56 protein-coding genes and 1 pseudogene (2 of these 57 running past the window's edge) are annotated in these 56,102 nt (G+C 61.0%); 29 read left to right on the top strand and 28 right to left on the bottom strand.

What is annotated here, in order from left to right:
- The 4 genes from rho to hemE form a co-directional block, all read right to left on the bottom strand.
- Positions 1-1,060: the 5' portion of a transcription termination factor Rho gene (gene rho / locus MGMAQ_RS18300; RefSeq protein WP_046022686.1), read on the bottom strand. 197 nt of this gene lie to the left of the window's left edge; the window shows 1,060 of its 1,257 coding nt (coding positions 1-1,060); it begins with the start codon at positions 1,058-1,060; its stop codon lies off the left edge, out of view.
- Positions 1,061-1,332: 272 nt separating this feature from the next.
- Positions 1,333-1,788 (bottom strand): protoporphyrinogen oxidase HemJ, encoded by a 456-nt coding sequence (gene hemJ / locus MGMAQ_RS18305; protein ID WP_046022687.1) that lies wholly within the window; start codon positions 1,786-1,788, stop codon positions 1,333-1,335.
- 3 nt (positions 1,789-1,791) lie between these two features.
- Complete coding sequence (gene hemH / locus MGMAQ_RS18310; RefSeq protein ID WP_046022688.1) at positions 1,792-2,820, bottom strand: ferrochelatase; 1,029 nt, start codon at positions 2,818-2,820, stop codon at positions 1,792-1,794.
- Between the two features lie 18 nt (positions 2,821-2,838).
- The gene (gene hemE / locus MGMAQ_RS18315) at positions 2,839-3,879 is read right to left on the bottom strand and encodes a uroporphyrinogen decarboxylase (RefSeq protein WP_148561021.1); all 1,041 of its coding nucleotides are present in this window, start codon (positions 3,877-3,879) and stop codon (positions 2,839-2,841) included.
- Between the two features lie 404 nt (positions 3,880-4,283).
- On the opposite strand from hemE, the gene MGMAQ_RS18320 reads away from it, so the two are divergent.
- The 5 genes from MGMAQ_RS18320 to dnaQ are packed head-to-tail and all read left to right on the top strand — an operon-like array spanning position 4,284 to position 7,863.
- Positions 4,284-5,120: a pyruvate, water dikinase regulatory protein gene (locus MGMAQ_RS18320; protein WP_046022689.1), complete on the top strand. Its 837-nt coding sequence runs from the start codon at positions 4,284-4,286 to the stop codon at positions 5,118-5,120.
- Entirely contained in the window at positions 5,117-5,725 is a 609-nt protein-coding gene (locus MGMAQ_RS18325; RefSeq protein WP_046022690.1) for a nucleoside triphosphate pyrophosphatase, read from the top strand. The genes MGMAQ_RS18320 and MGMAQ_RS18325 overlap by 4 nt, the downstream gene beginning before the upstream one ends.
- On the top strand, positions 5,722-6,564 hold the full coding sequence (locus MGMAQ_RS18330) for a shikimate dehydrogenase (protein ID WP_046022691.1): 843 nt from the start codon (positions 5,722-5,724) through the stop codon (positions 6,562-6,564). The genes MGMAQ_RS18325 and MGMAQ_RS18330 overlap by 4 nt, the downstream gene beginning before the upstream one ends.
- Complete coding sequence (coaE, locus tag MGMAQ_RS18335; protein WP_046022692.1) at positions 6,561-7,184, top strand: dephospho-CoA kinase; 624 nt, start codon at positions 6,561-6,563, stop codon at positions 7,182-7,184. The genes MGMAQ_RS18330 and coaE overlap by 4 nt, the downstream gene beginning before the upstream one ends.
- Positions 7,177-7,863: a DNA polymerase III subunit epsilon gene (gene dnaQ / locus MGMAQ_RS18340; RefSeq protein ID WP_046022693.1), complete on the top strand. Its 687-nt coding sequence runs from the start codon at positions 7,177-7,179 to the stop codon at positions 7,861-7,863. The genes coaE and dnaQ overlap by 8 nt, the downstream gene beginning before the upstream one ends.
- Here dnaQ and secB read toward each other — a convergent pair.
- On the bottom strand, positions 7,860-8,372 hold the full coding sequence (gene secB, locus MGMAQ_RS18345; protein WP_046022694.1) for a protein-export chaperone SecB: 513 nt from the start codon (positions 8,370-8,372) through the stop codon (positions 7,860-7,862). The genes dnaQ and secB overlap by 4 nt on opposite strands.
- 67 nt (positions 8,373-8,439) lie before the next feature.
- Positions 8,440-8,952: an FxsA family protein gene (locus MGMAQ_RS18350; protein ID WP_046022695.1), complete on the bottom strand. Its 513-nt coding sequence runs from the start codon at positions 8,950-8,952 to the stop codon at positions 8,440-8,442.
- Positions 8,953-9,111: 159 nt separating this feature from the next.
- Here MGMAQ_RS18350 and MGMAQ_RS18355 point away from each other — a divergent pair, with 159 nt between their 5' ends.
- The 9 genes from MGMAQ_RS18355 (at position 9,112) to MGMAQ_RS18395 (ending at position 17,390) form a co-directional block, all read left to right on the top strand.
- A complete protein-coding gene (locus MGMAQ_RS18355; RefSeq protein WP_046022696.1) occupies positions 9,112-9,822 on the top strand; it encodes a Tim44/TimA family putative adaptor protein in 711 nt (236 codons plus the stop codon).
- A gap of 88 nt (positions 9,823-9,910) precedes the next feature.
- Positions 9,911-11,029, top strand: a complete 1,119-nt coding sequence (locus MGMAQ_RS18360; protein ID WP_252508659.1) for a murein transglycosylase A — start codon at positions 9,911-9,913, stop codon at positions 11,027-11,029.
- Positions 11,030-11,031: 2 nt separating this feature from the next.
- Positions 11,032-11,628, top strand: a complete 597-nt coding sequence (locus MGMAQ_RS18365; RefSeq protein ID WP_082085536.1) for a Smr/MutS family protein — start codon at positions 11,032-11,034, stop codon at positions 11,626-11,628.
- On the top strand, positions 11,625-12,014 hold the full coding sequence (locus tag MGMAQ_RS18370; RefSeq protein WP_046022697.1) for a helix-turn-helix domain-containing protein: 390 nt from the start codon (positions 11,625-11,627) through the stop codon (positions 12,012-12,014). The genes MGMAQ_RS18365 and MGMAQ_RS18370 overlap by 4 nt, the downstream gene beginning before the upstream one ends.
- A 95-nt stretch (positions 12,015-12,109) precedes the next feature.
- Entirely contained in the window at positions 12,110-13,039 is a 930-nt protein-coding gene (locus MGMAQ_RS18375) for an NAD(P)-dependent oxidoreductase (RefSeq protein ID WP_046022698.1), read from the top strand.
- The gene (locus MGMAQ_RS18380; protein ID WP_046022699.1) at positions 13,026-14,057 is read left to right on the top strand and encodes a hypothetical protein; all 1,032 of its coding nucleotides are present in this window, start codon (positions 13,026-13,028) and stop codon (positions 14,055-14,057) included. The genes MGMAQ_RS18375 and MGMAQ_RS18380 overlap by 14 nt, the downstream gene beginning before the upstream one ends.
- The gene (gene rfbG / locus MGMAQ_RS18385) at positions 14,054-15,127 is read left to right on the top strand and encodes a CDP-glucose 4,6-dehydratase (RefSeq protein ID WP_046022700.1); all 1,074 of its coding nucleotides are present in this window, start codon (positions 14,054-14,056) and stop codon (positions 15,125-15,127) included. The genes MGMAQ_RS18380 and rfbG overlap by 4 nt, the downstream gene beginning before the upstream one ends.
- Positions 15,124-16,443: a lipopolysaccharide biosynthesis protein RfbH gene (gene rfbH, locus MGMAQ_RS18390; protein ID WP_046022701.1), complete on the top strand. Its 1,320-nt coding sequence runs from the start codon at positions 15,124-15,126 to the stop codon at positions 16,441-16,443. Before rfbG ends, rfbH begins: the two co-directional genes overlap by 4 nt.
- Positions 16,443-17,390, top strand: coding sequence for an NAD(P)-dependent oxidoreductase (locus MGMAQ_RS18395; protein ID WP_046022702.1), 948 nt, complete (start codon positions 16,443-16,445; stop codon positions 17,388-17,390). The genes rfbH and MGMAQ_RS18395 overlap by 1 nt, the downstream gene beginning before the upstream one ends.
- Here MGMAQ_RS18395 and mutS read toward each other — a convergent pair.
- Positions 17,380-19,983 (bottom strand): DNA mismatch repair protein MutS, encoded by a 2,604-nt coding sequence (gene mutS, locus MGMAQ_RS18400; RefSeq protein WP_046023527.1) that lies wholly within the window; start codon positions 19,981-19,983, stop codon positions 17,380-17,382. The genes MGMAQ_RS18395 and mutS overlap by 11 nt on opposite strands.
- A gap of 245 nt (positions 19,984-20,228) precedes the next feature.
- Here mutS and hisB point away from each other — a divergent pair, with 245 nt between their 5' ends.
- The 8 genes from hisB to MGMAQ_RS21150 all read left to right on the top strand — a co-directional run bounded on the left by hisB (position 20,229) and on the right by MGMAQ_RS21150 (position 27,634).
- Positions 20,229-20,828 (top strand): imidazoleglycerol-phosphate dehydratase HisB, encoded by a 600-nt coding sequence (hisB, locus tag MGMAQ_RS18405; RefSeq protein WP_046022703.1) that lies wholly within the window; start codon positions 20,229-20,231, stop codon positions 20,826-20,828.
- Positions 20,829-20,834: 6 nt separating this feature from the next.
- Positions 20,835-21,206 carry a DUF2628 domain-containing protein gene (locus MGMAQ_RS18410; RefSeq protein WP_046022704.1) on the top strand — a complete coding sequence of 124 codons (372 nt, stop codon included), beginning with the start codon at positions 20,835-20,837 and terminating at the stop codon, positions 21,204-21,206.
- Positions 21,203-21,847, top strand: coding sequence for an imidazole glycerol phosphate synthase subunit HisH (hisH, locus tag MGMAQ_RS18415; RefSeq protein WP_046022705.1), 645 nt, complete (start codon positions 21,203-21,205; stop codon positions 21,845-21,847). The genes MGMAQ_RS18410 and hisH overlap by 4 nt, the downstream gene beginning before the upstream one ends.
- Before the next feature lies 1 nt (position 21,848).
- Complete coding sequence (gene hisA, locus MGMAQ_RS18420) at positions 21,849-22,577, top strand: 1-(5-phosphoribosyl)-5-[(5-phosphoribosylamino)methylideneamino]imidazole-4-carboxamide isomerase (RefSeq protein ID WP_046022706.1); 729 nt, start codon at positions 21,849-21,851, stop codon at positions 22,575-22,577.
- A gap of 3 nt (positions 22,578-22,580) precedes the next feature.
- A complete protein-coding gene (gene hisF, locus MGMAQ_RS18425; protein ID WP_046022707.1) occupies positions 22,581-23,345 on the top strand; it encodes an imidazole glycerol phosphate synthase subunit HisF in 765 nt (254 codons plus the stop codon).
- Positions 23,346-23,368: 23 nt separating this feature from the next.
- A complete protein-coding gene (locus MGMAQ_RS18430; protein WP_046022708.1) occupies positions 23,369-23,710 on the top strand; it encodes a phosphoribosyl-ATP diphosphatase in 342 nt (113 codons plus the stop codon).
- Positions 23,711-23,728: 18 nt separating this feature from the next.
- Positions 23,729-24,091, top strand: coding sequence for a histidine triad nucleotide-binding protein (locus MGMAQ_RS18435; protein ID WP_046022709.1), 363 nt, complete (start codon positions 23,729-23,731; stop codon positions 24,089-24,091).
- 138 nt (positions 24,092-24,229) lie between these two features.
- Positions 24,230-27,634, top strand: a complete 3,405-nt coding sequence (locus MGMAQ_RS21150) for a FecR domain-containing protein (RefSeq protein ID WP_052716540.1) — start codon at positions 24,230-24,232, stop codon at positions 27,632-27,634.
- Between the two features lie 3 nt (positions 27,635-27,637).
- Here the strand turns inward: MGMAQ_RS21150 and MGMAQ_RS18445 are convergent, their stop codons facing one another.
- The 4 genes from MGMAQ_RS18445 to MGMAQ_RS18460 all read right to left on the bottom strand — a co-directional run bounded on the left by MGMAQ_RS18445 (position 27,638) and on the right by MGMAQ_RS18460 (position 31,420).
- Entirely contained in the window at positions 27,638-29,149 is a 1,512-nt protein-coding gene (locus tag MGMAQ_RS18445; protein WP_046022710.1) for a YifB family Mg chelatase-like AAA ATPase, read from the bottom strand.
- 58 nt (positions 29,150-29,207) lie between these two features.
- On the bottom strand, positions 29,208-29,792 hold the full coding sequence (locus tag MGMAQ_RS18450; RefSeq protein ID WP_046022711.1) for a hypothetical protein: 585 nt from the start codon (positions 29,790-29,792) through the stop codon (positions 29,208-29,210).
- A gap of 3 nt (positions 29,793-29,795) precedes the next feature.
- The gene (gshB, locus tag MGMAQ_RS18455; protein ID WP_046022712.1) at positions 29,796-30,755 is read right to left on the bottom strand and encodes a glutathione synthase; all 960 of its coding nucleotides are present in this window, start codon (positions 30,753-30,755) and stop codon (positions 29,796-29,798) included.
- Positions 30,756-30,820: 65 nt separating this feature from the next.
- Positions 30,821-31,420, bottom strand: a complete 600-nt coding sequence (locus MGMAQ_RS18460) for a BON domain-containing protein (protein WP_046023529.1) — start codon at positions 31,418-31,420, stop codon at positions 30,821-30,823.
- 82 nt (positions 31,421-31,502) lie between these two features.
- Between MGMAQ_RS18460 and MGMAQ_RS18465 the strand changes: the two genes are divergently transcribed.
- Positions 31,503-32,210 (top strand): class I SAM-dependent methyltransferase, encoded by a 708-nt coding sequence (locus MGMAQ_RS18465; protein ID WP_052716542.1) that lies wholly within the window; start codon positions 31,503-31,505, stop codon positions 32,208-32,210.
- Here MGMAQ_RS18465 and MGMAQ_RS18470 read toward each other — a convergent pair.
- On the bottom strand, positions 32,207-32,578 hold the full coding sequence (locus tag MGMAQ_RS18470) for a YraN family protein (RefSeq protein ID WP_046022713.1): 372 nt from the start codon (positions 32,576-32,578) through the stop codon (positions 32,207-32,209). The two genes, MGMAQ_RS18465 and MGMAQ_RS18470, sit on opposite strands and share 4 nt — an antisense overlap.
- Entirely contained in the window at positions 32,575-33,498 is a 924-nt protein-coding gene (gene rsmI, locus MGMAQ_RS18475) for a 16S rRNA (cytidine(1402)-2'-O)-methyltransferase (protein WP_082085539.1), read from the bottom strand. Before rsmI ends, MGMAQ_RS18470 begins: the two co-directional genes overlap by 4 nt.
- On the opposite strand from rsmI, the gene MGMAQ_RS18480 reads away from it, so the two are divergent.
- Positions 33,471-34,949, top strand: coding sequence for a penicillin-binding protein activator (locus MGMAQ_RS18480; RefSeq protein ID WP_052716543.1), 1,479 nt, complete (start codon positions 33,471-33,473; stop codon positions 34,947-34,949). The genes rsmI and MGMAQ_RS18480 overlap by 28 nt on opposite strands.
- A gap of 435 nt (positions 34,950-35,384) precedes the next feature.
- Here MGMAQ_RS18480 and hemW read toward each other — a convergent pair whose 3' ends face one another.
- The 3 genes from hemW to rph all read right to left on the bottom strand — a co-directional run bounded on the left by hemW (position 35,385) and on the right by rph (position 38,074).
- Positions 35,385-36,518 (bottom strand): radical SAM family heme chaperone HemW, encoded by a 1,134-nt coding sequence (gene hemW / locus MGMAQ_RS18485; protein ID WP_046022714.1) that lies wholly within the window; start codon positions 36,516-36,518, stop codon positions 35,385-35,387.
- Between the two features lie 243 nt (positions 36,519-36,761).
- On the bottom strand, positions 36,762-37,361 hold the full coding sequence (rdgB, locus tag MGMAQ_RS18490) for an RdgB/HAM1 family non-canonical purine NTP pyrophosphatase (RefSeq protein ID WP_046022715.1): 600 nt from the start codon (positions 37,359-37,361) through the stop codon (positions 36,762-36,764).
- Positions 37,358-38,074: a ribonuclease PH gene (rph, locus tag MGMAQ_RS18495; protein WP_046022716.1), complete on the bottom strand. Its 717-nt coding sequence runs from the start codon at positions 38,072-38,074 to the stop codon at positions 37,358-37,360. Before rph ends, rdgB begins: the two co-directional genes overlap by 4 nt.
- 116 nt (positions 38,075-38,190) lie before the next feature.
- Here rph and hrcA point away from each other — a divergent pair, with 116 nt between their 5' ends.
- Together hrcA and grpE are read left to right on the top strand one after the other, a co-directional pair.
- Positions 38,191-39,225: a heat-inducible transcriptional repressor HrcA gene (gene hrcA, locus MGMAQ_RS18500; RefSeq protein ID WP_046023533.1), complete on the top strand. Its 1,035-nt coding sequence runs from the start codon at positions 38,191-38,193 to the stop codon at positions 39,223-39,225.
- Between the two features lie 14 nt (positions 39,226-39,239).
- On the top strand, positions 39,240-40,046 hold the full coding sequence (gene grpE, locus MGMAQ_RS18505; RefSeq protein WP_052716544.1) for a nucleotide exchange factor GrpE: 807 nt from the start codon (positions 39,240-39,242) through the stop codon (positions 40,044-40,046).
- Positions 40,047-40,305: 259 nt separating this feature from the next.
- Here grpE and MGMAQ_RS18510 read toward each other — a convergent pair.
- Positions 40,306-40,617, bottom strand: a pseudogene (locus MGMAQ_RS18510) (transposase); the annotation flags it as partial.
- 529 nt (positions 40,618-41,146) lie between these two features.
- Between MGMAQ_RS18510 and MGMAQ_RS18515 the strand changes: the two are divergent.
- A complete protein-coding gene (locus tag MGMAQ_RS18515; protein ID WP_046020119.1) occupies positions 41,147-42,178 on the top strand; it encodes an IS110 family transposase in 1,032 nt (343 codons plus the stop codon).
- Between the two features lie 237 nt (positions 42,179-42,415).
- Here the strand turns inward: MGMAQ_RS18515 and MGMAQ_RS18520 are convergent, their stop codons facing one another.
- The 6 genes from MGMAQ_RS18520 to MGMAQ_RS18540 form a co-directional block, all read right to left on the bottom strand.
- A complete protein-coding gene (locus MGMAQ_RS18520; protein WP_046022717.1) occupies positions 42,416-42,817 on the bottom strand; it encodes a hypothetical protein in 402 nt (133 codons plus the stop codon).
- Positions 42,818-42,899: 82 nt separating this feature from the next.
- Entirely contained in the window at positions 42,900-43,391 is a 492-nt protein-coding gene (locus tag MGMAQ_RS18525; protein ID WP_046022718.1) for a hypothetical protein, read from the bottom strand.
- Between the two features lie 22 nt (positions 43,392-43,413).
- Positions 43,414-43,569, bottom strand: a complete 156-nt coding sequence (locus tag MGMAQ_RS21155) for a hypothetical protein (RefSeq protein ID WP_158498898.1) — start codon at positions 43,567-43,569, stop codon at positions 43,414-43,416.
- A gap of 14 nt (positions 43,570-43,583) precedes the next feature.
- The gene (locus MGMAQ_RS18530; protein WP_046022719.1) at positions 43,584-44,738 is read right to left on the bottom strand and encodes a hypothetical protein; all 1,155 of its coding nucleotides are present in this window, start codon (positions 44,736-44,738) and stop codon (positions 43,584-43,586) included.
- Positions 44,739-45,093: 355 nt separating this feature from the next.
- Positions 45,094-45,999 carry a hypothetical protein gene (locus MGMAQ_RS18535; protein ID WP_046022720.1) on the bottom strand — a complete coding sequence of 302 codons (906 nt, stop codon included), beginning with the start codon at positions 45,997-45,999 and terminating at the stop codon, positions 45,094-45,096.
- Entirely contained in the window at positions 45,989-47,479 is a 1,491-nt protein-coding gene (locus tag MGMAQ_RS18540) for a hypothetical protein (RefSeq protein WP_046022721.1), read from the bottom strand. Before MGMAQ_RS18540 ends, MGMAQ_RS18535 begins: the two co-directional genes overlap by 11 nt.
- 374 nt (positions 47,480-47,853) lie before the next feature.
- Here MGMAQ_RS18540 and MGMAQ_RS20540 point away from each other — a divergent pair.
- Positions 47,854-48,614 (top strand): IS5 family transposase gene (locus MGMAQ_RS20540; RefSeq protein WP_148561022.1). Its coding sequence is split into 2 segments (ribosomal slippage): positions 47,854-48,174 and positions 48,177-48,614, totalling 759 coding nucleotides; the frame shifts between segments, so codons are not numbered across the junction.
- Here MGMAQ_RS20540 and MGMAQ_RS20850 read toward each other — a convergent pair.
- The 5 genes from MGMAQ_RS20850 to MGMAQ_RS21245 form a co-directional block, all read right to left on the bottom strand.
- A complete protein-coding gene (locus MGMAQ_RS20850; protein WP_148561023.1) occupies positions 48,545-49,081 on the bottom strand; it encodes a hypothetical protein in 537 nt (178 codons plus the stop codon). The two genes, MGMAQ_RS20540 and MGMAQ_RS20850, sit on opposite strands and share 70 nt — an antisense overlap.
- A gap of 22 nt (positions 49,082-49,103) precedes the next feature.
- The gene (locus MGMAQ_RS20855) at positions 49,104-49,718 is read right to left on the bottom strand and encodes a hypothetical protein (protein WP_148561024.1); all 615 of its coding nucleotides are present in this window, start codon (positions 49,716-49,718) and stop codon (positions 49,104-49,106) included.
- Positions 49,715-51,091, bottom strand: a complete 1,377-nt coding sequence (locus MGMAQ_RS19995) for a M23 family metallopeptidase (protein ID WP_052716545.1) — start codon at positions 51,089-51,091, stop codon at positions 49,715-49,717. The genes MGMAQ_RS20855 and MGMAQ_RS19995 overlap by 4 nt, the downstream gene beginning before the upstream one ends.
- Positions 51,092-51,276: 185 nt before the next feature.
- Positions 51,277-52,185 (bottom strand): hypothetical protein, encoded by a 909-nt coding sequence (locus MGMAQ_RS20860; protein ID WP_148561025.1) that lies wholly within the window; start codon positions 52,183-52,185, stop codon positions 51,277-51,279.
- Complete coding sequence (locus MGMAQ_RS21245) at positions 52,136-54,073, bottom strand: colicin E3/pyocin S6 family cytotoxin (RefSeq protein ID WP_052716546.1); 1,938 nt, start codon at positions 54,071-54,073, stop codon at positions 52,136-52,138. Before MGMAQ_RS21245 ends, MGMAQ_RS20860 begins: the two co-directional genes overlap by 50 nt.
- Before the next feature lie 681 nt (positions 54,074-54,754).
- On the opposite strand from MGMAQ_RS21245, the gene dnaK reads away from it, so the two are divergent.
- On the top strand, positions 54,755-56,102 hold the 5' portion of the coding sequence (dnaK, locus tag MGMAQ_RS18595; protein ID WP_046022729.1) for a molecular chaperone DnaK. It continues 584 nt past the right edge of the window; the window shows 1,348 of its 1,932 coding nt (coding positions 1-1,348); its start codon is at positions 54,755-54,757; its stop codon lies beyond the right edge, outside the window.

Genomic DNA, 56,102 nt, shown 5'->3' on the forward strand with positions numbered 1-56,102 from the left:
TGCGCTTGTCGGAAAGCTTGCGGTCGAGGATCAGTTCCGAGTTGCCGGTGCCCTTGAACTCTTCGAAGATCACCTCGTCCATGCGCGAACCGGTATCCACCAGGGCGGTGGCGATGATAGTCAGGCTGCCGCCTTCCTCGATATTCCGCGCCGCGCCGAAGAAACGCTTCGGGCGTTGCAAGGCGTTGGCGTCCACGCCACCAGTCAGCACCTTGCCCGAGCTGGGCACCACGGTGTTGTAAGCGCGCGCCAGACGGGTGATGGAATCGAGCAAGATCACCACGTCTCTCTTGTGTTCCACAAGGCGCTTGGCCTTTTCGATGACCATTTCGGCCACCTGTACGTGACGCACCGCCGGTTCGTCGAAGGTGGAAGAAACCACCTCGCCCTTGACCGAACGGGCCATGTCGGTGACTTCCTCGGGTCGTTCATCGATCAGTAGCACGATCAGATAGCATTCGGGATGATTGACCGAGATGGAATGGGCGATGTTTTGCAGCATCACGGTCTTGCCGGTGCGCGGCGGCGCCACCACCAGCGCGCGCTGGCCCTTGCCCACGGGGGAAATCAGGTCGATGACCCGCGCCGTGGTGTCCTTGGTGGTGGGATCGGGGTTTTCCATCTTGATGCGCTCGGTGGGATAGAGCGGTGTCAGGTTATCGAAATTGATCCGGTGGCGGACCGCGTTGGGGTCCTCGAAATTGATATCATTGACCTTCAGCAGGGCGAAATAGCGTTCGCCATCCTTGGGCGAGCGAATCTGGCCTTCCACCGTATCGCCGGTGCGCAGGCTGAATCGCCGCACCTGGCTGGGCGAGACATAGATGTCGTCGGGTCCCGGTAGATAGTTGGCCTCCGGCGAGCGCAGGAATCCGAACCCGTCTTGCAAAACCTCCAGCACCCCCGATCCGAAGATCGCCACGTCGTTTTCCGCCAACTGCTTGAGGATGGCGAACATCATGTCCTGCTTACGCAGGGTCGAGGCGTTCTCGATATCCAGCTCCTCGGCAAAGGCGAGCAGCTCGGTGGGGGTTTTTTCTTTGAGTTCCTGAAGATTCATGACTTTGGTTCGTAAATTGTGAAAGGGAGACGACCCGGGAACGGATCGGAAGAAGGGGGAACGGCGGTCCTTAAGCATCCGGATTAAACCGAATTACGATAGGCGGTTACGCCTTTGGACTTTTATCCGTTATTGAAAGTGGAGGCGGTGGTCCCGCTGGGAAAGACAATAATTTCGGAACCGCGAATAGAATTACCCATAGGCCGGTTCCAAGTCAAATGGGATTTTATGAAATCGTTGTTGCGCTGTTATTGACTTGTATCAAGAGACTGTCACTCCCAAGGCTTCACCACCACCATGATGATCAGCACAATCATCAGCACCGTGGGGACCTCGTTGGCATAGCGGTAGAACTTGTGCGAGCGCTGATTGCGGTCTTCGAGAAATTCCATGCGCCACTTCATGTTGAGAAAATGCATGACGAACAGCCCGACCACGCAGACCAGCTTGACCCACAGCCAAATACTCAACCAGGCATCTTCATACAGATTGCCCAGCAGGATCAGACCGAATACCAGGGAACCCACGGCGGCGGGATTCATGATCGCCTTGAGCAGACGGCGTTCCATGATTTTAAAGGTCTCGCCGGTGGCGGAATCCGCCGGTTCCTGGGCATGATAGACATAGAGCCGGGGCAGGTAGAAATGCCCGGCCATCCAGGCCATGACACAAATGATATGCAACGCCTTGGTCCACATCCAGGCCTCGCCGCTCAGATCCCACAACATGCTCTAGTCCCCCTTGCCACAGGGGCATTGCCCCAGGTTGGCCGCACAGATCCGTGTTCCCCGGGGTGGGCTATCCCCGGTCCGGATCTGTCCCACCAGATCCGCCAGTCCGCCGATGAAGGCCGGATGGGTACCCACGGCAGGTACCCGCACATAACCGGGCACGCCGAGTTTATCCGCTTCTTCACGGTATTCGATATCCAGTTCCACCAGGGTCTCGGAATGCTCTGAGACAAAGGCAATGGGCACGATGACCGCCGGCACCCCATCATTTCCCGCCCGTTGCAATTCCTGTTCGGTGGACGGCCCGATCCATTCCAGACGCCCGACCCGGCTTTGGTAGCAGACCGCCCAATCCAGATCGTCGATCCCCAAGGCCTCGACCACGGCGGCACTGGTCTGTTCCACCTGCCACTGATAGGGGTCTCCGGCATCGACGATCTTTTTCGGCAGCCCGTGAGCGGAAAACAACAATCGTGGTTTTCCTTTGGATTCCGCCTCTTGCAGTCCTTTTCGCGTCAATTCCGTCACCGCCTCGATCCAGCCTGATTGCAATGGATAACAGCAGATCGAGTGTGTCGGCTTATCCAATCCGGCGGCCTTGGCGGCACGATTCCAGTCATCAATGGAGGAACCGACCGTTGTGGTAGAGAATTGCGGGTAGAGCGGCAGCAAAATGACCTCGTCCGGATCGAAATCCTTCACCTCATAGGCCACTTCATCACTCATGGGATGCCAATAACGCATGGCGATGAACGTTTGAACTTCGTGCTCGCTGGAAAGAACATCTCTTAGGGCATTGGCCTGATCCCAGGTCAGATCAAGCAGCGGTGATTTGCCACCCAGATGCTGGTAGATTTCCGCCGCCACCGGCGCCCTCTTGCGGGAAATGTATTGGGCCAATAGCCAGCGGATCGGTCCCGGGGCCGTGATGATTGCCGGATCATTGAACAAATTGAACAGGAACGGACGGATGGATTCCACCCGGTCCGGTCCTCCCAGATTGAACAAAACCACCGCCAGTTTGGCCAAAACGACCTTCTCCCCGGATTAGCCGCGCTGCTGAATGATCTCGGCCACCCGAGCCACATGCTCTGGCGGCGTTTGCGGCACGATGCCATGACCCAGATTGAAAATGAAGGGGCCTTGTCCAAGGACGTCAAGAATGGTGTTCAACTCCCGCTCCATGGCTTCTCCCCCGGCCACCAGTAGCATGTTGTCCAGGTTGCCCTGCACCGTGCAGTGGGGCTGAATATTGTCTGCTGCCCAGGTTACCGGAATGGTCGAATCCAGGCTCACGCCATCGACATTGGTTTCACGGACAAAATCGGGATACATCATCCCGGCGCCACGGGGAAAACCGATGATCGGCACGCCGGGACAGGCGGCTTTCAGGGTTTCCACCAGCTTGATGGTCGGATCGATGACCCAACGCCGGAACTCCGCTGGTGGCAGCACCCCGGCCCAGCTATCGAAAATCTGAATGATCTCGGCGCCGTTTTTCACCTGCTCGATCAGATACCGACCGGTGGCTTCCACCAACAGATCGATCAGTTTGGCAAAGCCTTCGGGATCGCCATAGGCCCAGGAACGGGTCACGGGATAATCCTTGGACCCCCGGCCCTCGACCATGTAGGTGGCCACGGTCCAAGGCGCCCCGGCAAAGCCGATTAGCGCCGTGGTCTCGGGAATTTCCCTGGATAGCCGCCCGACGGTCTCATAGACCGGCGCCATATGGCCATGCAGGCGTTCCAGGTCCAACTGCTCCAGCTCGGCCACGGAGCGGATGGGATCCAGCACCGGCCCTTCGCCTTCGAGAAACTGAACTTTCTGACCCAGAGCATCCGGGATCACCAGAATATCGCTGAACAGAATGGCCGCGTCCATGTGATAGCGCCGTAAGGGCTGAAGGGTAACTTCCACGGCCAGGTCCGGCGAATGGCAGAAATTCAGGAAGTTTTTCGCACTTTTGCGGACTTCACGGTATTCGGCCAGATAGCGGCCCGCCTGGCGCATAAGCCAGAAAGGGGGACGGGTCAGGGTTTCCCCGGCCAAGGCGCGGAGCATGGTCTTCTCGGATGACTGGATCATGGGCTGGATGGCTCTCCTCGATTTCGTCCCCAACCCATACAATTTAATATCTTAAGATTAAAGGGGCTGTTGTTGTAGTTGGGGGGTGGAAACCTGTGGATCCCCGCTTTCAGGGATCTTATCCACAAACCCGTGCCACGGTTGCCGGGGTGGGCTTTGGTCCTGGGACTCGTTTTCCACGATCCCATGCTAAAACCAAGGACAGACAGGCAAAAAATTGATATACCCGCATTGTGGATAAGGGGGATGAAGCACGCGTTGCTCCGTTTGTTTGATGGTTTTCCCGCATCCTGAATGATTTTATCCGTCTGGGGACAAGTGGACGGACCGAAAAACCGTTTAAGGGAATGAAAAAGAGGTTTTGGCCCAAAAGGTCGAACTGTCCACAGGCAGACGAGGGAATAGTGGATAACGAAGACGATTTTAAAAAGCTTCATCTTCACCTGGTTTCCGACGCCAGCGGTGAAACGGTTCTCGGGATTGCCCGTGTTTGTCTGCTGCAATTCGATGGATTCGAAACCGTCGAACATCTTTCTCCTCTCGTACGCCATCTAGACGATGTGGACAAAGTCCTCGATCGCATCGCCCGTTATCCCGGTCTGTGCATCTTCACTCTGGTCAATACGGAGATCCGCGAGGCCCTGGAAACGGGCTGCGACGAGTTGGGTGTGCCCAGCGTCCCGGTATTGGACCCGATTCTTGGCGCCATTGCCAATTTCATGGATGTGCCCATGCGCGGCCGCCCGGGGCGTCACCATGGCATGAATTCGGAATACTTCAGCCGCATCGACGCCTTGCATTTTGTCATGGCACACGATGATGGCCAATCTACCCGCGGATTGCATGATGCCGATGTGGTTTTGTTGGGTGTCTCCCGCACCTCCAAGACCCCCACTTGCATCTATCTGGCTAATCGAGGGGTCAAAGCCGCCAATTTTCCCATTGTTCCCGGCTGTGCCCTGCCCGAGGAATTGGATGGGCTCAAAGGACCGTTGGTGGTCTGTTTGACCAAGGATCCGAAATTGCTCTCACAGATCCGCCGCAACCGCCTGCGGCTGTTGGGTCAGGAGGAACAGACAGATTATACGGATACCGAACGGGTGGAAGAGGAAGTGATGATGGCCAAAAGGCTATCCGCGCGCAACGGCTGGCCGATCATTGATGTGACCCGCCGTTCCATCGAGGAAACAGCGGCACAGATCATCCGTCTGATCGCCGATCGGGACGAAAGCCGGGCATGATCCGCGGGGATCACCGGCTGATATTGGCTTCGGCCAGTCGCTCACGGGCTGATATTCTGCGTCAGGCTCATATTCCCCATACCATCAAGCCAGCCCATTTGGATGAATCGGGGATCAAGGCCCACTGCCGGGATCAGGGTCGATCGGCGCTGGAAACCGCTGTGGCCCTGGCCGAAGCCAAGGCGCGCGCCATTGCCGTCGATGATCCGGACGCCTGGGTCATTGGTGCGGACCAGATGCTGGAATGCGGCGATCATTGGTTGGATAAACCGGACTCCCCCGCCGAGGCCCGGGACCATCTGCGGCTCTTGCGCGGTCGATCCCATGCCCTGCAAACGGCGGTCTGCGTGATGCGTGGAGATCGGGTGATCTGGCATATGGGTGCAACGGTGACCCTGACCATGCGGGATTTCTCCGATAATTTTCTCGACGGCTATCTGGATTTAGTGGGCGATGACGTGACCACGACGGTAGGCTGTTATCGGCTGGAAGGTCTCGGGTCGCAGCTGTTTTCCGCCATTGACGGCGATTATTTCACCATTCTCGGGCTGCCTCTGTTGCCATTGCAATCGGCGTTGCGGGATCTGGAGGTTCTGGAGGCATGATCAGTGGCAAGGCAAAACTGGCCGGGGTAATGGGATGGCCCGTGGGTCATTCGCTGTCCCCTTTGTTGCATGGCTTTTGGCTGCGTGAACTGGGTATCGATGGCACCTATGTGCCTCTGGCGGTGACACCCGAAGACTGTGCCGCGGTTCTCAAGACCCTGCCCCGCATGGGGTTTCAAGGCTGCAATGTCACCGTGCCACACAAGGAAACCGCCTTGGCCACCGTTGATGAGGTGGATCATCAGGCCCAACGCATCGGCGCGGTCAACACGGTGGTGGTGGCCGAGGACGGGCGTCTGTTGGGCCGCAATACGGATGCCTATGGCTTCATGGCGAATCTTCAGGCGGGTCTGGCGGATTGGTCGGCGGCACAGGGTCCGGCGGTGGTGCTCGGCGCGGGCGGTGCGGCACGGGCGGTCATCGTCGGCCTGCTGGATGCCGGCTGTCCGGAAATCCGTTTGACCAACCGTACCCGGAATCGGGCGGAGGCTGTCGCGGGGGATATCCCCGGACCTATCACCGTCACCGATTGGGACCGGCGGAGCGACTCCCTCGAAGGGGCCGCGCTGCTGGTCAATACCACCACTCTGGGCATGGCCGGGCAGCCGCCCTTGGAAATGCCGCTGGATGGATTATCCAGCCGTGCCGTGGTCACCGATATCGTCTATGCCCCGCTGCAAACCGTGCTCTTGCGGCAGGCAGCGGAACGGGGCCATCGCACGGTGGACGGCCTGGGCATGCTGTTGCATCAGGCAGTGCCGGGTTTCGAGGCCTGGTTCGGTCCGCGCCCCGAGGTCAGCGATGCCCTGCGCCGCCATATGCTGGATTCGCTGGGATGAGGGTGCTCGGGCTTACCGGGTCTATCGGCATGGGCAAAAGCACCGCGGCGGCGGATTTCCGCCGTTTGGGCATCGCCGTACATGACGCCGACGCGGTGGTGCATGGGCTGCTCGGCCCCGGTGGCGAGGCCCTAACGGCCATTGATTCCTTGTTTCCCGGCGTGGTCGGGACGGCGGGGGTGGATCGCCAGGCCTTGGGAGCCCGGGTATTCCATGATCCAACGGGGTTGAAGAAACTGGAAGCCATCCTGCATCCGCTGGTGCGGCGGGCGGAACAGGGGTTTCTGCGCCGTCAAATGGCCCGACAGGCTCCATTTGTGGTGTTGGATATCCCCCTGCTGTTCGAGACCCATGGGGAAAGCCGCTGCGACGCGGTGGCGGTGGTGACGGCACCACCCTTTGTCCAGTCCCGGCGGGTTCTGGCGCGGTCGGGCATGACCCGAGAAAAATTCCACGCCATTCTAGCCCGCCAGGTTCCCGATGGGGAAAAACGCCATCGGGCCGACTTTGTGATTCAAACCGGTTTGGGACGGCGTTTCAGCCTGCTGGCCATCAAACGCATCGTCGCGGGGATGAAATCCGGATACACTCGGCGCCGGAAAAGGAGTTCCCATGCGTGAAATTGTCCTGGATACGGAAACCACCGGCCTTAGCCCCAAGGGGGACCCGCCCAATGCCCATCGTATTGTCGAAATTGGCTGTGTGGAGTTGGTCAACCATGTGACCACCGGCAAAACCTATCACCAATATATCAATCCGGAACGGGACATGCCGGTGGAGGCCTTCAATGTCCATGGGCTGTCCGAGGAATACCTGGCCGATTTCCCGGTATTTGCCGATGTGGCGCAGGCTTTCCTGGATTTCATTGGCGATGATCGGTTGATCATCCACAACGCTGGCTTCGACATGGGATTCATCAACGCCGAACTGGTGCGTGCCGGACGGTCCGCTCTGCCCATGGAGCGGGCGGTGGATACGGTGGTCATGGCGCGCAAGAAGTTTCCCGGCGCTCAGGCCAACCTGGATGCCCTCTGCCGCCGTTTCGATATCGACAATTCCAACCGCACCTATCACGGCGCGCTGTTGGATTCAGAATTGCTGGCGGAAGTCTATTTGGAGCTGATTGGCGGTCGCCAACCGGGCCTTTTGATGGATTCCAAAGGCGAGGAAGCCGCGGAAATAACGGTGGATTCACCGCGCCATTCCCGTCAGGCCCGCTGCTTTGAGCCGAGCGCCGAGGAACGGGCCGCCCATGCGGAATTCCTCGGCAAACTCAAAGATCCGATCTGGCTGAGTTAGGCCTCGCCTTCGGTGACCATATCGGCGGCGGCATCGCCCCCCTCGGCCTTTGCGGCGGCTTCTTGTTTGTTGCGCTGATACATGGCAACGAAATCGATCATCGACAGCATCAGCGGCGGGAATCCACCGTCGCGGGTGACATCAGCCAGGATGGACCGGGCAAAGGGGAACAGCATGCGTGGGCATTCCACCAGCAACACCGGCTCGCGATGCTCATCGGGAACATTGAGGCTGAACAGACCCGCGTAAACCAGCTCGGCGATGAAAGCGACGGAATCCTCGGCTTTGCACTGGGCGCGCACATGCAGTTCCACCTCGAACAGGTTGTCCTGTAGGGGGCGGGCGTTGACGTCGACGCCGATATTCACATCCGGCTGACCCTTTTGCAGGGCGCCAAAGACCGCCGGTGCGTTGGGGGCCTCAAAGGACAAATCCTTGATGTATTGTCCGTTGATGACCAGCGGCGGGTTCTGTTGCTCGGGTGCGTCGCCGGTTGGGGTCTCGGCCATGGATATCCTCCGTCCCTTAAAGGTGAATTGGTTACTGCAAGGTGGCTATCACGGATTGCTCCGGCGCTCAACCGGCGTCTCGACGGGGACGCTCATCTTCCAAGATATCGGTCATATCCTCGAATTCGCCATCGATAACCTTGTCTCCGGGGGGTGCGGATTTCGAACCGGGGTGAGGATTGCCGGTGGCTTCGAACCCGCCACCGCGTACCCAGAATCCCTGCTGCGTATCCACCCGGGTGCGGAACAAGGTTTTCAGCCAGCCGCGCAAAGGCGGTAACAGCAACAAAAAGCCGATGGTATCGGTGAAAAAGCCGGGCGTCAGCAAAAGGGCGCCGGCCAGAATGAGCAAGACCCCGTCCAGGGCTTCATCCACCGGCATGTCACCGCGATCCAAGGTTTGCCGAGCCCGTTCAAAGGTGCTTTGGCCTTGCATGCGCATGATCGATATGCCGACCATGGCCGTCATTAAAACCAGACCCAGCGTGGCCCACAGGCCGATGCCGTCGCCCACTTCGATGAACAAAGCGATCTCGGCGACCGGGATCAACAAAAAGGCAAAAACGAGCAGAAGTCCCATGTTGGCTTGCTCTTTGTGAGAATAGGGCTTATCTAACCATCAACATTCTCGGCTCCCGCCGGAAAACAAAACACATGTACAGGATCGGGACGCCCCGGTCCAGGACAACGGCGGGACGACAATGGGATAGAACGTCGGAACAACAATTGTTGATGAGCGATGGGCGGCGGTTTCCAGTTTTTTGATATTATTCTATTTGCGTTGGTGGCGGGCTTTCTGGTCTTTCGCCTGCGGAGCGTCTTGGGGCGCCGGGATGGCCACGAAGGGAACTACAAGGATCCCTATCAGCCCGATCCAAAGGCGGACTCCGAAACGGATGACCCCGGACGCGACAATGACAATGTCATTCCGTTGCCAGACCGGTCGCCGCGCGAAGACCGGCTTGATGATGAAGAGATCATTGATCCGGACAATCCTTTGGAAGCCGGTCTGGTGCAGATCCGCATCGCCGATCCGACTTTCGATCCACAAGGGTTCGTTGGCGGTGCCCAGGGGGCCTTTGAGATGATTGTCGGGGCCTTTGCCGCCGGGGATCGCAAGACCCTGGCGACCCTACTCAGCCCGGAAGTACTGTCCAACTTCGAAACCGTTATCGATCAGCGGGAATCGGCCAAGGAAACGGTCGAGCATGAGCTGGTCGGCTTGCGCAAGCCAGAGATCCTGGAAGCGGAAATGCAGGACGACTGGGCCCGGGTAACGGTCAAATTTGTCAGCGAACAGGTTAACGTGGTGCGCGACGAAGACGGCAAGGTCGTCGAGGGGGATCCCAACTATGTGGACAAAGTTACCGACTTCTGGACCTTTGCCCGCGATGTGCGGTCGCCCGATCCCAACTGGGCCCTCGTCGCCACCCGCAGCCTCGATTCGTAAATTGAGTTTTGTTCGGCATCTTGTTGCCGGAATCGTACTAACTCTGAGTGCCGCCTGCGCGCCTTTGGCCCCGGAATCCCCCTCATCGGTGCCCGAATCCGCTACCGGGGACGAAGGTCTGCTATTGCAGCCCGCTTCTTTCACCGAAATACCCGGTTGGACCGGTGGGCGTCAGGCCGGGGTCTTGGGCGCTTTTCTGAGATCCTGCGCGAAGCTTGATAACCGATTGGGCGACAATCTGTTTGTCAAAAACGATCCTCGCTTCGGACGTTATGTGGATTGGCGGCTGATTTGTGCCGAGGCGGCGCGCCAACCGGCTGCCCATGACGGATTGGCCCGGGCTTTCCTGGTGCGAAACTTTCGACCGTTCCAAGTGGTCGCCGAGGGCGGATTGAAGCAAGAGGGGCTGTTCACCGGGTACTATGAAGCTGAAATCCGTGCCGCTCGGGTCTCCTCGGCCCGCTATTGGGTACCAGTGCTGGGCAAGCCGCGCGATCTGGTGACCATGAACCTGGGCCAGTTCCGCGAGAATTGGAAAGGTCGCACCTTGGCCGGCCGGGTCAAGGGTGATCGCCTGATCCCCCATGCCAGCCGACACGAAATTGCGCGCGGGGCTTTGAAAGATCAGCATCTGGCCTTTCTCTGGGCCGATGATCCGGTGGATCTGTTTTTCCTCCATGTACAAGGTTCCGGGCGGGCTTTGCTGCCCGACGGTTCGGTTTTGCGGGTTGGCTATGCGGGAACCAATGGCCATCCCTATAAATCCATCGGTAAAATCCTCATCGAGCGCGGCGAGGTGTCGCGAGAGGCCATGTCCATGCAGGCCATCCGCCAATGGATCACCAACCACCCGGATCAGGGACTGGCGCTGCTCAATGAGAACCCGTCCTATGTTTTCCTCAAGGCTTATAAGGGTGACGGACCCTTGGGAGCCCAGGGCGTGCCGCTGACTCCGGGCCGTAGCCTGGCGGTGGACAGCAAGTTCATCCCCTATGGCGTGCCCCTGTGGCTGGACACCACCGACCCGGTGGATCCGGAACAGCCTCTGCGGCGAATGGTGGTGGCTCAGGATACCGGCGGCGCCATTCGCGGCCCCCTGCGCGGCGATCTTTTCTGGGGACATGGGCAGGTGGCCGAGCACAAGGCGGGGCTGATGAAGCAAACGGGCGGCATCTGGTTATTGCTGCCCCGCCCGCCCGGGTCTTGAATTTGGTCCGTGAAGACCGCATTCTGCCGACCATGAGCCAACGTCCCTCCCAGAACCGCCGCTTCCGTCGCTTGAGCAGCGATGATCAGGATGTATGGCATTTCGTCACCCGCGATGTGGCACCCTTGCGGGACAAACCTTCGAATGAGTTTGAAGACCGGTCCGTTTCAAGGCCGCTCCCTTTGCCCAAGGCCCCTCGACATTGGACGCCGCCGTCTGAAATCTCCAAACCGGCCAACCATTTACCGGAACTGAGCCATGGCAGTGCGCCCGGCCTGGACCGGCGTACCTCGGCCAAGCTGCGCCGTGGCAAGGTGGTGGTGGAGGGTCGCTTGGACCTGCATGGCATGACAAGGGATCAGGCGCGTGGTGCCCTGCATGGCTTTTTGCACCGGGGACAGACCCAAGGCAAGAAATGCGTCCTGGTGGTCACCGGGCGGGGCCTGCAACGGGACGGACAGATCGGCGTGCTGCGCCGGGCGGTGCCCGAGTGGCTCAATGAAATGCGCGCCTTGGTCCATGCCTTTCACTATGCCGCGCCCCAAGACGGCGGCGAAGGGGCGCTTTATGTGCTGTTGCGCCGCAAGAGGTCCGGATGACCCCGTTTGGCCGCAAAGTTCGCGAGTTGCGTCGTGCCAATCAGGTGACCCAAAGGCGCATGGCGGCGGATTTACAGGTCACCCCGGCCTATCTGTCGGCATTGGAGCATGGCCGGCGCGGTCGTCCCGCGCCGGGGATGGTGATGCAGATCTGCGCCTATTTCGATCTGATTTGGGACGATGCCGAGGAGTTAAAACGTCTGGCGGCCTTGTCCCATCCCCGGGTGGTGGTGGATACGGCGGGGCTCAGCCCCCAGGCCACGCGGCTGGCCAACCTGATGGCCCTGCATATGGCCGACTTGCCCGATCATGTCATTGATTGGATCATCGACGAGGTCGAAGCCAACCTGGCCTCCAAGGACGGTGAACCGGGCGTGCCATTCTAAAATCCCGCTTTGCTGCCCCCTGGTATCACCGTCGGGGTTCATGCATATTAGGCTTCGACTCCAGTTTCGTAGCGCAACCCTAAGATCCCCTATTCATGTTAAAGCCGTCCCTCTCTGATCGACCCATTCTGATCACCGGTGCCTCGGGCATGCTGGGCCGCGCGTTCGGGGAAGTCTTGAAGAAGTCCGGGCCGGTCATGGCCCTATCCCACCAGGAATTGGATGTCACCGACCGACAGGCGGTGATGGATCGTGCCTCGGATCGGCCGGCCTGGATCATCCATTGCGCCGCCGATGTGAATGCCGAGCGCTGCGAGATTCAACCGCAAGAAACCCGACGCATCCAAGTGGGCGGAGCGGAGAACATCGCCGCCCTGGCCGTGGCCACCGGCGCGCGGGTGCTCTATCCGCAATCGTTTCTGATCTTCGATGGCGCCCATCTGCCCATCGATGAATCCACCCCACCCAATCCGTTGTCTGTCTATGGCCGTTGCAAGTGGGAAGCCGAAACCTTGTTGCGCGATCGCCTGGGAGATCATGCTTTGTGCGTGCGCATGGCCGGGTTTTTCGGCGGGGAGGAAAAGGACAAAAACTTTGTCGGCAAGTTCCTGCCCCATGTGCGTGGTCTTTTGGCACGGGGCGAGACCAGCTATGCGGTGGGGGATCGAGTCTGGCAGCCCACCTGGACCGTCGATCTGGCCCGCAATAGCCTGTTATTGATGGCCGAAGCAAAATCCGGCCTCTACACCATGGGCTGCGAAGGCGAGGCCAGCTTCTTTGATCTGGCCACCGCTTGTATGGAGGAGTTGGGGCTTTCTCGGGCCTTCACCGTCACCCGCGCCAGCGAACAGCAGGTGGCGGGCAATGAAAAAGCCAAACGTCCGCCCCGCGCGGTGCTTCAAAACACCCGGCTACGCGCCGACGGACTGGACCGCATGCGGCCCTGGCGTACAGCGCTCAAGGAATATCTCGCCCGCCCCTATTTTAAAGACATGTTTAAGGAATACGCTGATGAAGCTGCTTGACCCCTGCGACCTGCCGCCGTTGGGCCCGTTGGCCAACCGGGTGGTCATGGCGCCCATGACCCGGGGCTTTGCGCCCGACCACCGGGCGACCGAGCACATGGCCGACTATTACGTCCGCCGGGCCGAAGGCGGGGTCGGGTTGATCGTCACCGAGGGCACGGTGATCCACCAAAGCGGCGATGGGTACCGGGATGTGCCCTATATCGACACCGACGATCAGACCAAGGCCTGGGCCCCGCTGGTTTCTCGGGTTCAGGCGGCGGGCGCCAAGATCCTCTGCCAGCTCTGGCATTGCGGGCGGATCAGCCACGAGGACTTCACCGGCGGGCCGCCCGTGTCTTCCACCAATCGCCAGGCCGAGGGTCACAATCGCCAGAACGATAAGCCCTTCGGCGTGCCCCGGGCCTTGGAAACCGGCGAGATGCCGGAAATCTACGGCCATTATGTCCATGCGGCGGAACAGGCCCTGGCCGCCGGGTTCGACGCGGTGGAACTGCATTTCGCCAATGGCTATCTGGCCGATCAGTTCCTCGATGCCAATATCAATGATCGTACCGACAAGTACGGTGGGTCGGTGGAAAACCGCTGCCGCTTCGCCCTGGAATGCCTGGAAGACGTGATCAAGGCGGTGGGCGCTGAAAAAGTGGCCGTTCGCATAAGCCCGGCTCGCGACATGGGGGGACTCTATGAATGGCCGGACCTGGACGCCATGCTCGGTCATCTGATTCCGGCCATGGACCAATTGGGGCTGCGCATGCTGTCGGTGACCAATGCCCGCGCCGACTATCATCAGACCGGCGGGCGCATGGTGCGCAAGATCCGATCCCTGTGGCCCCATTTCATCATGGCCGGGGCCTCGCTGAGTGCCGAAGAAGCGGAAACGGAACTGGCTGAGGGCTGGGTTGATGCGGTCACCTGGGGCCGTGCCCTGATCGCCAATGCGGATCTGCCGAAACGCTTTGAAAACAATGAGCCGCTGCGAGCGTTCGAAGTTCCCATGCTGGGCAGCCTCGAATGACCATGGCGCGCGGATCAGTAGACCCGGATTTTTGGCGCGGACGGCGGGTGCTGGTCACCGGCCATACGGGGTTCAAGGGTAGCTGGCTGAGCTTGTGGCTAACCGAAATGGGGGCCCAAGTGCGCGGCTTCTCGCTTGCGCCGCCCAGTACCCCCAATCTGTTCACCATCGCCCAGGTGGAATCTCTGATGGATCACGTCCATGGGGATCTGCGGGACATCAAGGCCGTGACTAGGACGGTGACCGACTTCAAACCGGAAATCGTGCTGCATCTGGCGGCCCAGGCGCTGGTGCGTCCGTCCTATGACGATCCGGTGGTTACCTATGCCACCAACGTCATGGGGACCGTGCATCTGCTGGAAGCCGTGCGGTCCTGCGGCTCCGTCAAGGCCCTGGTCTCGGTGACCAGCGACAAATGCTACGCCAACCGGGAATGGGACTGGGGCTATCGCGAGAGCGATCCCATGGGCGGCCATGATCCTTACAGCAGTTCCAAGGGCTGCGCCGAACTCGTGACCGCGGCCTATCGGGACAGCTTTTTCGCGCCCGGCGGAACCGTTGCCCTGGCCTCGGCGCGGGCCGGCAACGTGATCGGCGGGGGTGATTGGGGCCTGGATCGACTGGTTCCCGATATGGTGCGTGCCTGGTCGTCTAGCGAGACCCTGCGCATCCGCTATCCGGATGCCATCCGGCCCTGGCAGCATGTGCTTGAGCCCACGTCGGGCTATTTGCAACTGGCACAGAAGCTGGCCACCGAGGGGGCGTCCTTCGCCGACGGCTGGAATTTCGGTCCCGGTCCGGAGAGCGAGCAACCGGTGCGGACCTTGGTGGAGCGGGGCCTGACCCTGTGGGGGGACGATGCCCAATGGGCCACGGAAAACGAACCACAGCCCCACGAAGCCACTTATTTGAAGCTTGATGTCTCCAAGGCCCGGGGCAAACTGGGTTGGAATCCCCGCTGGGATCTATCGACGACCCTGGACAAGACCTTTGGCTGGTACCGGGCCTGGCATGACGGCGCGGACATGGCGGCCCTGACCCGGCGGCAAATCAAGGACTATATGACATGAGCGATGATCCCGAAGCCCTGCGGGCGCAAATCCTTGATCTGACCCGGCGTTATCATGCCGCGGCCTATCCGGACAAGGCCTTCACGCCCGGGGACTCCCCCATGCCCGTGTCCGGGCGGGTATTCGGTGCCGAGGACATGGCGGCGCTGGTGGATAGTTCGCTGGATTTCTGGCTGACCACAGGACGGTTCAACGATGCCTTCGAGGAAAAGCTGGCCGGGGTCATCGGTCGCAAGCATCTGTTGACGGTCAATTCAGGCTCCTCGGCCAATCTGGTGGCCTTTGCCGCGCTGACCTCGCCCCTGCTCAAGGACCGGGCGCTACAGCCCGGCGACGAGGTCATCACCTGCGCCACCGGCTTCCCGACCACGGTCAACCCGGCCTTGCTCTACGGCATGACACCCGTGTTCGTGGATGTGGACATACCCACCTACAACGCCCTGCCCGAGCGCATCGCCGAGGCGGTGGGGCCGAAGACCCGTGCGATCATGCTGGCCCATACCCTGGGCAACCCGTTCGACGTGGCGGCGGTGAAAAAGATCGCCGACGACCATGGTCTATGGCTGATCGAAGACTGTTGCGACGCCCTGGGCAGCACCTTCGACGGTCAGATGGTCGGGACGTTCGGCGATATCGGCACTCTGTCGTTCTATCCCGCCCACCATATCACCATGGGCGAGGGCGGCGCGGTATTCTGCGACCGGTCGATCCTGCGCCGGGCCATGGAGAGCCTCCGCGACTGGGGCCGGGACTGCTACTGCGCGCCGGGAAAGGACGATACCTGTGGCAAACGGTTTTGCTGGAAGCTGGGCGATCTGCCGGAGGGCTATGACCACAAGTATGTCTATTCCCACCTGGGCTATAACCTGAAGATCACCGACATGCAGGCTGCGGTGGGTCTAGCGCAAATGGACCATCTGGATGATTTCATCGCCCGGCGCAAGGCCAACTTCGACCGCTTGAAACAGGGATTGGCGGATCTGGAAGAGGTCCTGATCCTGCCCGAGGCCACGACGGGCTCCGATCCCTCCTGGTTCGGTTTTCCGTTGACCCTGCGCGAGGATGCGCCGTTCAGCCGGGACCAACTGGTGATCCATCTCAATGAGCAAAAGGTCGGCACCCGGCTGCTGTTCGGCTCCAATCTGTTGCGCCAGCCCTACATGATCGGGCGTCCGCACCGGGTGGTGGGAGATCTGACCAACGCCAACCGGGTGGTGGACCGGACCTTCTGGATCGGGGTCTATCCGGGTCTGACCGATGCCCATACGGACCGCATGCTGGACATTGTTCACACCTTCGTCCGGGAGCAGGCCTGATGGCCACTATCGCCATTCTCGGCGCCACCGGCCATGTGGGCAAGGGCCTGGCTTATGCCCTGGCCCAAGGCGGAAGCCATACCCTGCGGCTCTATGCCCGGGATCCGGATCGGGTGCTCGACTTTCTCAAAACCTGGGAGTTGTCGGATCACGATAGGGTCGTTCATCCGATGGACGAATTTGGTCGCCATCCCTTTGACGCGGTGGTCAATGCCACCGGTGCGGGGGATCCAGCCCGCTTGCGGACCCTGGGCGCCGGGATCTTTCGGCTGACCGAGACCGTCGACAACCGAATTCTGGATCTCCTGACCGATCATCCGGAACGGCTGTACCTGAATATATCCAGCGGTGCGGTCTATGGGGCCGGGTTTGCCGAACCGGCGCGCCAAGACACGATCGCGGCGGTACCGGTCAATGATTTGGGGCCCGGCGATGCCTATGCCATGGCCAAACGCCATGCGGAAGCCAAACATCGGGCTCATACGGCTTTCAATATCGTCGATTTGCGTATTTTCTCTTATTTCAGCCGCTTTATTGACCTGGAAGGCCGGTTTTTCACCGTCGATCTGGCCCGCAGCCTGCGTGACGCCGTGCCCCTGACCACCAATTGCGGCGAAATGGACCGGGATTACGTGGTGCCGGACGATCTGGCCCAAATGGTCCAATGCTGCCTGACCCGCTGGACCGACCGGGACGAGCAAGTCGTCAACGATGCCTTGGATTTCTATTCCAAGGCACCGGTGGGCAAGTTTGAATTGATCGAAGCGGTGCAGCGGACCTTGCCTTTGCAGGTCCGGGTCGAGGACGAGACCGCCACCCTGGCCACCGGCGGGGCCAAGAGCCGTTACTATTCGGAAAACCATCGGGCGGCGGACTGGGGCTATGCGCCGCGCTTCACCTCGGCCGATGGCGTGGTATCGGAACTGAACGCTCTTCTCAACCGCTGATCAACGCCTTGAGACGGTACAGCGCATCCAGGGCTTCGCGGGGGGTCAGGTCGTCCGGGTTGGTTTCGGCCAGGGCCTGTTCCGCCGGGCTCGGGCCCGATGCCACGGGGGATGGGGCCGGGTCTGCCAGGGCGGCGAATAGCGGCAGATCGTCCGCCAGACGGGTCAGGGCCGAGGACTGCTCGCCCTGTTCCAGGGTTTCCAGCACCTGTTCGGCGCGTGTCACCACCGTCGGGGGTAATCCGGCCATCTGACCCACATGGATGCCGTAGGAACGATCGGCGGCGCCGGGGCCCACCTCGTGCAGGAACACCACATCCCCCTGCCATTCCTTGACCCGCATGCAATGGCAGGCCAGCGATGGCAGCTTGCCGGTGAGGCTGGTCAGTTCATGGTAGTGGGTGGCGAACAAAGCGCGGGATCTGTTGACTTCGTGCAGATGCTCGATCACCGCCCAGGCGATGGACAGGCCGTCGAAGGTGGCCGTTCCCCGCCCGATCTCGTCGAGAATGACCAAAGAGCGGTCCGTCGCCTGATTGAGGATGGCCGCGGTCTCCACCATCTCGACCATGAAGGTGGAACGGCCCCGGGCCAGATCATCCGCCGCGCCCACACGGCTGAACAATCGGTCCACCACGCCGATGCGCGCGTGCTCGGCGGGCACGTAGCCGCCCATCTGAGCCAACACGGCAATCAAGGCGTTCTGTCGCAAAAAGGTACTCTTACCCGCCATATTCGGGCCGGTCAGCAGCCACAGCCGACTGTCCGGCGCCAAATCGCAGTTATTGGCGACAAAGGGCTCGGTCACCGAGGCCTCGACCACCGGATGGCGCCCGCCGGTGATCTCGAAGGCCAGGCCGTCCTCGACCACCGGACGGCAATAGCGCCGCTCTACCGCCAACTGGGCCAGGGCCGAGGCCACGTCCAGGGCGGCGATGGCCGCAGCAGCGAGGGCGATGGGCTCGGACTGGGCCAGGACCTCGGTCACCAGATCGTCGAACAGGCCCAGTTCCAACGCCAGGGCGGCGTCCTTGGCCTTGCCGATCTTGCTTTCCAGCTCGCCCAGTTCGACGGTGGTGAAGCGCACCATGTTGGCCATGGTCTGGCGATGGATGAAGGGGCTCTCCCCATCGGTGGCGATCTTGTCGGCCTGTTTGGCCGGGACCTCGACGAAATAGCCCAATACGTTGTTGTGCTTGATTTTAAGGCTGGAAACGGTGGTCTGTTCGGCATAGCGGTGCTGCAACTCGGCCATCAGGCGACGGCTTTCGTCGCGCAGGGTCCGCAGTTCGTCCAACTCTTCGGCGTAGCCCATCGCGATGAAGCCGCCATCGCGGGCCAGCAGCGGCGGATCGGGCTCGATGGCGCGGGTCAGCCGATCCACCAGAACCCCATGAAAACCCAGATCCGTGCGGTTCCCGGCCAGCGCCTCGGGCAAAATATCCTCGCCCAACAGGCTGCGGATCTCCCCCGCCCCGCTCAAACCGTCGCACAGGGCCTTCAGATCCCGGGGGCCGCCCCGCCCGATGGTCAGGCGCCCCAGGGCCCGTTCCATGTCCGGGCAGCTCTTGAGTTGGTCGCGCAGTCGCTCACGCAATGCCGGGTCATCAATGAAATGGCGCAAGGCATCCAGGCGCGCGTCGATGGCTGCCGGGTCGGTCAGGGGCGCCGCCAACCGGGCCGCCAGCCGCCGGGCACCGGGGCCGGTAATCGTGCGATCGATGCTGGCCAGAAGCGAGCCCTGCCGCTGTCCGGACAGGGTCCTGGTCAGCTCCAGATTGGCGCGGGTGGCGGCATCGATCTCCAGCACCGCCCCCTGGGCCAGACGGCGCGGCGGAGTCAGGCGGGGCAGTTTGCCTTTCTGGGTCAGGTCCACGTAATCCACCAGCGCCCCCCCGGCGGCCAGTTCGACCCGCGAAAACGAGCCAAAGCTTTCCAGGGTTGAGACCTGATAGAGGCTTTCCAACCGCTTGCGTCCGTTTTCACTGTCGAACCGCGCGGCGGGCAGGGGTGTCAGGGCGGCGCGCCAGTCATTGAACAGTTCGAACAGGTCCGGGTCTTCCAGCAACCGGTCGGGAACCAGCAATTCCCCCGGCGATAGGCGGGCGACGGCAGCGCTCAGGGCACCGGCTTCCAGCGGCTGCATGTTGAACTCACCGGTGGTCATCTCCAGCCAGGCCAGGCCCCAGCTATCGCGCAGGCGGGCGACGGCGGCCAGGTAATTGGCGGCGCGGGCATCGAGCAGGGTATCCTCGGTAATGGTGCCCGGGGTGATGACCCGGATCACGTCGCGGTTGACCACGGATTTGGCACCGCGTTTTTTGGCCTCGGCGGGGTCCTCGGTCTGTTCGCAGACCGCCACCTTGTGCCCGGCGCGGATCAACCGTGACAGATAGGCCTCGTGACTATGCACCGGTACCCCGGCCATGGGGATGTCCTCGCCCAGATGCTTGCCGCGCTTGGTCAGGGTGATGTCGAGCACCGCTGCCGCGGTCACCGCGTCATCGAAGAACAATTCATAGAAATCGCCCATGCGGTAGAACAACAGGCTGTCCGGATGGCCCTGCTTGATGGCCATGTACTGGGCCATCATCGGCGTCACCTCGGTTTTGACCGGTTTGTCAGTCTGGGCTTTCTCGACGACGGCTTTGGAGGCGCGGGGCACGGATCAGGAGTCCTGCAAAGGAATAAAATAGCTGAAAATCCGGGATTTCTTCGCATTCTAGGCGGGTCCCCACGGCGACGGAACCCCTTTTTTGTAGGTTGGGGGACAGTTGGGGTTGGTCGAAGCGCTTCGGGCTGGTAATTAAAGGGCACCAGCCACGCGAGGAGCCTCCTATGCGCACCGCCACAGTTGAGCGCAATACCTATGAAACGGCCATTTCGGTCACTGTCGATCTGGACGGGGACGGGCAGTATGCCGTGTCCACCGGCATCGGCTTTTTGGACCACATGCTCGAACAGCTTGCCCGGCACGGCCTGATCAACCTGACCGTCAAGGCCGAGGGCGACCTGCATATCGATTACCACCACACCACCGAGGACGTGGGCATCGCCATCGGCACGGCCTTTTCACAGGCCCTGGGCGACCGCAAAGGGATTACCCGCTATGGCAGCGCTTATGCGCCCATGGACGAAACCCTGGTGCGGGTGGCGTTGGATTGCTCCAACCGTCCCTATCTGATCTGGAAGGTGGATTTCCAGCGCGACAAACTGGGCGAAATGGATACGGAACTGTTCAAGGAATGGTTCCAGGCCTTTGCCCAGGCGGCCGGGCTGACCCTGCATGTGGAATGCCTGTACGGGGAAAACAACCACCATATCGCCGAGGCGGCTTTCAAGGCCCTGGCCCGCTCCCTGCGTCAGGCCCTGGAAATCGACCCCCGCCGCGCCGATGCGATCCCGTCCACCAAGGGCGTGCTGGGCGGGTCACTTTAAAAAGCCATGCGGTATTACAGCGTCCATCCCGGCGCCCCAGGCGATCCGCCGCTGTTGGTCCGCGAGGGCTTCAACTGGCTGGCCGCGCTATTCGGTTTTCTCTGGGCCTTGAGCCGGAAACTCTGGCTGGACGCCATTGTCCTGTTTGTCGTGGCGGCGGGCCTGTCCTTGCTGTCCAAATGGGAAGCTTGGGGGCCATTGGTTCAGGGACCGCTGTGGCTCGCTTTTTTCCTCGTGGTCGGCTATACCGCCAACGACCGCCGCCGCCGCCTGCTGGAGCGTCAGGGGAGACCGGCTTCGGCGGTGGTCGCGGCCGCCGACGAAGAAGCGGCGCTGCTGCGTGTTCTGAATGAGAGACCCATGGATTTGGAAGCATGAGAATTGTTATCGTGGATTACGGCTCGGGCAACCTGCGCTCGGCGGCCAAAGCCTTTGAGCGGGCCGAGGCGGAAGCGGGTCTAAGGGGCCAGGTGGTGGTCAGCGCCGATCCCAAGGATGTGGCGGACGCAACCCATCTGGTGCTGCCTGGAGTCGGGGCCTTTGGCGATTGCAAATCCGGCCTGGACGCCCTGTCCGGCATGACTGACGCCCTGGAAAAGGCCGTGCAGGACGACGGCAAGCCGTTCCTTGGCATCTGTGTCGGCATGCAGCTGCTGGCGACGGTGGGCCGCGAGCATGGCGATCACCAGGGCCTGAATTGGATTGGTGGCGAGGTGGTGCCCCTGACCCCGTCGGACAAGGACCTGAAAATCCCCCACATGGGCTGGAATCAGCTGGCTTTCGAGAGGGGCAGCCATCCGTTGTTCGATGGATTGGCCCCCGGCGCGCACGCCTATTTCGTCCATTCCTTCGGATTCAAAGCCGGGGATCCAGCCTCGGTGCTGGCGACGGTTGACTATGGCGGGCCGGTCTCGGCGGTCATTGGGCGCGACAACATGGTCGGCACCCAGTTCCATCCGGAGAAAAGCCAGGCCACCGGTCTGGCCCTGATCACCAATTTCCTCAAGTGGAAGCCTTAAGATGATCTTTTTACCCGCCATCGACCTGAAGGACGGCCAATGCGTGCGCTTGTTGCGCGGCGAGATGGACAAGGCCACCGTGTTCAACGACAGCCCCGGTGATCAGGCGCGCCAGTTCAAGGCGGCGGGCATGCGCTGGCTGCATGTGGTCGATCTGAATGGCGCTTTCGAAGGCAAACCGGTGAACGGCGCGGCGGTGGACGAGATCCTGGCCAACAGCGATTTTCCCATTGAGCTGGGCGGTGGCATCCGTGACATGGAAACCATCGACATGTGGCTGGATCGGGGTGTGCGGCGGGTGATCCTGGGTACCGTGGCGCTACGTGATCCGGCGCTGGTCAAGCAGGCCTGCAAGCGTCATCCGGGCCGCGTCGCCGTGGGCATTGATGCCCGCGACGGCTTCGTCGCCGTGGAAGGCTGGGCCGAGGTTTCGCAAATAACGGCCTTGGACTTGGCGTTGAAATTCGAAGATGCCGGAGTGGCGGCGATTATCTACACCGACATCGCCCGCGACGGCGCCATGCAGGGCCCCAATATCGAGGCCACAACGGCGCTGGCCCAAGCGATTTCGACGCCGGTGATTCTGTCCGGCGGCGTGTCCTCCATGGATGATCTGCGCGCGGTTATCGCGGCGCCGGGCGCGGAGCGCCTGGAAGGGGTGATCAGCGGTCGCGCGGTCTATGACGGACGCATCGATGCCGCCGAAGCACAACAGCTGTTGGATGCCTGAACCATGATGAAAATGCGCATCATCCCCTGCCTGGACGTCAAGGACGGTCGCGTGGTCAAGGGAGTCAACTTCATTGATCTGGTGGATGCCGGCGACCCGGTGGAACAGGCCAAGATCTATGACCGCGAAGGCGCCGACGAGCTGACCTTTTTGGACATCACCGCCAGCCACGAAAACCGCGACACCATCTATGACGTGGTCAACCGCACCGCCGAGCAATGCTTCATGCCGCTGACCGTCGGTGGCGGGGTGCGGGTCAACGAGGACATCCGCAAGCTGCTGCTGGCCGGGGCCGACAAGGTCTCCATCAACACCGCCGCCGTGCATCGACCGGAGTTCGTCCGCGAAGCAGCCGAGAAGTTCGGCAGCCAATGCATCGTGGTGGCCATCGACGCCAAATCCGTGGGTCCGGACAAGTTCGAGATTTTTACCCACGGGGGCCGCGAGCCCACCGGTATCGATGCCGTGCAATGGGCCCGGCGCATGGCCGAATACGGGGCCGGAGAGATCCTGCTGACCTCCATGGATCGGGACGGCACCAAACAGGGATTCAATCTGCCCCTGACCCGGGCCATTGCCGATGCGGTGCCCATTCCGGTGATCGCATCCGGTGGCGTGGGGACCTTGGATCATATGATCGAGGGCATCACCGAAGGCCATGCGACGGCGGTTTTGGCCGCTTCCATCTTCCATTTCGGCACCTTCACCATTCGCCAGTGCAAGGAACACATGGCCGCCGCCGGGGTCCCGGTGCGGCTGGATTACTGACCATCAACGGAACCAAGCCCATCATGTCGAAGAAAACCACCGCCAGCCCCAAAGTTCTCGAGGAACTCCACAAGGTGATCGTCAAGCGCAAGGGCGATGATCCCAAAACCTCCTACACCGCCAAGCTGTTCCATCGCGGGCGCGGCAAGATCTGTCAGAAACTCGGCGAGGAAGCCGTCGAGGTGGTGGTCGCCGCCTTGGACGAAAGCCCCGACAACGTGGCCAGCGAGAGCGCTGATCTGCTGTATCATCTGCTGGTGCTCTGGGCCGACAAGGGCGTGGACCCTCAGGACGTTTGGGCCGAACTGGCGCACCGCCGGGGGACCTCGGGAATCGAGGAGAAGAAGTCCCGCAAAACCGCGTAATCTAGGGAGACGACAGCCATGGCCTATGATTCCGACAATATCTTCGCCAAGATTCTGCGCGGCGAAATCCCTTGTGACCGGGTGGCCGAGAACGATCAGGCCCTGGCCTTCAACGATATCAGCCCCCAGGCGCCGGTGCATATTCTGGTCATTCCCAAGGGTGCCTATGTGTCCTCGGATGATTTTTACAGCACCGCCGAACCAGCGGAAATCAGCGGATTCCACGCCCTTGTGGCCCAAGTGGCCCGCGACGCCGGGCTGGTGGAAAGCGGTTATCGGCTGATCGCCAACCATGGCGCCGACGGCGGTCAGGAAGTGTTCCATTTCCACATGCATGTGATGGGAGGACAACCCATGGGGCCGATGGTCGTCCGGCGCTGAAAAACCGGTGCTTTTTTTCGCTTCGATAATGGAACGACTCGGCGGTATACTGTTCCTTAGGATAAACGGGCCCAGAATGGGACTTGGAAGCGTTCCCATGTCCGAGTGACGGGAACAGATCCCAGAAGGATTTGAGCAATGGTCGCCACAGCCATTCCTGATAAACAGGCATTCCGCCCCGAAGTGGGCGGCGACGGGGCTCGGGAATCGACCCTGTCCATCGGGCCCGACGGCACGGTGGCGGTGGCCGATGTGGGCTTCATGCTTTCGGCTCGCTATATCCGTTACGACGATCATCTGGTCCTGGCCGATAAGGAAGGCAATGTCACCCTGGTGCGCGACTTCTTCGCCCAGGACCAGTTGCCCGACCTGGTGGCGCCCAACGGTGCCCGCATCAATGGCGAGCTGGCGTCCAAGCTGGCCGGGCCGCTGGCCCCGAGCCAGGTGGCGCAGGCCGGTCCGGTGGTGGCCGGAGAACCCATCGGTCAAGTGGATACCATCGCCGGGCAGGTAACCGTCATCCGTACCGACGGGACCCGGATCACGGCGGAAAAGGGCACCGCTGTCTATCAGGGCGACGTGGTGGAAACCGGAGAAGATTCCGCCATCGGTGTGTTGTTTGCCGACGACACCAGTTTCTCTCTCGGTGACAAGGGCCGCATGGTCCTTGACGAAATGGTCTTTGACCCGGGCGCCAGCGAGGGATCGTTGAATGTCTCCGTGGTTACCGGCGTGTTTTCGCTGGTATCCGGGCAGATTTCAAAGATGAAGCAAGACGCCATGACGGTGACCACACCCACGGCCACCATCGGCATTCGCGGCACCGCCGGCGCGGGCGGTGTCGAGGGTGGCGGTGGCCAAGGCGGCGGCGGCACCACCTTCGCCCTGGCCGAGGAAGCAGGCGGAGTGACCGGCGAGGCGGTGTTCAGCACCCCCGACGGGCGTTCCACCACCCTGAACCAACCAGGCCAGGGTACCAACAACAGCCATGAATCCCTGCAATTCTCCGCTTCGGATTTCGGTGCCCAGTTTGGCTCGGCCCTGACCAGCCTGCCCGGCGCCGCGCAACATCTGCCGCCTGCCTTCAATGACACGGTCAGTCAGTCCCACAGTCAGGCCCGGGCGCAGCAGCAACAGCAGGCAGACGCCGCTGCGGACGAAGAAGCCCCGGCTGACGGCGAGGCCCCAGCGGATGGCGAGGCCCCGGCGGATGGCGAGGCCCCGGCTGACGGCGAAGCCCCGGCTGACGGCGAGGCTCCGGTGGACGGCGAGGCCCCGGTGGACGGCGAGGCCCCCGTGGATGGCGAGGCCCCCGTGGATGGCGAGGCCCCGGTGGATGGCGCGCCTGGTGAAGGCGGTCCAGCCGACGGCGCGCCTGGTGAAGACGCTCCCCAAGGGGCTGCGGACGGTGAACAAGTTGCCGAGGCCCCTGGTGATGGGGGCGCCCCGGTCGATGGGCCCGCTGGTCCCGCTGGCCCGGACGGTCCGGCCGGACCCACCGCTCCTACCGGTCCAGGATCGGGTGGTCAGGGTGGTGGAACCGATGGTGGTTTCGGTAGCTTTGGCGACTTTGGCGGTGGCGGCATCTTCGGCGGCGGTGGTGGTGGACTGATTGGCGGCGGCGGCGGTGATTTGCTGGGCGGTGGTGGTGACCCGCTCGGTGGCGGTGAGGACCCCCTCGCTCCGGGTGGATTCCTGGATTTCATTGATCTGGGCCCGATCGGCCCAGAGCCGCCTGAAGGAACGGAAACTGGAGATGATGATGTTCCAGTCCCCGGCGTTATCGAGACCGGTAGCTGGGCCTTGCTTGCCGACCCAGACGGCGACAACGACGGCGTGATTATCACCGGCCTGGTGGAAGATGTGGACGGGGAGGTCTATGGCAACGCCATCTTGGGTCTGGGCGGCAATGATATGATCGTTTCCGACCCGATCAGCAACGCCGCGACCATCAATGCCTCCACCGATCCGCTCTCTGAAACCCCGGTTTTCGTCGGCGCGGGTGAGCGCGACGCCATCGCCGGCGGCAGCGGCGACGATGTGATCTGGGGCGGCGGCGGCAACGATACCATCACTGGCGACATTCCCGACACCACCGGCGGCAACGATGGCACTGACCTGGATATCCTGACCAACAGCATTACCTATTGGGGCACGTCCGGAGAAGGCAACGACACTATCTATGGCGGCGACGGGAATGACGACATCAGTGGCGACGGGGGTAACGACACACTCTACGGCGACGATGGCGACGACTCGATCTCGGGCGATGACGGCATCGATTATATCAGCGGCGGCCTGGGTGCGGACTCCCTCGACGGCGGCCTGGGCAACGACGATATTTTCGGCGGCGCAGGGAACGATGCCATCGACGGCGGTGCCGGGACCGACACCATGTATGGCAATCTGGGCGATGATTTCTTCAAGGTCGACGAGATCAGTGATTCGGTGATCGAATCGGCAGGTGAAGGCACGGACCACGTGCAGTCCACCGCGACATCCTTTACCCTGCCGACCAACGTGGAGAACGGCGAGCTCTATCCCGATTCCGCCCACCACACCCTGATCGGCAATAGCGGCGACAATACCATCGTCGGCAACGACGGTAACAATGTACTGACCAGCATGGGCGGCGTGGACTCCATCTTTGGTGGCCTGGGCGATGACTGGATCAACGCGGGCAGCGCGGCGGCATCCACGCAACGCTCCCTCTACAGCGGCGGTCTCGGCGACGATACCCTGAGTTTTGCCGATTTGGGCATGAGCGTGACCGCCAACCTTGCCACCGGTACGGTGAGCTACAATGGCTATACCGATACCTTGAGCGGCTTCGAGAATTTGGATGGCTCGGCGAGCGACGACATCCTCAATGGTGACAGCCAGGCTAACCTGCTCAAGGGCCAGGACGGCAACGACGGCCTATGGGGATTCGGCGGCGCCGATACCCTGCAGGGTCTCAATGGCAATGACACGCTGTTCGGTGGCACCGGCGCCGATACCCTGGAAGGAGGCGCCGGCAATGATACGCTCTACGGCGATGCCGGAAACGATACCCTGACCGGCGGCGGCGGCAATGACATCTTCAATTTCCTGCTCAGCGATTTTAATGGCAGTGGCACCAGCAATTACGACGTCATCATGGATATTCTGCCCGCCACCGATGTATTCCGCTTCTACACCGCGGCGGTGAGTGTCAGCGGATTGAGCGTCACCGCCACCAATCACCAATTAAAGGATATCAACTACACCACGGGAACTGGCAATTGGACGGGCAATTTCATCGCCAAGAACACCTATACCAGCTTCACCGGTGCCTTTAATGCCTTTGCCGCCAGTTCCATCAATGGACAGGCGGTCAGTGGCATCGATGCCAATCGGGATGTGTTCCTGTTCTACTTGAATGGTACCACGGGCGACACCGAGCTTTGGCATGCCAATGCCAATGCCGCGACCCAGACATCCTATTCCCAGGTGGCGGTTTTCGATGGCGCCGAGACCATGGCGGCCAACAAAATAATCGTCGAATTCAGTACCTCCACCTGAGCCTCACCGCCCCGCCCTGATCCTGCGGAACGCCAAGGCCTCGGCCACATGAGGTCGGCGTACATCAGGGCTGTGATCCATGTCGGCGATGGTCCGCGCCACCCTTAAAACCCGGTGATAGCCGCGTGCGGAAAGGCGGAGTTTCTCCGTCGCCTGGACCAGCAGGGCCTGTCCCTCCCGGTCGGGGGTGGCGACGGCTTCCAACAGCTTGCCATCGGCCTCGGCATTGCTGCGCACCTTGTGGTTTTCATAGCGTTTGATTTGATGACCGCGCACCCGGGCCACCCGGTCGGCCACATCCACCGAGCTTTCGGCGGGCGGCGGCAGCATCAGATCCTGCGGAGAGACAGCGGGCACCTGCACATGCAGATCGATGCGGTCGAGCAGCGGCCCGGACAGACGGTTCTGATATTCGTCGGCGCAGTGCGGCGCACGGGTACAGGCCTGGGCCGGATCATCCAGATGGCCGCAGCGGCAGGGGTTCATGGCGGCGATGAGCTGCACCCGGGCCGGATAGGTGGCCTGATGATTGACCCGCGACACGGTGGCCCGCCCGGTCTCCAGCGGCTGGCGCAGGGCCTCCAGGGCCGGACGCTGGAATTCCGGCAGTTCATCCAGAAACAACACCCCCAAATGGGCCAGGGACACCTCGCCGGGACGCGCTTTGTGACCGCCGCCCACCAGCGCCGCCATGGAGGCGGAATGATGCGGATCACGGAACGGGCGCCGGGTGAGCAGGCGGCCATCCTTCAGCCGTCCGTCCAGGGAATGGATCATGCTGACTTCCAGGGCCTCTCCCGGAGTCAGCGGCGGCAGCAAACCGGGCAAACAGGCGGCGAGCAGCGACTTGCCCGAGCCCGGCGGACCACTCATCAACAGGTTATGCCCGCCGGCGGCGGCGATTTCCAAAGCCCGCTTGGCGGTCTCCTGGCCCTTGATCTCGGCGATGTCGGGGCCGCCATGCAGAGCATCGGTCGCGCGGCGGGCCTCGGGCGGCGTGAGACTCTGTTGGCCTTTCAGGTGATTGATCAAGGCCAGTAGATCCGAGGGTGCGATGAGGTTGGATCCCCCCGCCCAGGCCGCCTCACCGCCTTGCTCTCCGGGGCAGATCAGACCGCGACCGTGGCTGGCCGCCTGAACCGCCGCGGGCAGCACGCCTGCCACCGGCGTCAACCGCCCATCCAAGGCCAATTCGCCCAGGGCAGTGTACTGTGGCAGCTCTTCCGATGGCACCGCCCCCATGGCGCCGAGAATGCCCAGGGCGATGGGCAGGTCATAGTGGCTGCCTTCCTTGCCCAGGTCGGCGGGCGCCAGATTGACGGTGATGCGTTTGGGCGGCAGGGCCAGACCCAGCGCCGCCAAGGCCGACCGGACCCGCTCGCGGCTTTCGGCCACCGCCTTGTCCGGCAAACCAACGACGGAAAATGTGGGCAGCCCGGAGGCCATTTGGACTTGGACATCCACGTCCACTACGTCGGCGCCTTGGAAGGCGACCGTGAATACCCGCGTAACCATGATTCCCACCTAAAAGTGTAGAAATCATCCTATATCAATCGAGAACGCAGGGGCAACGCTATTTCTTGGTCAGGTGGACAATCTGGAACGGAACGCCATCCATGGTCTCTTTATTGAAAGCACAGGTCAGCCGGGTGCAGGTCATGCCCCAAAGGTTATAAACATCGCTGCCTTTCACGCCCGTTCGCAAAACAAAAAGTTCGGTAACCCGACCATCGTTGGAAACCAGCCGGTATCCGGCGGCTTGGTCGGGTAGGGCGTTCTCCCGGGCGGGGATCAGTGCCCGGAAGGCCTGGGTCACCCGCCGATGGCGCGCCTCATCCATGGGCAGATCGGTGATGGCGGTGAAATAGGCCGAATGGCCCACGTAGTCGGTGGGCTTGGTGGTCATGGGATCGGTGGCGGTGATCACCCGATGCAGGTTTTGCTCCACCAGCCACCAGACCGGCTGCTTGGCCACCAGCACATGGCCCAGGCGCGAACAGATGACACGGCCCAAGGTGGCGAGGGACGGCGGCACGGTTCTGACCGCATCCTTGGGGGCCTGAGCGCAGGAAATCTCGAAACTGTTTTGACCTTGCTGGGCAATGGCAACACCGCCGATCAGCAAGGCCGATAAAAGCGCCAACAGGCGTAGGGCCATGGGTCAGGACTCCCGGGTTGATTGATAGTGGGCCTCGATGGCGTCCCAGACCTCGGATTCCAGACAGACCCCGTCAAAGCGGTTGATCTCCTGGATGCCCGTGGGCGAGGTGACGTTGATTTCGGTCAGATAGTCGCCGATCACGTCGATACCGACAAAGATCAGTCCCCGTTCCTTCAGCGCCGGACCAATGATGGCACAGATCTCTTCTTCGCGCGGGGTCAGCGCGCAGCGCTCCGGGCGGCCGCCCACATGCATGTTGGATCGGGCCTCGCCTTCCGCCGGGACCCGATTGACGGCACCCACCGGGCGGCCATCCACCAAAATGATCCGCTTGTCCCCGGCCCGCACATCGGCCAGATACTGCTGCACGATGATCGGTTCGCGATAGAGCTCGGTGAACAGTTCGAGCAGGGAATTGAGGTTCTCGTCGCCGGGCTTCACATGAAATACCCCGGCGCCCCCATTGCCGAACAGCGGCTTGAGAATGACGTCTTGATATTGCTCGCGAAAAGCCTTGATCTGCTGCGGATCGCTGGTGATCAGGGTCGGCGGCATGACCCCTTCGAAGCGGGTGACAAACAGTTTTTCCGGCGCATTGCGCACATGGGCCGGATCATTGACCACCAAAGTCTTGGGATGCACCAGCTCCAACAGATGGGTGGCGGTGATATAGGCCATGTCGAAGGGCGGGTCCTGACGCATCAGCACCACATCGGCATCCTGGGCCAGATTGATCAGCCGGGGCTCGCCCAGGGTAAAATGATTGCCGTAGTCGCGCCGGACCCTCAGCGGGCAGGCCCGGGCCTGCACCTGGCCATCCACATAGGCCAGATCCTTGGGTAGATAGTGAAACAGCTCATAGCCGCGTTTCTGTGCCTCCAGGGCCAGGACAAAGGTGGAATCGGCATCGATATCGACGCTTTCGATGGGATCCATCTGGATGGCGACGGTCAGGGTCATGGGCTGTCCTTTCGGGGAAGTTGACGCGGCATCTTATCCCAATGGTCGCCGATAACCAGTCGGGCTTATTTTTGCGCCTGTTTCACGGTCGATGAGGCGATCCGGACGTGGCTGATCACCTTACTCACATGATCAATGTCGCGGGCATGGGCCAGCACTTTTTCCAGTTCCACCCGGTTGCGCGCATGGCCGAGTAGATAAACCGTGCCATTGACCGTGGTGACTTGGAAATTGATGGCATGGATTTCCTTGTCGAAAGTCAGGCGGGTGCTCAGTTGGGCGCTGATCCATTTGTCCCGACCGGTATCGAGAATGCCCCGCTCTTCGCTTTGGATTTCGTTGTAGACCGCCGCCACCGCCGGAATGGCCCAGGCCACGCGCAAGGCTTCGGCCCGGTCATCGGGATCGGTCAGCACGCCGGTGACCAAGACCTGTCCCTGATAGACATCGGCGGTCAGGGCCAAGGGCCAGGTGTGGTTGGTGGAAAACCACGCCTCGAACAAGGTCGCGCGGATTTTCAGATCATCCACCGCGCCACCCAGGCCTCTTTCTTCTTGGCTGGCTATGGCGGCCTGTGATCCGGCATCCACGGCCATGCCCACGGGGCTACAGGCTGCCGAAGCGAGCAAGGGGAGCAAAACAAGGAACGCGTATGCAGGTCGCATGGTGTCGACTCCGATGATCACATCTCTCTAGGTTTGTAGCCGTGAACTGGTTAAGGTTCCCCCAATAAACGCCGGAGCCCTCATGTACGTACTGCCGTTTTCCCGGTCCCATTTGCTCGACTACCTCCCCAAAGGCGGTAGCGTGGCCGAAATCGGCGTGGCCAAAGGCGCCTTTTCCGAAAAAATCCTGCAACGGACCCAGCCGGACCGACTGCATCTGATCGATCCGTGGGAGTATCAGGACGACGCGGCCTATGCGCTTGACCCCTCCAACTTGGATACCGCGACACAGGACCAACGGGCCGCGGCCGTGCGGACCAAATTCGCCTCCCAAATCACGTTTGGTCAGGTGGTTATCCACCGCGCCTATGCCCATGCTGCCGCGACCGCGTTCGAGCCCGGTTCCCTGGACTGGGTCTATCTGGACGGCAATCATACCCAAGCGGCGGTATTCGAGGACCTGACTCTATACAGCCGCCTGATCCGGTTCGATGGGCTGATCCTGGGTCACGATTATGCCAATGGCCCGACGGCCCGATCGGCTAATTTCGGTGTGGTGGAAGCCGTGGATCGATTCGTCGCCGACACCGATTTTCAGTTCCTTGCCCTCACCATGGATTCCTACCCGACCTTCCTACTCGGGCGACCGGACAGCCTGAAAAGCCAGGAAGTGATCCAACGGCTGCTTTTCAACAATCCCAATATCATCGAGATCCGCGCGCCCCTGGGCCGCCTGAAACAGCGGGCCACTGTCGTTGCTGGCCGGTCGGTTTTGGTGCATTCGTTTTAAAGACCGGGACGCCAGGCATCCACCACATGGGTTGCCCGGCCGCCAGCAATCAGCACCAGATCAAATCGTATATCCAGATGCGCCAGATCATCCCGTCGGGCGACAAAGGCTTCGGTGGCCCGCTCGAGTCTTTGGCGTTGTCGCGGCGTCAGGGCCTCGGCGGCGTCTTGCAGGGTGCCTCGGGCCTTGACCTCGACGATGGCCAGCACCGTTCCCCGCCGAGCGACGATGTCCAGTTCCCCCACCGGGGTTTTTTCCCGTCGGGCGAGGATCCGGTAGCCTTTGAACCGGAGCAGCCAGACGGCCATGGTCTCGGCGCGCAGACCCAGAGTCCAGGCCTTCAGGCCTCTTGCCTGGCGATTCTTCACGGGGCCTTGGCCAGTTCCAGGGCCCGGGCATAGACCTTCTTGCGCGGCAGGCCGGTGGCCACGGCGACGGTCTGCGCCGCATCGCGCAGGCTTTGGGTCTCCAACGCCCGTTTCAGCAGGCCGTCCAGGTCCAGATCTTGGTCGCTTGCCGCGTCGGGCGGGCCGATGACCATCACCACCTCCCCTTTGGGTGGCCCGGCCTCGGCATAGTGGGTCGCCAGTTCGTCCAGCGGCGCCCGGCGTACTTCCTCGAACAGCTTGGTCAGTTCGCGGGTCATGGCTGCCGGACGCGGACCTAACACCGTTGCCATGTCGGCCAGAGCGGCGGGAAGCCGTTTCGGCGATTCCAGAAGTACCAATGTCGCTTGGATCTCGGCCAGCTCCGCCAGCCAGGTCTTGCGGGCGGCTGATTTGGGCGGCGCATATCCAGCAAACAGGAATCGGTCGCTGGGCAGTCCCGACAAAACCAATCCATCGATGATGGACGAGGCACCGGGCAGGGCGGTCACATGAATATCCTCGGCCTGACAGGCCTGGACCAATTTATAGCCCGGGTCATTGATCAACGGCGTCCCGGCATCGGAAACCAAAGCCACGGTTTCGCCATTCTTCAAGCGTTCAATAAGTTTCGGGCGGGCCTTGGTGGCGTTGTGTTCGTGATAGGCGGTGCGCGGGGTTTGAATGTTGTGCAGGCTGGCCAGCTTGCCGGTCACCCGGGTATCCTCGCAGGCGATCACATGGGCCGACTTAAGCACCCGAAGGGCGCGCAGGGTGATATCCTCCGCATTGCCGATGGGCGTGGCCACCAGATACAGGCCCGGCACCAACGGTTTACAGCCGCCGCCGCTACCGCTAGGGTCGGGCGGTGAGAATATTGGAGACGAGGAAAAGAATGATCCGGCGAAAGGTGATCGCGGCATGGGCAGGCGCCCTGTTGCTGATGGGAACGGCGGGCTGCCAGTCTCCCCTGATGTCCTTGGAGACGCAAGTCGCAAAGCCGGATCCGGCACCGGTTGCCGCGCCCGATCCGGCACCGGCGGCCAGTACTCAGGCGCAAGAGACCGTGCCGGCCGTCCCCGTATGGCGTAACCCGCCGTCGCGCTGGGCGGTGCATAACCGCCGCACCCAGGCCTTGCAGCAACAGGTTCCGGCTTCCGAGATCCAACAAATTCCGCCGCAGGTCGTGGCGACCTCCACCGCCAGCGACAAGCCCATCTATGTGGATTCCCGCGGCGTTTCGCGGGTCGCGGTGCTGCTGCCCCTGTCGGGCCGCCATGCCCGCATCGGCAAAGCCATGCGCAATGCCGCGCAATTGGCGCTGTTCGAGTTTGCTGGCAAGAGTTTCGAACTGATGTTTTTGGATACCGGTGGCAGCGTCGATGGTGCCCGGGAAGCGGCGGTCACCGCCGTATCCGACGGCGCGGCGCTGATCCTTGGGCCCTTGCTGTCGGAATCCACCCGCGCCGCCGGGGCCATTGCCCGCGAGGCGCAGATTCCGCTGGTCTCCTTCTCCAGTGATGCCGCGGCGGCCCTTCCCGGCGTGCATATTCTCGGCTTCCGGCCGGAAACGGAAGTCCGTCGGGTGGTTTCCTATGCCGCCAGTGCCGGACTGCGGCGTTTTGCCGTGCTCGCCCCGTCCAATCACTACGGCGACCGGGTGGTGGCGGAGTTCCGCTCGGTGGTCGCCGATTTGGGCGCCGAGGTCAGCCGCGTCTCCCGTTACGGCACCAGCGCCGATTCCTATAACGACGTGATTCGCGACCTGGCCGACTATGACTATCGCCATCAGGCATTGATGGAACAGCGGGCGCAACTGGAAGTGCGCACCGATGAGGTGTCGCAGATGACCCTCAAGCGGCTGGAAAACCTACAGACCATCGGCGATCCGGATTTCGATGCTTTGTTGGTGGCCGATGGCGGTCGGCGGTTACAGGAAGTGGCGGCCTTGCTGCCCTATTACGACGTGGACCCCAAGGTGGTGAAAATGCTCGGTACCGGTCAGTGGGATACCCAGGGCATCGGTGTCGAACCGGCCCTGGTGGGTGGCTGGTTCGCCGCTGCCGATCCCGCCTTGCGCGCCGGATTGATGACCCGCTATGAGCAGACTTTCGGCGCCAAGCCGCCGCGTCTGATCACCCTGGCCTATGACGCCACCGCCCTGGCCGCCGTGCTGGTGCGCGGGGCCCAGGATGGCCCCGATTACTCGGATCCGACTTTGACCCAGCCCAAGGGATTCATCGGCACCGACGGGGTATTCCGGCTCAATGCCAATGGTCTCGGCGAGCGCGGCCTGGCGATCATGGAAGTGCGCGAACGCACCAACGTCATCCTCGACCCGGCACCGCAGAGCTTCGACGATCCGGCCTATTAGCGCGTGTCGGGTCCAATTGGACCCGTTAGACACGCGCGACCTTATTGGAATCGATCACGTTTTTCATGTTTGATCGAATCCGACCAATCACGACGTGATCTAAGCCCGGCAGTCATGCTTCGACAGGCTCAGCATGAGGGTTGTTGGGGTAAAGGACATCCTCATCCTGAGCTTGTCGAAGGATCGGTCCGTTGAGCCCGGCAGTCATGCCTCGACAGGCTCAGCATGAGGGTTGTTGGAGCAAGGAATTCCTTATCCTGAGCTTGTCGAAGGATCGGTCCGTTGAGCCCGGCAGTCATGCCTCGACGGGCTCAGCATGAGGGTTGTTGGGGTAAAGGACATCCTCATCCTGAGCTTGTCGAAGGATCGGTCCGTTGAGCCCGGCAGTCATGCTTCGACAAGCTCAGCATGAGGGTTGTTGGAGCAAGGACATCCTCATCCTGAGCTTGTCGAAGGATCGGCTAACAGCTTTTCCAACAGCCCGTTGAGCCGCCGCTGCCCTGCCGGGGTGGCACGCAGGTAGCGGTCGTCGAGTTCCAGAAAGCCGCCGTCGATCAGCATGCTCAGGGCTTCGGAATCGCAGAAATCAGCGAGACTCCGGTCGATTCCTTCGGTCAGGCGCAGGCCCATCATCAGCCGTTCCTCGACCCGTTCCCGCGCGCTCAGGGCCACCCGGTCCAATACCCGGCGCGTCAGATAGCCTTCGGGGTTCGGCGTGCGGCGTTCCGCATGGGTGACCCCACCGATTGTCAGCCGTCCATGGGCACCGGGGCCGATGCCCAGATAGTCGCCCCCCTGCCAATAGACCAGATTATGGCGCGATTGGGCACCGGAGCGGGCATGATTGGAAATCTCGTAGGCGGGCAGCCCGGCCCGGGCGGTCAGGTGCTGGGTGAGGTCGAACAAGGCCACCGCCCGGTCTTCCCCGGCGGCGGCGCGGCCCTGTTTGGCGAAGGCGGTGCCGGGCTCGATGGTCAGTTGATAGAGCGACAGATGCTCGGTTTCCCAGGCCAGGGCCTCGGTCAATTCGGCCCGCCAATCCGCCGGTGACTGCCCGGGGCGGGCGTAGATCAGATCGAAGGAAACCCTGGGAAACAGCCGTTTCGCCATCTCCAGCGCCCGCCGCGCGGCCGCCGCGTCGTGGATACGGCCCAGGTCGCGCAAGGCATCGTCATCGAAGCTCTGCACCCCCAAGGACAGCCGGTTCACCCCGGCCTGGGCAAAGGCGGCGAAGCGGCCTTCGTCGATGGTCCCCGGATTGGCTTCGATGGTGATTTCCAGGTCGGCGGTGGGGGTCCAAAGCGCCCGCGCCTGCCCGATCAGCGCCGCCACGGTCTCCGGGTCCATCAACGAGGGGGTCCCGCCGCCGAAAAAGATCGACACCAGCTTGCGATTTGCAAGTTCAGAGGCCGAGGCCCGCAGATCGTCCAACAAGGCCCGCCGCCAGCGGGCCTGATCAATGGCCTCGACGGTATGGCTGTTGAAATCGCAATAGGGACACTTGGCCAGGCAGAACGGCCAATGAATGTAGAGGGCGATGCTTCGAGGCTCGCGTTGCTCGCACCTCATCCTTCGACAAGCTCAGGATAAGGATTTATTGCGGGCGACCTCATCGACCTCCCCATCCTTCGACAGGCTCAGGATAAGGGTCCATTGCAGGCAACCTCATGCTGAGCCCGTCGAAGCATGAGGCCCCCCTGATCGCCCCTCTCGTCTCACGACAAGCCCATCCTTCGACAGGCTCAGGATAAGGGTCCATTGCGAGCGACCTCATGCTGAGCCTGTCGAAGCATGAAGAAACCGCCAATGTCTTCAGCCCTCGAAACAAGCCGCCACCATCTGCCGAAAGGCGTCGGCCCGGTGGCTCATGGCGTGTTTTTCCGTCGGTTCCATCTCGGCGAAGGTGACCGCGTGGCCGGTGGGGATGAACACCGGGTCGTAGCCGAAGCCTTTCTCGCCGCGCGGTGGCCAGGTCAGGTCCCCATGCACCTCGCCTTGGAAGGATTCCGCGTGGCCGTCGGGCCAGCAAAGCACCAGGGCACAGACAAAATGAGCCCGGCGGTCGTCCTGACCGGCCAGTTCCGCCTCGACCTTTTCCATGGCGATGGTGAAATCCTTGGTCGGCCCGGCCCAGCGCGCCGAATAAATGCCCGGCTGGCCGCCCAGGGCCTCCACCGCCAGCCCGGAATCATCGGACAGGGCAGGCAGGCCGGAGGCCAGCGCGGCGGCGCGGGCCTTGATGTCGGCATTGCCGATGAAGGTCTCGGCGTCTTCCACCGGCTCGGGCAGGTCCAGCTCACCAGCGGAAATCACCTGAACGCTAAATGGTGCCAGCAGTTCGGCGATTTCCCGCACCTTGCCACGATTATGGCTGGCGATGACCAGCTTGTTGTCGGTGAACTTCCGACTCACAGGCCCAATGCCTTGTTCTGCGCCTCGGTCAGGGTGGCGATGCCCGACTTGGCCAGATTGAGCAGTTGGATGAACTCGGCCTCGGAGAAGGGTTCCTCCTCCGCCGTGCCCTGGATCTCGCAGATGCCGCCTTTTCCGGTCAGCACGAAGTTGGCGTCGGTCTCGGCCGCCGAGTCTTCGTCATAGTCCAGGTCCAGCACCGGGGTGCCCTTGTAAATGCCACAGGACACGGCGGCGATGGAGTCGGTCAGCGGCACGTCGGGCAGGATGCCCATCTCGACGACCTTCCGAAACGCCTCGTAGAGGGCCACGTAGGCGCCGGTGATGGAGGCCGTGCGGGTGCCGCCGTCGGCCTGGATCACGTCGCAATCCACCTTGACCTGCATCTCGCCCATGCCCTTGAGGTCGGTGATGGCGCGCAGGGAGCGGCCGATCAGCCGCTGGATTTCCTGGGTGCGGCCCGATTGTTTGCCGCGTGCCGCCTCGCGGTTGGTGCGGGTATGGGTGGAGCGGGGCAGCATGCCATATTCGGCGGTCACCCAGCCCTTGCCCGAGCCGCGCATCCAGCCGGGCACCTTCTCTTCCACCGAGGCGGTGCAGAGCACATGGGTATTGCCGAAGCGCGCCAGACAGGAGCCCTCCGCGTGACGGGAAAAGCCGGGTTCGAGGATAACCTCGCGCATCTGCTCGGGCGTACGGTTGGACGGTCTCATGGGGGGAATCCTTTAAACGAATGAATGGTTGCGCGCACCCTAACGGCTGCAAGATGGTTGGGCAAGGCGGGCGGCTCATTGACGCCACCTCCCCGCGCCCCTACATTCCGGCCAGCATGATTACCGACCTCAATGACCGTTCGCGGGAGATCTTCCGCCAGATCGTCGACAGCTACCTGGAAACCGGGGAGCCGGTGGGCTCGCGCACCCTGGCGCGGCTGATCGACGGGCAGTTGTCGCCGGCCACCATCCGCAACGTCATGGCTGATCTGGAAGACATGGGCCTGCTCATGGCGCCGCATACGTCCGCCGGGCGGCTGCCCACCGAGGCGGGGCTGCGGCTGTTCGTCGACGGGTTGCTGGAAATCGGCGATCTGGGCGAGGCCGAGCGCAGCGACCTGGAACAACGGGTGGCGGGCTCCGGCAAGTCCATGGAAGGCCTGCTGGAAGAGGCTTCCACCACCCTGTCGGGGCTGACCCATTGCGCCGGACTGGTGATGGCTCCCAAGACCGAAAGCCCGCTCAAGCATATCGAGTTCGTCGCCTTGTCGCCGGGGCGGGTGCTGGTGGTCATGGTGGCCGAGAACGGCCTGGTGGAAAACCGGGTCATCGAGGTGCCGTTGGACCTGCCGCCCTCGGCCCTGGTGGAGGCGGGAAACTTCCTCTCCGCGCGATTGCTGGGCCGCACCATTGGCGATGCCCAATCCGAGATTCTGACCGACCTGGAATGCCAGCGCGGCGAGCTGGATCGGCTGACCTCCAAGGTGGTGGGTGCCGGACTGGCGGTCTGGGGTGGCGAGGAACAGGCCCGCTCGCTGATCGTTCGGGGTCGGGCCAATCTGCTCGAGGATGTTGAGGCGGTGGCCGACCTGGAGCGCATCCGCTCCTTGTTCACCGCCTTGGAGCAAAAAGAGACGCTGTTGCGCCTGTTGGAACAGGCCGACCAGGCCGAAGGGGTACAGATCTTCATCGGCGCGGAAAATCAGTTGTTCGGGGCCGCCGGTTGTTCGATGATCGTCGCCCCTTATCGAAATGGCGCCGAAAGTATCGTCGGTGCCCTCGGGGTCATCGGCCCCACCCGCATGAACTACGCACGTATCATACCCATGGTCGACTACACGGCGCGCATCATCGGCCGCCTAATCGGATGACGGAGAACGCAAAGATGACTCAAGAAACCCCCACCCAGGATCCGAAACCCGAAGAGACCGTCGAGGCGCCCGAGGCCCCAGAGGCAGAGGCATCCGAAGAGGTCGTGGCAGCTTCCGCAGAGGCGCCCGAAACAGAACCTGAGCCCGAACCGGCTGTTGACGAAGTCGCCGAGGTCCCCGCCGACGAAGCCCCCATTGATTTCGCCGGCGCCGTCACCGGCCGGGTCGCCGAGCTGGAAGCCCAGAACAAGGAACTGGACGACAAATGGCGTCGCGCCGCCGCCGAGATGGAAAATGTCCGCCGCCGCGCCGACATCCAGATCGAGCAGGGCCGCAAGTACGCCATCGCTGACTTTGCCAAGGCCATGTTGGGGGTCGCCGACAACCTGCAACGGGCGCTGGATCATGTGCCCGAGGAGGCCCGCGCCAACGACGAGGCGGTCAAGGCCCTTTATGAAGGCGTTGAGATGACCGGCAAGGCCCTGGTGCAGGCCATGGAGAAATTCGGCGTCACCCCGGTTGCCGATCAGGGCCAGCGCTTCGACCCCAAGATCCACGAGGCCATGTACGAAGTGCCTCTGCCCGACCAGCCCGCGGGCATGGTGGTGCAAGTGTTGGAGAAAGGCTACATGATCGCCGACCGCCTGCTCCGCCCGGCCCGGGTCGGCGTCTCCAAGGGCGGCCCGAAGCCGGAAGCCGTGCCGACCCCGGTCGACAGTGCCGCCGATGAGGCCCCCACCGAGGGCGCGGGTGCCTACGACAAGGCCCAGGACGCCGCTACCCGCCCGGAAGCGGGCAGCCAGCTGAACGAGGAGCTTTAAGAGTCGTCTGTGGTTGCCGCGGTTGATGCAAGAAGATTCTGATTGTCCGAGCGAGTGATCGAGTGCGGTCCTCTGTAAGGCCTTTGAACACGGCGTTTCCTTAAAGCCGCCGGCCGGTATGGTGATCCGCGGATCGGGTCCAAAACTGATTCTCGAGCTCGCTGGCTCTGGACTCTTAACGGGTTTTCCCGATCCCGATCTGGTCGATCCTGTTGCCCATTCCAATCGTTGCCTTCTCACACCTCCCCGTTTTCCAACGTCAGACCGTCACGGCCTGTGCAGGAATCCGGTAGTCTTCGTTCTTCATCAGCATGGCCCAGATGGTTCGCGCCATTTTGTTGGCAAGGGCGATGGCGACCAGCATTCTCGGCTTGCGCGCCAGCATCCGCGACAGCCAGGACCCCTCCGGGATCGTTCGTCGTCCCAGCCAGTTGAGGCGTGACATCGCCCCGACGATCAGAAGCCTGCGGATATCGGACTGTCCCGCCTTGGAGACACGCCCCAGCCGGGCCATTCCGCCCGAAGAAAACTGGCGCGGGACGAGGCCGAGCCAGGCGGCGAAATCGCGGCCATTGATTCAAAAGTATTCCTTTGATCTCAGGGCGTATATTTCCGCTCTGGCGGCGTCAAGACCTCCTAACGGGGCGCCGCCCCGTATCGTCGGCCTTTCCTGGCCAGATCAAAAATCTACTGCCTTGATATCTAGAGGATACTTTTAAATTCGCCTCTAACAGGCTGCTGAAAAAGTGTTGTCCGACGGCCCGCCTCGCCCTTCGTCCCTCGACAAGCTCGGGATGAGGAAGCTCTGGGTGAGGCTATTCAAAGGCCCTCATGCTGAGCTTGTCGAAGCATGTCTCGCCACAGGCTCGAAATCGGATTTTTTCAGATGGCGGTAATCGAGCAGTCAGGGATTGCCTAGATCACGTCGTGTTTGATCGGATTCGATCAAACATGAAAAACGTGATCGATTCCAATAAGGTCGCGCGTGTCTAGCGGGTCCGATTGGACCCGACACGCGCTAGACAGTCAGCTGGTCTCCACACTCGGTCTTGATCAAGGATCCGGGTCAATTCCTGGACATGGAACAGAGGAGACCAGCCATGGAGTATTTTGTTGGAATGGACGTATCGATGGCAAGCATTTCGATCTGTGAGATTGATGCAAAGGGAACCGTCATTCGCGAAGGCAAGGTGTCAAGCACACCCGAGGCGGTCGCCACTTGGCTCGAGGAAAGCGGGCGTGGCTTTGCGCGAATTGGGTTGGAAGCTGGCCCTCTGGCGCCTTGGCTGTACGCAGGACTGTCCAGTCGGGGCCTCCCTGTGATTTGTATCGAGACCCGGCAAATGAAGGCCTTTGCCAGCGCCAGCCCAGTCAAGACGGACCGTCGCGACGCCCGCTTGATCAGCCAGGCGATGCGGACCGGTTTGTACCGCGCGACCCACGTCAAGACCGCGCGCAGTCAGGAGCTCCGGATGGTGCTGACCCATCGGGAGACCCTGGTTCATCAGGTCCGTCAGTTGTCCAATACGGTACGAGGAACATTGAAAGCTTTCGGCCTCAAGGTCGGTATGGCGCGCGGACGCCTTTTCGCGGCGCGGGTTCGGGAATTGACGGCTGATAACCCGCACCTCAGCGCAGCCGCCGAGCCGCTCTTGCTTGCGCGCCAAGCCTTGCTCGAACAACTCGACAAGCTCGACCGGCAGGTTCATGCCGCTGCGCGCGATGATAGCGTTTGCCGGCGCCTGATGACCGTTCCCGGCGTCGGCCCGGTTACCGCCCTCGCTTTCAGGACAGGACTCGACGTGCCGGAACGGTTTCAAAAGTCGGTCATGGTCGGCGCCCACTTCGGGCTTGTCCCACGCAGATACGCCTCGGGAGAGCAGGACCGAAGCGGCCCCATCAGCAAGTGCGGAGATGCCATGGTTCGTTGGCTTTTGTTCGAGGCCGCCAATGCACTTCTCACTCGAACCCGCCGTTGGTCCTGGCTCAAACACTGGGGGCTCGCGGTCGCCAAAAGGCGCGGGATGAAACGCGCCAAGGTAGCCGTTGCCCGGCGTCTCGCCGTAATCATGCATCGCATGTGGATCGACGGCACGGACTTCCAGTACCGCAAGGAGGAGACCGCCATCTAAACACAACGAAAACCGAGACCGCCTGAAGGGCGGCCAGGACGCGTGGCGACGCGCGGGGCTCGGATGACAGCGCGCAGGCTGCAGTGGCGTAAGACCACGCTTTTCAGATTGCTGCACCCGATCCCCCTTGATCCCCATCATGCGGCGACGACGTCGACCGCGGACAGAAGCAAAGGGCGCCACATAACCCAGGTTCAAACCGACGGCTTGGAAATCAGCTTGACTCAAATGACTCGATTACAGAAGCAGCCTGTTAAGAGCTTGCAGCCCGTCGATGTTGGCGCCCAGCTGGCGTCGGCCATCGGCCCGCATGGGGCCGCCGAGACCGATCCCGACGGGGGTTACCGAGACCATGATCGCCGCCGCCTCGGCCTGGGTCTCCGACAGGCCGTGGTGATCCATCACCCGCTGCTTGAAGTCCTTTTCCCAGGCGATCTTCTCCGGATCGGCATGGGTCTCGCGGGCCTGCCGCACCGCCTCCAGGGATTGTCGTAGGTGCCGGGGATCTTCCGCCCGCGCCGCTTCGTTGCTGTTGGGGCTGGCGGTCTCCCCACCACCCGCGCGATGCTCCCAATAGGCCTGGTTGGCCACCCGCTCGACCTCGGGAAAGGATTGGTAGGCCTGGGGGTCGAAGGCCATGCCTGGTGGCTGAAGTGACCGCGAAGGAGGTGCAGTGGAGATAATTAGTGGAGTGTCACCGTAACCACATAACCAGGATGACCTAGAATTTCTTGTAAACGCCCTCAATGTCTTCGCAATGGGCGGATCGGCCTGTAAGCACACCATCTTTCCATCTCGTCAGTCCAGGCGGCTTTCCTCTCAGGGCGAACAGGGCTTTTTCGGTAGCCGATGCTATTGTTTGCCGCCCTTGATCTTTCGGTGCAATAAGAATGGGTGGCAAACTGGAATTCTCAGGCCCACCCCAAATTCTACGAGACAGATTCGTTTTCAACGTAACGCCCCAAACTGCCAATTCATGAGCAACTTCTACCAAGAACTCGTCAGTAATCTCGATATCTCCCCTGACCGGTCGATGGTCTTCCCAGTCATTGTCTGGATTGCAAAACGGCTGGAAAGGAATCGAAGGAGTTTCCCAGTACAGGCGGTCCCGGTAATAGAGATTGCCGATCAGGGCGATGAACAGCGCCGTCCAGAGCACCGGGTGACCCGCCTTACGCATGAGACCAAAAAGTTTCCGAACCATGCTCTTCATTCCTTTCCTTGCCGACTGACGCTTAAGGTCCCGGAGAGGACTGCCCAGGTGTCCACGTCAGGCTGGGCTTGCCCAGTCCCCCTCCAGGGTTTAGGGGAATGGTGCCACTCACCGTGCCGGTCCAATCGCCGACCATCTTGAAGTCCTTGGCCGATCCCAGGGTCTTAAGCTGCTGCATCTGCTCTCCGGTCACTAACCCACCAAAGAAACGCGTATTCTTATGCCAGTCATAGTCGTCAAACCAGTGATAATCCTGCTGGGCCGGTGACATGCAACTGGGTTTCCCTGGCGTGTGACGGTCACTTCACCTGTCGTTTGCAGGTTGCTTTTTCCGCTGGCGAAATGGAGATCACTGATGCCATCGGCATCGATTTCGTCAAGGGTTTTGCCGATGGGAATGGTGACCGACTGGCCATCCTTCAAACTGGAAAGCTGCTGATTCACAGCGGGATCGGAAATCAGTTCGGATCCAATAGCCGTATGATTTGTGTCTTCCGCTTCGGTGATTTCCTTGTTGCTCCGCAACCACTCAGTCGGCATTTGCAGATCCTGGCCGCTACCTTCATTGTAGTGCTTGAGGGCGCGCGCCGACTGTTCCATACCCACCGCTCTGCCCCCATGTTCGAGGAGCCAGGCCTTGTGCTCCGTGGCAATCGGGACCCGTTGTTTTTTGTGAGTGTGTTGTTGATCTTGAAGGCCTCTTTCGTCCATCCGTGCCAGGTAGGCATGTAGATCTCTTTGCACGGCGGATGAATTCGATTGCATGGGGAAGCGGTCTTGGTAGGTAGCCGGTTCCCCCGATCCGCCAAGGGCCCCATCATCCCCGATCATGCCGCCGGTGGGTTCCCCATCGCGGGAGGTCGGCTGGCTAACATTGGTTCGTCTGTCGCTGGCCTTGTGCAGATTCGGGGTCTGGTTGGGATTGGCGATGCGTCGCCCCTGGGCATCATACCGATTGCCCTGCTCATCCATGGAGACCCCTTGGGCCGGTTCCCGCAGCCCATAGTGCGCCTCGACCATGCGCACATGGTCCGGATCGGCATCGGGCCCGAGGCGCTTGATCACATCATCGGCGCGCTGGCGGTTGATCCGGGCGTCTTCCGAACGGGCGCTGTCGGCGCCGAAGGGAGCATGGCCCGTGGCATGGCCCGTGGGCGCGCCGACTTCGCTGTTGAGCTTGTAAAACGCGGTGGTTTCGGTCTGGATATCCTCGTTGGTCCAGTAGTCCTCGGCCCAATGGAGGCGGCGCTGATCCGCATGGGTGCGCTCGGCCACCGACTTGTCGCGGATGGCCTGGATTTCCTCCGGCTTGGGCGGGGTCATGCCATCCCAGGTATCCTCGGGCATGCACGAGACGGGGTTAATTAATACAGCGTCACCGTAACCGTCACCGTAACCCTCAGCGTCACCGTAACCACACCGTAACCCAACAGCCATGCGTTCACCCGTTGGACGCGTGTTTTGCCCGTGACCTTCGATACGGATGTCGTGCCTTTGACCAGTGCACGCGTCGGCAAACCCCAAAAAGACGAAACTTCGTCCGGGTGTGGGCCATAAACACAGAATGAGACGTCTTGTATGGGGCCATGATGATTGCCATGGTCCCAATCCGCCGTCATCTCGAACGGGAGGTGGCAGTATTTAATGGACTGTCGCCGTAGTTCTGCGTAATTCGTAATTGCGTAATTGCTATCATGCGACTTCAATACCATCCAAGATCATGTCCGTCATGGTAAGTGGGGGTCATGTCCCATTCCGCCCGATACGAGCATATACGATCAAATTGTTCGGCACTCAAAAGGGGCTCCGTCGCCCCTTCCTTGCCGATCCAAAGGGCTGAGAACTCTGCCTGGAGATTGTTCGTTTCGAGGTATTCCACCCAATCCGGGGGTGGCGGTTTCATATGCTGAAACAATGCATCCAGAGTTACATCCCAATCGGTTGACGTTGTAAGTGTACCGGACTCGATCATCCAAACGGCACGGTCTCTAGTTAGGCTTAGTACGGAGGATGGTGGCGGCCCATCTCGCCGATTTCTCTTTCCTTTTCGGCGAATGATGTCGGTTGGTTTGAGAATCTTGGTAGGTTCGCCAATCATTTCAGAGATAGCGGAAAAATTCATGGTCCTGCCTCGAACAATGAAAGAGACCCGAGATATTTCGGCTGAAAAATCGCCTTGATTGATGGCGGGAACGTCTTCGTACTCGCCTCCCAGACCCTGGATCGTGGATAGAATTTCCTTTGACGGATGCGGAACGGGGACTCCGTCAGAATGGAGCCAAAATCTATAAAATTCGAGCTTTAGATCATATTTGGTTTTTAACTGGTACAGTGTAGCCGAAGGGGGCAATCGTTCTACAAGCACTTGGAAATGCGCTTCATGGTCTCGTCCCGCATACCACCGACATGATAGTTTGCGGAGTCGACCATAGGCGCCAATAAACTGTACCCCGCAGTCATCGTGCCCGAAAATCCTGGATAGTTCATCGACCGAGAGCTTGGGCGTGGAAATTTCGCATCCCCAATAGGTCACGAAGCACCCGTCTTGCGAAGGGTGATCTATAAAGGGGAACACCTCGATGGATTCCGGTAGTCGATCAGTACTCATCAAACACGTTTCCAATATATTCACCGGTTTCATCGTCGATGACATCTCCGTTGTCCTTTACCTCGACATCACCTTTCATGCTACCTTTAATGGCATGTAGCCGCTTTCCGAATAGTTTTCGTTCCATCCCCAGAGCCTTTGCCCTCGCATCCATTTGTTTCAAGTCATCTTTGCGACCCATCTCGACAATCATCATCTGCTCAAGCTCATCAGACTGGTCCGGATTCACGTGAGCCGTAGGCCCTGACTGCTCGGATTGATCGGGATACACGTTGGTGCCATCGTCTTTCTCAGGCTGGCGGGCCGGATAGGTTTCGATCCCATGGCCTTCGGGCATGGGGGTCGGCTCAAGGCCCGGTGCCGGCGGCATGGGGTCGGCCATATCCGTGCGGGCCATCTTGCCGTCGAGGTACTTGCCGAGATTGGATTGGGGCATCAGGTCGAACCGAGGATTGCCATCGGCGTCACGGCCGTTGGGAACCGCGACCATCCCGGTATCGACCCTTTCACCGGTCGCCGGATCTTTTCCATAGACTGGGTTGTACAGATCGCCGGGGCCATGGTCGAAGCTCAGATCCTGGCCCCCAACCTGTACGTCGTGCGTCTGCCGCCCTTCGTTGTCCGGAATGACGGCGCCACCAATGGCGCCGCCTGCCCGACCCAGGACTTTGGGAGCAACTTTCTCGGCGCCCTTGGCCAAGGCGTCTCCGGCACCGGTGCCTTTGCCGGGCGTGACGGTGATGACGCCATTGGATGAAGCCGCATTTCCCGCTGCAACACCGTCTGCCGTGGGGACATACTGAGCCTTTTTGATGAGCGGATTATGATCCGGATCGGGCGCAGGGCTGCCGTCTGGATAGGTCCACCGTCCATATTCGTTCATGGCCGGTTTATGGGTATTTGGCGGCGAAGTCGTCGAGGTGTCTCCGCTATCGCCCTTCCCGCCGTTCGTGTCCATCGGCATGCCGGTGCCGGAATCTTCGCCGGGGCGATAGAGAAGGTCTATGGGCGGCGCATTGTCTCGGCCGGGAACATACTCCAGCGTTCTTGCATTATGCATGGAATCGTTCCCGGTATTCTGATCAATCAGATTCCCCTGGGCATCATACCAATTGCCCTGCTCGTCCATGGAAATCGCCTGGGCCGGTTCCCCCACCCCATAGTGCGCCTCGACCAGGCGCACATGGTCCGGATCGGCGTCGGGCCCGAGGCGCTTGATCACATCATTGGCGCGCTGGCGGTTGATCCGGGTGTCTTCCGAACGGGCGCCATCGGCGCCGAAGGGAGCATAGCCCGTGGCATGACCCGTGGGCGCGCCGACTTCGCTGTTGAGCTTGTAGAACGCGGTGGTTTCGGTCTGGATCTCCTCGTTGGTCCAGTAATCCTCGGCCCAATGGAGGCGGCGCTGATCCGCATGGGTGCGCTCGGCCACCGGCTTGTCGCGGATGGCTTGGATTTCCTCCGGCTTGAGCGGGGCCATGCCGTCCCAGGTATCCTCGGGTATGCACGAGACGGGGTTAATTAATACAGCGTCACCGTAACCCGGGGGTCACCGAAACCCGGGGTTAATTAATGCAGCGTCGCCGTAACCCGTATTACCGTAACCCTTAGATTGCTTGGGTTTCAGTAGGGGACTTCATCAACATATAGACGGCACTCCCGTCCATACGGTTCACTTTCGAGGTCGCAAGGATCCCAGCCAACATCATTTGTCCAAGCAATGATGTGCCAATGGGAATCTTTTTTGCGAAAAAAAACAACCTCCCAGTAGCTAGGCTCAGGACCCATAAAAGGGATTCCCAATAGTCGGTGGACATGATTCCCTTCCCTGGAATTTTAGGGAGGGGAAAGCCGATGCAGAGCCATCATTTCTGGTTGTCCGACAAACAATTCGAACGCCTTCAACCGTTGCTGCCGAACAAAACAAGAGGCGTCCCGCGCGTCGATGACCGGCGGGTGATCAGCGGCATCATCCATGTTCTTCGCCAGGGCTTGATGTGGCGTGACGCGCCCGTCGCCTATGGACCGCACAAGACCCTGTACAACCGCTTCGTCCGTTGGAGCGAGGCCGGAGTGTTCGACCGGATCTTCGCCACCCTGGCCGCCGAAAGCACGGCCACCCATACGGTGATGATCGACGCCACCCATCTCAAGGCCCACAGGACGGCGGCGAGCCTGCTCAAAAAGGGGCTGTTCCCCGCCGTATCGGGCGCACCAAGGGCGGCCTGAATTCGAAACTGCATGCCGCCTGCGATGCCGATGGAAAGCCCCTGATCCTGCTGCTGACCGAAGGACAAGTCAGCGACTATCGCGGCGCCGACACCATGCTCCCTGCATTCCCTGATGCCGACGACCTGATCGCCGACAGGGGATACGACAGCGACCGTTTCCGCCAGGCCCTGCTTGATCTCGGCATCGAGCCCTGCATTCCAGGTCGCTCGAACCGCAAAGAGGAAATCCTTTACGATAAAGCCCTCTACAAGCAGCGAAACTTGATCGAGCGCATGTTCGGTCGGCTCAAGGACTGGCGGCGTATCGCCACCCGCTACGACCGTTGCGCCCATACCTTCATGAGCGCAATCTGCATCGCCGCAACCGTCATCTTCTGGTTATGAGTCCTGAGCCTAGCTACTCGACCTTGACAGCTCTCAAGTTTCTTACCCGAATCTAAGCAAGATTCAAATTTCCATTCAATTCTGACATCACCGGATCGAGCCCAGGTCGGAATGGTTGGGCGACCGAGGTCCTCGGGCATGACGACAATTTTTTTGAGGACAATCGTTTTCTCAGAGTAGTTTTCAAGCTTCTTTTCCTTCCCAGAAGGCGTGGCGCGAAAGACCATTTCGTGAAGGCCGATTTTCGCACAGATCGCCGGTTTTCTTTGGCTCAGGCACACTCGCCATGTGTCAAACGCGGACAACGGGGAATCTGGCGTAACAGTTGATCCATTTATTTGGGATTCATCTGTGCGGGTGAGTGGTGGGTCATAAACCTTGATTTCAAGGGCGGAAATTTGGGAGCTGATAACCAAGGCGGCCATCACTCCCAAGAAAAGCATCAGTACCCATTTGGTTTTATACAAGGAGTTTTCCGCCCAAATGCAGTCAGTATGGGACGTCATCGACGTACAAGCGGCATTCCCGCCCATAAGGTTCAACTTCCGGTTCGCAGGAAAATTCCCAGCCCACATCGTTTGTCCAAGCCACCACTTGCCAAAACTGATCGACCTTGCGGAAATAGACAGTCTCCAGATAATTCGGCAATTTTGGCCGACAATCCCTGAACGGAACACCTCCTTCGGAACATGAGCGGGATTCCCACTCAAAGCCGACGTCCCCAAATTTCGCCCATGCCGGTGTTGAAACCTTGTTAAGATCTTCGGAGGTAATCCGCATCTGCTTCAGGATAACATTCTCCCGTACAAAACCTTTGTCGAACTGAGTTTCCATATTGGGGGGGTCTCGGAAAACCATGTCCTTGAGCCCAATTGCTTTGCAAATATCAGGGCGTTGTCGTCCCAAGCAGACCCGCCATGTATCAAGTGCACAGAGAGGCGTTATCGGTTTCCCGACACAATTACTGATCCGAGGGTCCTGCGTTTCCACCTGGATCAATGGCGGATCGTAGACGGTTATCTCCAAAGCCGATGCTGACGATGAAATGATCCCTGACCAAAACCACGCGACAAATGCCATAACCGTCAATCGGAGCCAGGTCATGGCGTTCCCCCACCTTGCGGTCCCGGCGCCTGAAGCAATGACGTCGGGTCCAGATCCTGGAATTTTCGCGAACCGGATTTGTTCGGGTAAGCAACTTTATTCCGATCCCGGATTTCTACGTGGATATGGTTTGTCATGCCTTTTGGATACCTTTTCGACAGATCTTGTACGGTACCAATCTTTGTTTTGCCCGCGACCACTGCTTGACCGGGCTTCAGATTTCCAGGGTTGACGTAAAAATGCCGAACCACGTAGCCATCTTTGGTCTGAATTTCGACGTAACGGTAGCTTTTGTCATTCGCGTATGGATATCCAAGCTTAGTCACTGTTCCATCAACGGTACTTGTTACATCCTGACCGGGATTGGCTACGATGTCCACGCCTTGGTGATTGCGCTTTCCACCATCCCGGCTTGCACCGTAGCGTCCATCCCCCATGGCGTCTGGAGAGCGAATGGCGCCTCCTGGAACCGGAGAGGCAAGCTGAGGTGGTTTCCGGTTTGAAGCTTGAGATGGGGATTGCTGATTTCCGGCCTGAGCAACTTGTGAAGCGGTAGGCTGCATGAAATTACCTTTAATGCCAGCTTGAGAACCAGTTGCGTTGGCAAGTTGGAAACCTCCTTGATCCTGGGTATGAGGCGCTTGCTGCAATGAGTTATGAGAATCCAATGCTTGTAGGCGCTGAGAACCGTAAGCGCGTGACTCGAAAAAGTGCCCTTGGTGGCTTACGACCATGTCGGGACGACGGTTTTCGAGACCTTGGAAATTCTCGACCCGCCCGTTTGGTTTTCCATCCCAGTGACCAGGATTCTTTGCGATTTCGAACTCGCGAAGAACAGGCTGGCTATGTTTGGAGTCATTTCGATTGTCCCACTCTGAGACACTACCCCACTCCTGGTGATGCTGAGCATCTTGAGTACTGTCAATGGTCTTCTCATATCGGCGGTCCTGATCAAAGATATTCCCCTGGGCATCATACCAATTGCCCTGCTCGTCCATGGAAATCGCCTGGGCCGGTTCCCCCACCCCATAGTGCGCCTCGACCAGGCGCACATGGTCCGGATCGGCGTCGGGCCCGAGGCTCTTGATGGCATGGTCGGCGCGCTGGCGGTTGATCTTGGCGTCTTCCGTACGGGCGCTGTCGGCGCCGAAGGGGGCATGGCCCGTGGCATGGCCCGTGGGCGCGCCGACTTCGCTGTTGAGCTTGTAGAACGCGGTGGTTTCGGTCTGGATATCCTCGTTGGTCCAGTAATCCTCGGCCCAATGGAGGCGGCGCTGATCCGCATGGGTGCGCTCGGCCACCGACTTGGCGCGGATGGCCCGGATCTCCCCCGGCTTGGGCGGGGCCATGCCATCCCAGGTATCCTCGGGCATGCACGAGACGGGGTTAATTAATGCAGCGTCACCGTAACCCCTAATTAATGCAGCGTCACCGTAACCCCAGCGTCACCGTAACCCAGTACACCGTAACCCAGTACACCGTAACCCAGTATGGCTCATCACGAAGCCGAAGGGGGCGTCCATGCCATTACCGTAATCACCCATGGCGCTGCTGGACCTTAGGGCCCGCAAACAATTTCACCGGTTTTGGGGAGTATGATCGGGTCCGGGCCGCGCCACCAAAGTTCAGACATCAGGTCTTCGGGAATGTCCGGGCTGTTCGGGGAAAGACCGCGACTGGCCAGTTCAGTCTCCCACTTGGGGCGCAGGGAGGTGGGCAAACGGGTACCGCACCAAGGGCAATAATGAATGGGTACGATGGAAGCTGGGTCCTGTTCGCCCACCGGTTTGCCCGCCTCGAACTTGCGGATTCCGTATTCACGTACCCAGGGGAGGTAAGCAAGCATGGCGTTGGGATATTCCATGAAATCAAACATGACCTTGCACATGTGCGGTGGACGCCCTTCGAAGCGGCGTAGGCCGGAATTCCGAACCCGATCAGTATTGATGCAATCGGTTAAAATGACGTTCAGCCCCTTGTTCCTGAACCCATATATTTGCTGGCCACCCCATTTGTCCCCGGACAGGATCCGGCAGTGGCGAACGCGTTTTGGTTTTTTCCAATCCGGTTTCAGTGCCTCTGGCTTTGGTCGCAATCTTCGGTCCCGCCACCATTTGTCCGTGCGGTATTCGATGGGAATGTCCTCCAGGGGAACACTGTGCTCGAGTGGGATGACGCCGAACCTCCGTTGAAGAATATTGCTCAGCATATCGGTGAGATCACCTGGAAGGTAATTGCCGGTCCAGGGACAGAATGCGATACCCCAGCCCGACAAGCCTTCCTGCCTTGGTTTGGGGAGGAATTCAACGAGTTCTTCTACTTTCCAATCCCATCCAGTCTGGAAAATCTGGAAAAGGATATTACTTTGACGGTGTCCGATGGCGACGGTGGGGTCTTCCACCGCCGCCGCTAGCGTATCACCCATAGGTTGGTTGATCAGGACGATCGGCTTTTGCAATCTCGCCATGCCTGAGGTCCTTTCTCTTATCCCGAAGTTTGTCCGGTTTGGGCTTCAAGGTAATCGGATCAACCGCGCCGAGGTGCCTGCCCCTGGCGTCATGCACTTCAATCTCTCCGTGCTGACTGTCCCAAACGTAGTAGCGCTTCTTCTTTCCCGTCAACCCATTGGTGCGGGCAGGGCGCGATCTGATGGTTGTTTTTGGATGGCGGTCCATCATCTCCCAGGCTTTGCCGAACGGTGGTACATGACCGCTGGCTTGGTCCGTCTGAACCTCCTGCAAGCGCTTCCGATCCTGCTTGGCCCGGTCGCTGTTCAGGTAGTTATTGAGCGCTTCCTGACGCTGCCGACCCTTCTGCCCATTGAAAAATCCGGTGTCCTCCGGCCTGTTCATGGTGACATAGGTGTCTTCCGGCTGCGTCTCATGGATCGGTCGCCCGGGCGTCTGGCTGTCCATGGCCTCCGGAATCTCATCGACGATCATGCCGTCGTCTCGTCCGGGCGGATCGGCGGGATAGCCCTCGGCAAGAGGCGGCTCGGGCGCCGGGGCCGGGGATGGCGGCATGGGCTTTTGCGGCGCGGCCATATCGGTCCGTGGTGCAGCGCTGCCGTTCTTGCTAGGCGGAACGATGGGAATGGCCTTGTAGCGCAAGCCTTTGGGGAAAGCTTGCTGGAGTTTCTCATTGGCCCACTGACCGAGGGTATTGAGTTGCTCGGTCCGCTCCTTGTGTCCGGGAACCATCTCGGGTGGGACCGGCAAAGGCAATGGCCCCGGCACGGGGACGACGCCCCCGGCGTTGTGAATATTCGGATCCTTATGGGGGTTGGGCACCCGGCGTCCTTGGGGATCATAAATTCTGCCCTGCTCATCCATGGAATAGCCGGGAGGAAGGGATGATTGGGCGCGGTTTCCCGTCTCCGGGGATTGAACCAACATCGCCAACCGGGCCGGGTCGTCACCCTGGCGATGGGGCTTCTTCCGGGGGGTGAACGGGTCCATGTGGGAGCGGTCTTCCCTGGTCTGAGGGTCGTTATTGCCCTCCTGCACCGGACCGGCATCCCCCTCCAGCATTCGGAGGTAGGACTCCTGTTCCCTTCCGTCAAGGGCGTCGAACTGGTCCTTGAAGTCCTCGATCTCGCCGGGGGTCCAGTCTCTGTCGCGACCAAGGGTTTCCAGGCGTTTGGTGAGATCGGGCGCGCGGGTGGAGTCGCCCGCCGAGGGCAGCAGAACATCCGGATCATAGGCCGCTACCGCCTTGGCCCGGGTGCCGGAACCTGCATTGATATGGGCATCCACCTGGCGCCGGTCATCGGCCTGCATACCGCCGCCGCCCCGTGCCGATTGGCCGGAGGAGAGATCGATCTTGCCCGGGTAGGTGTTTTTGTACCATCGGTCCACTTTCGGGCGGACCTTGTTGTTGGCCGGGTGCCCGCTCTGGAAATAGCCCGGCGAGGTCTGGGCCATCAGGGCCTGGGTGCTGGACCAATCTTCCACCGGGATGGTGTCGACGATCCGGTCGGCCTCGGCCTGGGCGGTCACCGGGTGGCGTTGGAAATCGCGCTTGTAGTCCTCTTCCGAGCCCACCGGCTTGGGTCCCTTGGGCTGGTTGGCCAGGGAAGGACGAAGATTGGGCTGGGTCCAGCGGACCTGCCGGGCCTGGGCCTCTTGTTGGCGTTCGGCGGCCTGGGCCTGGCGGCGGGCCTGGATCCGCTGGCTGGCGGCTTTTTGCTCGGCGGCTTTCTTATCCTGATGGAACTTCCAGGCGGCATCGGAATCGGCCCGGGCCGCCTTGAGGTTGGCCGCCTCCTGGCGCTTGTTGAAGGCCCGGGTCTGGCGGTCGGTGGGATCGGCGCCGAGGGTCGGGGTCGCATCGGACTTGGCCAAGGGGATCGGCAAGGGTCGGCGCTGGCAAGGGCGCGGGGGCTCCTTCGACGGGCTCAGGATGAAGGGTTGGGACCTCATCGAACAGCGACCCACCCCTCAGGGAGGTGTCCGAGCCATAAGATGACAGGCCGCCGCCGAAATCGGGCGTCGTGCCGAAGTCCGGGGACGGCGCGGGCAAGGGCGGGGCTGGAAGAGGTGCCGGGGCGCTGGGCTGGCTTTCGCCGAAGGAAAACAGGGAATTGTCCGACGAAGAAACCCCCTTGGCGCCCTTGGCGCCCTTGGTGGCGGAATCTGGCATTGCGCTATCGAGGCTTCCAATGGGGAACTCCTTTGGGTTTGAGGTTGGATTTGATGCCATCTCCTGGGGGTATTTCCCACGAGATAACAGATATTCCTCCTCTATACCGGGCATGAAAAGATTATGTCAAGAACATTCATCGTATAAGAAGGAAAAAATAATCTTTATGAGGCTTATTACCGCCATATATTGATTATCGAGGGTTTTACCCCTATTAACGGCAACGCGCCGACCAGGAAATTACCCTTGAGCAGGACTGGCGGTTGCGCCGCCCGCTCCTCCGGCCTATATAACCGCCAGGTTTCACCGTTTCGTGATGAAGAGATGACACAGGGGGCGACATCGGGCGCCAATGGGCCCGGAAACGCCCGCCGCAATGAAGAGGACTAAAGACGATGAGCAAGGTAATCGGAATCGACTTGGGAACCACCAATTCCTGTATCGCTTTGATGGATGGCAAGGATGCCAAGGTGATCGAAAACGCCGAGGGCGCCCGCACCACCCCTTCCATGGTCGCCATGGCTGAGGGCGATGAGCGTCTGGTCGGCCAGCCGGCCAAGCGCCAGGCGGTCACCAACCCGGAAAACACCCTGTTCGCCATCAAGCGTTTGATCGGCCGCCGGTTCGACGACCCCCTGACCAAGAAGGATCAGGAGCTGGTCCCCTATAGCATCGTCAAGGGCGATAACGGCGATGCCTGGGTTGCCGCCGACGGCAAGAATTACAGCCCGTCGCAGATTTCCGCCTTTATCCTGCAGAAAATGAAGGAAACCGCCGAAGCCCATCTGGGTGAGACGGTCACCCAGGCGGTGATCACCGTGCCCGCCTACTTCAACGATTCCCAGCGTCAGGCCACCAAGGATGCCGGTAAGATCGCCGGTTTGGAAGTGCTGCGCATCATCAACGAACCCACCGCCGCGGCCCTGGCCTACGGCCTGGACAAGAAGGACGGCGGCACCATCGTGGTCTACGATCTGGGCGGCGGCACCTTCGACGTCTCGGTGTTGGAAATCGGCGACGGGGTGTTCGAGGTGAAATCCACCAACGGCGACACCTTCCTGGGCGGTGAAGATTTCGACGCCCGCATCATCGACTATCTGGCCGATGAATTTAACAAGGAGCAGGGCATCGACCTGCGCTCGGACAAGCTGGCCCTGCAACGGCTCAAGGAAGCCGCCGAAAAGGCCAAGATCGAGCTGTCCTCTTCGGTACAGACGGAAGTCAACCTACCGTTCATCACCGCCGATGCCTCGGGCCCCAAGCACCTCAACATCAAGCTTTCCCGCGCCAAGCTGGAAGCCCTGGTGGAAGACCTGATCGAGCGCACCATCGAGCCCTGCCGCAAGGCCCTCAAGGACGCCGACGTCACCGCCGGCGAGATCGACGAGGTGATCCTGGTCGGCGGCATGATCCGCATGCCCAAGGTGCAGGAGAAGGTGAAGGAATTCTTCGGTCGTGAGCCCCACAAGGGGGTCAATCCCGACGAGGTGGTGGCCCTGGGCGCCGCCATTCAGGGCGGCGTGCTGAAGGGCGACGTCAAGGACGTGCTGCTGCTCGACGTGACCCCGCTTTCCTTGGGCATCGAGACCCTGGGCGGCGTGTTCACCCGCCTGATCGACCGCAACACCACCATCCCGACCCGCAAGAGCCAGGTGTTCTCCACCGCCGAGGATAACCAGACGGCGGTGACCATCCGGGTGTTCCAGGGTGAGCGCGAAATGGCCGCCGACAACAAGATCCTCG

Origin of the sequence: Magnetospira sp. QH-2, from assembly GCF_000968135.1 — a bacterium.
Classification (GTDB): domain Bacteria; phylum Pseudomonadota; class Alphaproteobacteria; order Rhodospirillales; family Magnetospiraceae; genus Magnetospira.

What these genes read in the sequence shown, in the direction of transcription:
- rfbG (WP_046022700.1), top strand. Translation starts at nt 14,054, where the DNA reads ATGACCATGGCGCGCGGATCAGTAGACCCGGATTTTTGGCGCGGACGG.
- MGMAQ_RS18370 (WP_046022697.1), top strand. Translation starts at nt 11,625, where the DNA reads ATGACCCCGTTTGGCCGCAAAGTTCGCGAGTTGCGTCGTGCCAATCAG.
- hisA (WP_046022706.1), top strand. Translation starts at nt 21,849, where the DNA reads ATGATCTTTTTACCCGCCATCGACCTGAAGGACGGCCAATGCGTGCGC.
- MGMAQ_RS18350 (WP_046022695.1), bottom strand. Translation starts at nt 8,952, where the DNA reads ATGGGACTTCTGCTCGTTTTTGCCTTTTTGTTGATCCCGGTCGCCGAG.
- MGMAQ_RS18435 (WP_046022709.1), top strand. Translation starts at nt 23,729, where the DNA reads ATGGCCTATGATTCCGACAATATCTTCGCCAAGATTCTGCGCGGCGAA.
- mutS (WP_046023527.1), bottom strand. Translation starts at nt 19,983, where the DNA reads ATGATGGCCCAGTACATGGCCATCAAGCAGGGCCATCCGGACAGCCTG.
- MGMAQ_RS20855 (WP_148561024.1), bottom strand. Translation starts at nt 49,718, where the DNA reads ATGACCTGGCTCCGATTGACGGTTATGGCATTTGTCGCGTGGTTTTGG.
- MGMAQ_RS18410 (WP_046022704.1), top strand. Translation starts at nt 20,835, where the DNA reads ATGCGGTATTACAGCGTCCATCCCGGCGCCCCAGGCGATCCGCCGCTG.
- MGMAQ_RS18375 (WP_046022698.1), top strand. Translation starts at nt 12,110, where the DNA reads ATGTTAAAGCCGTCCCTCTCTGATCGACCCATTCTGATCACCGGTGCC.
- grpE (WP_052716544.1), top strand. Translation starts at nt 39,240, where the DNA reads ATGACTCAAGAAACCCCCACCCAGGATCCGAAACCCGAAGAGACCGTC.
- MGMAQ_RS18430 (WP_046022708.1), top strand. Translation starts at nt 23,369, where the DNA reads ATGTCGAAGAAAACCACCGCCAGCCCCAAAGTTCTCGAGGAACTCCAC.
- hemE (WP_148561021.1), bottom strand. Translation starts at nt 3,879, where the DNA reads ATGATCCAGTCATCCGAGAAGACCATGCTCCGCGCCTTGGCCGGGGAA.
- MGMAQ_RS18450 (WP_046022711.1), bottom strand. Translation starts at nt 29,792, where the DNA reads ATGGCCCTACGCCTGTTGGCGCTTTTATCGGCCTTGCTGATCGGCGGT.
- MGMAQ_RS18520 (WP_046022717.1), bottom strand. Translation starts at nt 42,817, where the DNA reads ATGGCCTTCGACCCCCAGGCCTACCAATCCTTTCCCGAGGTCGAGCGG.
- rsmI (WP_082085539.1), bottom strand. Translation starts at nt 33,498, where the DNA reads ATGCCGCGATCACCTTTCGCCGGATCATTCTTTTCCTCGTCTCCAATA.
- hemW (WP_046022714.1), bottom strand. Translation starts at nt 36,518, where the DNA reads ATGAGGTGCGAGCAACGCGAGCCTCGAAGCATCGCCCTCTACATTCAT.
- MGMAQ_RS18445 (WP_046022710.1), bottom strand. Translation starts at nt 29,149, where the DNA reads ATGGTTACGCGGGTATTCACGGTCGCCTTCCAAGGCGCCGACGTAGTG.
- secB (WP_046022694.1), bottom strand. Translation starts at nt 8,372, where the DNA reads ATGGCCGAGACCCCAACCGGCGACGCACCCGAGCAACAGAACCCGCCG.
- MGMAQ_RS18380 (WP_046022699.1), top strand. Translation starts at nt 13,026, where the DNA reads ATGAAGCTGCTTGACCCCTGCGACCTGCCGCCGTTGGGCCCGTTGGCC.
- MGMAQ_RS18395 (WP_046022702.1), top strand. Translation starts at nt 16,443, where the DNA reads ATGGCCACTATCGCCATTCTCGGCGCCACCGGCCATGTGGGCAAGGGC.
- hisF (WP_046022707.1), top strand. Translation starts at nt 22,581, where the DNA reads ATGATGAAAATGCGCATCATCCCCTGCCTGGACGTCAAGGACGGTCGC.
- coaE (WP_046022692.1), top strand. Translation starts at nt 6,561, where the DNA reads ATGAGGGTGCTCGGGCTTACCGGGTCTATCGGCATGGGCAAAAGCACC.
- MGMAQ_RS18325 (WP_046022690.1), top strand. Translation starts at nt 5,117, where the DNA reads ATGATCCGCGGGGATCACCGGCTGATATTGGCTTCGGCCAGTCGCTCA.
- MGMAQ_RS18355 (WP_046022696.1), top strand. Translation starts at nt 9,112, where the DNA reads ATGGGCGGCGGTTTCCAGTTTTTTGATATTATTCTATTTGCGTTGGTG.
- MGMAQ_RS18465 (WP_052716542.1), top strand. Translation starts at nt 31,503, where the DNA reads ATGTACGTACTGCCGTTTTCCCGGTCCCATTTGCTCGACTACCTCCCC.
- hisB (WP_046022703.1), top strand. Translation starts at nt 20,229, where the DNA reads ATGCGCACCGCCACAGTTGAGCGCAATACCTATGAAACGGCCATTTCG.
- MGMAQ_RS18460 (WP_046023529.1), bottom strand. Translation starts at nt 31,420, where the DNA reads ATGCGACCTGCATACGCGTTCCTTGTTTTGCTCCCCTTGCTCGCTTCG.
- hisH (WP_046022705.1), top strand. Translation starts at nt 21,203, where the DNA reads ATGAGAATTGTTATCGTGGATTACGGCTCGGGCAACCTGCGCTCGGCG.
- MGMAQ_RS21155 (WP_158498898.1), bottom strand. Translation starts at nt 43,569, where the DNA reads ATGCAGCAGCTTAAGACCCTGGGATCGGCCAAGGACTTCAAGATGGTC.
- hemJ (WP_046022687.1), bottom strand. Translation starts at nt 1,788, where the DNA reads ATGTTGTGGGATCTGAGCGGCGAGGCCTGGATGTGGACCAAGGCGTTG.
- MGMAQ_RS19995 (WP_052716545.1), bottom strand. Translation starts at nt 51,091, where the DNA reads ATGCCCGAGGATACCTGGGATGGCATGGCCCCGCCCAAGCCGGGGGAG.
- MGMAQ_RS18535 (WP_046022720.1), bottom strand. Translation starts at nt 45,999, where the DNA reads ATGAGTACTGATCGACTACCGGAATCCATCGAGGTGTTCCCCTTTATA.
- dnaQ (WP_046022693.1), top strand. Translation starts at nt 7,177, where the DNA reads ATGCGTGAAATTGTCCTGGATACGGAAACCACCGGCCTTAGCCCCAAG.
- MGMAQ_RS18525 (WP_046022718.1), bottom strand. Translation starts at nt 43,391, where the DNA reads ATGAAGAGCATGGTTCGGAAACTTTTTGGTCTCATGCGTAAGGCGGGT.
- hrcA (WP_046023533.1), top strand. Translation starts at nt 38,191, where the DNA reads ATGATTACCGACCTCAATGACCGTTCGCGGGAGATCTTCCGCCAGATC.
- MGMAQ_RS18480 (WP_052716543.1), top strand. Translation starts at nt 33,471, where the DNA reads ATGATCCGGCGAAAGGTGATCGCGGCATGGGCAGGCGCCCTGTTGCTG.
- MGMAQ_RS18330 (WP_046022691.1), top strand. Translation starts at nt 5,722, where the DNA reads ATGATCAGTGGCAAGGCAAAACTGGCCGGGGTAATGGGATGGCCCGTG.
- rfbH (WP_046022701.1), top strand. Translation starts at nt 15,124, where the DNA reads ATGAGCGATGATCCCGAAGCCCTGCGGGCGCAAATCCTTGATCTGACC.
- MGMAQ_RS20860 (WP_148561025.1), bottom strand. Translation starts at nt 52,185, where the DNA reads ATGGCGAGATTGCAAAAGCCGATCGTCCTGATCAACCAACCTATGGGT.
- MGMAQ_RS21150 (WP_052716540.1), top strand. Translation starts at nt 24,230, where the DNA reads ATGGTCGCCACAGCCATTCCTGATAAACAGGCATTCCGCCCCGAAGTG.
- MGMAQ_RS18530 (WP_046022719.1), bottom strand. Translation starts at nt 44,738, where the DNA reads ATGCCCGAGGATACCTGGGATGGCATGACCCCGCCCAAGCCGGAGGAA.
- MGMAQ_RS18540 (WP_046022721.1), bottom strand. Translation starts at nt 47,479, where the DNA reads ATGGCCCCGCTCAAGCCGGAGGAAATCCAAGCCATCCGCGACAAGCCG.
- gshB (WP_046022712.1), bottom strand. Translation starts at nt 30,755, where the DNA reads ATGACCCTGACCGTCGCCATCCAGATGGATCCCATCGAAAGCGTCGAT.
- rph (WP_046022716.1), bottom strand. Translation starts at nt 38,074, where the DNA reads ATGAGACCGTCCAACCGTACGCCCGAGCAGATGCGCGAGGTTATCCTC.
- MGMAQ_RS18515 (WP_046020119.1), top strand. Translation starts at nt 41,147, where the DNA reads ATGGAGTATTTTGTTGGAATGGACGTATCGATGGCAAGCATTTCGATC.